The sequence below is a fragment of the Rhodococcus sp. NPDC019647 genome (genome assembly GCF_044389235.1).
Taxonomy (GTDB): Bacteria; Actinomycetota; Actinomycetes; order Mycobacteriales; family Mycobacteriaceae; genus Rhodococcus_F; species Rhodococcus_F oxybenzonivorans.
Genome location: NZ_JBIRXS010000015.1, coordinates 115343 through 157885 on the forward strand (window position 1 = coordinate 115343; position 42543 = coordinate 157885).

The window sequence follows — 42543 nt, forward strand, 5'->3', positions numbered from 1 at the left end:
CTGTTCTGGGGGGATGTCACTGTCGGGCGGTGCCCCGAGCAGGTGCACCCGCTGCGGCAAGCTGCCCTCCGAGACAGACGATTCGATCGCCGCGCGTGAGCGCGGGTCGAGGTCCGGGCTGGCGTCGGTGACACCCGTGATCCCCCACCGAGCGAGGGCAGCACCGACCGCATCGAGGCGCGGCGGAGCGGACGGCGGGAGCCGGTCCCGCAGCCAGGCGTCGGCGCGCCACACCCGGCCGGTGGGACGGCCGTCCGGGGTGCGCTCGATTCCCGGATGCGCCGCGTCGGCCAGGCGCACGGCGGCAACGGCAGCACCGTTGAGCACCCACATCGCGCCGCTGCGGTGCTGAACGCGCACCGGACGGGCCGAGTGGAGCCGGTCGAGGGCGTCGGCGTCGAGATCGCCCGCGACGGTCTCGATGTAGCCGACGCCGCGCACCCAGCCGTTGTCGTCGCCCGGCGCCCGCCCGAGCGTCTCCGCCAATGAGGCGGCGTCGCGGACAGCCGGCGGCCCGCAGCGCACGGACGCTGCGTCAGCGGCCATCGCATGGAGGTGCAGGTGATGGTCGTGCAGACCGGGGATCAGGGCACCGCCACCGGCGTCGATCATGTCCGCCGACGTCGTGGCCAGCATCGGTCCCACCGCCGTGATCCCGCCGTCGGAAATCGACACGTCGATCCCGGGAACGCCGTCGACCTCCGCGTTGCGGATCACGAGGTCAGTCATGGCGCCGCGATCCCCAACGACCGCAGGACGCCATTGGTGTCCACTCCGGATTCGGGAGCGCACCCGACCGGCACCCGGGCGCGCGGTTCGGCGATCGGCACGACACCCGATGCGGTCTCGACCACCCACCTGCCGTCACGCGGACTGGGTGTCGGCGCGGGGTCGTCCGTCAGCGTCGACGCGACCAGGTCCGACATCGACAGGTCCCAGAGCCGCCCCGAGCCGTCGGCGGGTGCGGACATCGCGAGTGCCGCGGCGGTAACCCCGGTCAGTGGGTCGGCGAGCGCGTCGCCGACGAAGACCGGACCACTCACATCACGCGCGACCAGTCCTGCGGTCGCGGACAGGTCGTCCCCGAAGCCGATCCGGTCGGAGGAGCGTCCGGCCGCGGTGATCGACACCCACGTCCCCCCGCGGTCGACAACCGCCATGGCGTCGAGCCCGAAGTTCGCCAGTGCGCGCGGGCGGGACGCCTCGATCACGATGTCGGCCGCGGCGACGAGTGCGGTCAGGGCTCGCCGCCCCTCGGTCGTGGTGGGGTCGAGTACCACCGATTCGTGGCCGGCATGGAGGAGCCGGTAGAACGCGGCGTTCCCGCGTCGCGCGCCGTCCGGGCGGTCCGGCGTCTCGACCTTCACCACGCGGGCTCCCGCGAGTCCGAGCAGATGGGCGCACAGCGGGCCGGCCCACAGGGCACTGAAGTCTATGACCAGCAATCCGTCGACGGGCCGAGGGTGCAGCGGCATCGGTGGGCGCGGGGGTGTTTCCGGCGGCGGGACCGGACCCGCGGCGACGCCCAACAAGGCCGCCCGCTGCGCCAACTCTGTGCCACCGTGGCGGCGAACCCAGTCGGCGACGACGGGCCAGGGTTCGTCCTCGTCCACGTCCTCGCTCACCAAGGCCCCGAGGAGCGCCGGATCGTCGGGGCGGGCACAGGAGACGGCGGCCCACCCGTCGGCGCTCCGGAGCAACCGGCAGCTGCCGCCGAGCGAGACGTCACCGCGGCGACGGAAACCGGTGAGCGCGGCCCGCTCCGACAGCAACCCGGCACCGTCGACTCCGATCCGCCGACCACCGAGGGCGCTGACGTCGGAGATCCAGGATGCCATCGCCCGCGCGACCGTCGCCGCCCGCCCGGGAGGGACGATCGGTGGGCCGCCGGCTCGGCCGGTGAGGGCTACTACTCCGCTTTCGGCCCAGTCCCGCACCGGATCCGGCACCGGGTATGCGAGCGGGGGCGGGATGAACACCGCTCGATCCTATGCTGCAAGCTGTGATCCGTGGATACCTCGCAGACCGTGATCACCCCACAGGACCTCCTGGACGGAGTGGCCGACACCCCGCTGCTCACAGCGGGTGCCCGGGTGGACACGCCACTGCTCCTGGTGGACCTCGATGTCGGGGTCGACGGGAATACTGCCGTCCGCGCCGCCGAGCGCGCACGGCGCACCGACCGCCTGCTGGTCGGGGTCCGCCGCACCCCGGGCCCCGTTCCCGAACCCATCGCCGACCTCGCCGTCGGCCTCGACACCACCCTCGCCACCGGTGCCGACCCGGCCGACAAGTGGGTCGTCAGCGTGGACGACCTGGACACCGCGCTCGCCGAACTGCACGGCGTCGTCGACGACAACGTGCACGCCGCGATGGTGCTCGGCCAGGTCCTGCGGCTGTCAGAAGATCTCCCGGTGCCCCAGGCGATCGACGTCGAGTCGCTGGCCTATTCCACGCTCCTCGGGACGCCGGGGTTTCGGCGGTGGCTCGAGCAACGTGGTCCGCGTCCGTTGCCGCCGCCGTCACCGCAGCAACCGGTGCTCGTGCGGCGCGACGCCGAGCGGCTACTGATCACACTCAATCGACCGGAACGCCGCAACGCCTACGGCGCCGAAGTTCGCGACGGGCTCGTGGAGGCGCTCAGGTTGGCCGTCGCGGACGACACGATCACCGCGATCGTGCTCGACGGGGCGGGTCCATCGTTCTCCGCGGGCGGCGACCTCGACGAGTTCGGCACCACCCCCGACCTCGCCACAGCGCACCTCATTCGCACCCGCGCCGGCGCCGGTCGGCTGGTATCACAGCTGGCCGATCACATTGAGGTCCGGGTGCACGGCAGCTGTGTCGGCGCCGGCATCGAGGTACCCGCATTCGCAGGCCGGATCGTGGCCGCGCCCGGCACCGTATTCCGCCTGCCGGAGGTGTCCATGGGGTTGATCCCCGGAGCCGGCGGCACCGTGAGCGTCCCCCGGCGGATCGGCCGATGGCGAGCATTCTGGCTCTGCGCCACCGGCGCCGCCCTCGACACCGACACCGCACTGGCATGGGGCCTCATCGACGAAACCGGCAACAACCCAAGCCCGCGCTAGAGGACTCACACCACCAGCCGCTCGCCCCAATTGCTCAGCCGCAACCGGATCAGGTCTCCAGAGCGAGTGCGGCAGTGTTTGCTCGGTGACCCAACCGTGGTCATCTGTTATGGCGAGACCGGCCGACATACGTTCACCCCCGCAGGTTCGCCGAATACGCGCACGATTGACTACTGATACCTCACGCTGGGTTACTCTTCGACGAATTGATTGCAAGGTGCAACTGGCGGCTTCCGCTGACAGTCGTCAAGAAAGTCACTAACGACAACAGGATTCATACTGATACGCGTGTGAGTGGCAATTCCGAGGGTTCGCACTCGACTCGACTTTCGCGGTTATGCGGCGGCTGCGGCGCAGGCCAGTTCGTAGTCGCGGATTATGTTGGGTCGAGCTGATCTGGGATCAGTAGCGGAAAATCGGGCGGCGATGAGGGTGCGGCGGAGCTTGGCGAGCATGTCCTCGAAGGCGGGTTCGGTCTTGCCGGGGTACCAGGGTTCGGCGGCGAGGCGGCCGACGAGGTCGTCCCGGTGGTAGCCGCAGGTGGCGTACCAGACGATGACGAGGGTCTGGACGAGGAACCCGAACGGCACGGTGCGTTCCACGGCGCGGGGAACCCGATTACGGGCCTGGCCGACGCCAAGCAGTTGTTTGGCGGTGGCGTTGGCCGGTTCGATGACCGTCGTCTTGCCCTCGTTCATCTGTGCGGCGGGCCCGGCGCTGCAGGGATCAGGGTGGCGACCACCGCCACGACCATCCCGACCGCGGCGATCTGGTTACCGAATGCTCCACCGGTCGGCGTAGCGTTCCACGATGCGCCCGGTGCCGGTGCCGGTGCCGTGCCGGTGCCGGTGTCGGTGGTGAACAGGGCGAGGTCGTAGCCGGTGCCGGTGCCCGGTTCGCGGACCAGCACCAGCCGGCCCGCCGCGTCTCCGAACGCGCCGTAGCACAGGCAGTCGCCCGCCGCGACCTCGACGGTGTCGGTGCGCCCGTAGCGGTGCACGGTGACGGTGCGCCAGGTCGCGGCCGCGGCCAGGTCGGCGAGCCCGCCGAGCCGGTCTCCCTTCTTGGCGGGCCGACCGCGCCGTCCGGTGCGCGGCGGCGCCGGGGCGTAGAGGGCGGCGTTGGTGGGGAGCCGGGTGGTGATCGTGGTGCCCGCAACCAGCAGCGCTCTGCCGTGGTAGGCGGCGTCGCCGACAGCGTGGATATGCCTGTCCGGGAACGCTTCCGCAAGCACGCTGAGCATCTTCCCGGCCAACTCGACCGCGGACGCGGTGCCATTGCCGGCCCAGAGGCGGAACAGGATCGGCAGGCACACCGGGTGAGCGTGGAACGGCAGTTCCACCACGATCCCGGCGATGATCCACCGATTGCCACGGCCGAGCTTGGCCGGTCCCTGGGCGGCGCCGTCATGGGTCCAGAACGCGTGATGGACCCTGCGGCCCCAGCGGCGGAAGAGGGTGTCGCCCACCGCGACGGTGATCGACGCGTCGGTGGGCAGCAACCGATCGACGACCAACCGCGCGACCGCGAGCCCGAGCCGATCCGGATCACAGACATGATGGGAGAAGAACCGGCACGCCGAGTGGAACGACACCAGCGCGGCCATCCCGGCGCCGGCGAGCATGCCGACCACCGTGCGCCGCGCGGTACGTGCGACCAGGCCGGTGGCCAGCAGCACGAACAGCCCGAACGTCGACGACCGAGCGAACACCGCGCGCAGCGTTTCCAGCAATATCCGCCACGAGGCAGGTAGGGTCAGGGCCTGAAGCATCGGTGAGGATTGCGAGTCCATCGCCGATGCTTCTCACGTTTCGGCTCGGAATCACGCAGACACGCCGACAACCCCACCAGAAACACAGACACCCTTAACCGAAGTTGCGGTGGTGTCTGCGGAGAGTTTTATGGGTTGACCTGACTTTTTGGCATTTGGTGGATGGGTTTGTTCTGTCGACGGCGCCCTCAGGTCAGGGTCACTGGGATCGGGGCGCCGACGAGATCGAACGCTCGTCGTTGCGTCGGGGTGGGTTCGGCCAGGGTCGCGATGACCGGTCCGTCGTCGCCGTAGCGGAGGTCGTTTCTGGTCAGTGTCGACAAATGTGCGAGCAGTCCCTGGTAGGAGTGCACGGGCAGATCATCGGCGGCGGTGGTGCGGCGGGCTGTCTTCGCCTTCGCGGCCGCGGAGATGGTGGCCGGGGCGACGGGGTCCTCGCGCCGTTGTGGGGGGTTCTCGCCAGTGAAGGTCAACGGCGCCAACGTGCTACGCAGATGCCAGGTCAGGTAGGCGGCGAGGAGGCAGATCAGGACGTGCGCTTGACTCGGTTTTCGCGGCGGTGGTGGATGGGCCGCAGGTCCAGGTCGATTGTCTTGAGGCTGCGGAAGTCTCGTTCGACGCGGGCCAGGTTCTTGTACGCCGTGATCACCCCTGGGGTGTCGAGTTCGTGCGGGGTGGCGGTGGTCCGGATCACGTAGAGACCGTCCAGGGCCGCTTCGGCGTCGATCCGCCCGGGGTTGCGGGTGGCGGTGAGGCTGGTGTCGGTGACGGTCAGGTCGAAGTGTTTGCCCATCTTGAATTTGCCGAGGACCTTCCCGACCCGGATACCGATCTTGTCCGCGCCGCGGCAGCGACCGGCCGCCACGGCGGCGATGATCGGTGCGAGTTCCGCCTCGGTCGCGGTGAGTAGTTCGCCGCGTTTGCGGGCGCGTTCGGCGGCGAGGAGCGGGTTGCGGCACGCGACCAGTCGTTCCCCGGGGTAGTCGGGGTGTGAGATCTCGGCGAAGTTCTGCTCTCGAACAGCAACCTCTGCAGCGGCCCGGTATCGGCGGCGAGTGCGGCGATCTGCGGTGCCCGCAGTGCGGTGAGCCAGCCGATGCCGCCGAGTTCGGCCAGGGCGGTGATGCGGGCGGAGGTGATCATCCCGCGGTCGCCGACCATCAGTATGTTCTCGAGGCCGAAGGTGTCTTTCACCGCGGTCACCGCGTGGGTGAAGGCGGTGGGGTCGGCGGTGTTGCCGGGGAGTACCCGGATCGCGACCGGTCGGCCTTCGGGGTCGGTGAGGAGGCCGTATTCGATTTGTTCGCAACTCTTTTTGCCGTCTCGGGAGTATCCGCGGGCGGCGAGTTCGCAGTGTCGACCGGTCACCCAGGATGAGGACAGGCCGAACATCGCCATCCGTGAGGGGTTGACCTTTGGGTCCAGGTGCCGCGTGGCCAGCTTCTTTTCGATGGCGGTCTGACGACCTGTCAGCCAGTCCATCACCGCGTAGACCTCGTCGGTGCCGGCGTCGGTGACGCCGAGGTCGCAGGCGAGGGTGGTGTCGGGCCACCAGGAGATGGTCGCCAGCTTCGACGCCGGGGCCACGGTGCGGGCCAGAATCAACGCCATCGCGAATCGAGCGACTTGTACAGCAGCTGCCACGAATCGACCGGGAGCGGCACACTCAGCGCCGTCGCGGACACCGGCCGCGACCGCAGGATCGTCCCGTCAGGCTGCGACTCGTAGCCGACCGGAGCCTGGTAGAACGGGTCCTCGGACGGTGCCGGCATCTCGCCCACCGCAGTTCCAGCAGCTGTAACCAGAACCACGCTCACGACCGCCGGGACCGGTGTCCACCGAATTGCCCACACGAGACGCTCCCTTCGGGGCCACGCTTCACACAAACTGTCGGCTTCGACGCCGCCTATAGAGAATGCTCTCGTTCGAACGGTACGACCGGACGCCACTTCTTCGGTGTCGCAATACTACGTGCATGGCTGGAGCCGTTGGGAGTCCTGCATTGTGGACCTCATGCATGGCCGCCGCCAGCCACAAGGATGAGGACCTTGAGCGCATCGTCGGCACAGGCCTGCGAACCAGTGATACCAAAGTATACAGGCGAGTACGACACAGGACGGCTTGCTCAATTCCGCCTGTCGCGGACGCTCCCCGGCACAATGTGGTTCCTCCGCCTCAGGCGGCCGCGACCGCGTCTGCCTTCGGCGCCGGCGCGCGATCCGGCTCGGGGGTACCGGTCGGCCGGGGCATGAATTTGCTCGCGCCGTTCACCGCCAGGGTGCACAGCGTCATGGTGAGTACCGTTGCTGCCCATACTATTCCGGCAGATATTTCGGCCTCGTCGAGATGCAGCGCGATGATGATTGGAGCGCCTAGGCCGAAGTTCGCACCGAACATTGTGACGGGGAAGACCGCTAAGAGGCCGATGAGGCCCCACTTGGTGGACACTCGCCGCCAGAGCTGCACCGCCAGCACGGTGAACAGCACAACCTGGGTTCCCTCGAGTACGCCGATGACCAACGGATAGTTCCAGATCCGCAGTTCGTACGGGCCGTAATAGGTATAGACATTCGTGCCGGTACCGATGATCTCGAATACGCACGAGGTGATGATCTCGGCACCCCAGATCAGGAACAGATGCTTGCGTCGCAGGCTCCCCTCGTACATGCGGCGGCCCGCGTAGAGGCAGGCGCTCGCGTACAGGATGATGTAGCCGCTATGTGTCCAGTTCGGCTGAACGACGCCGAACGCAGTGAAGTGGGAGTACATCGCTCCCGGCTCGCCGTTGTGGACGTCGTAGAACCAGAGGTCGAAAGCTACATCGTAGAGCGGTTCGGCGAAGGCCGCGATACCGGCCGCCAGACATGCCAGCAGATAGAAGGGCGTCCGCTGCCGGACGCACATTCGGAAGGCGATGGCCAGCATTATGGCGACTATGGCCCAACTCAGCCAGGTGAAGATACTCTGCCAAATCATGTCGAGTTCATGCTGCATGACCTCGGATGGCATGCGCCCCATAGCTGCTCCTAGTCCAACATCTTTGTACGAACCGCCACTGCCTGTTCGGTATGGGCCAACGATCCTTTGAGGCTAGGTCGGCAACGCGATGTCGCGCATCTCCCCGGGGGGGTACGGGAATCACACTTTGGGGGTAGGCGTTGGTCGCCGTGGGAAGGCCCAATGCCGGGGGACTCGACCGGGAGGGACGAGAATTGAGGGTCGAGGAACGCTTCGCCCGGGATCGGCTTTCGGGTCGAGCAGTCCCGGAGTTAGAGTCAACCACCATGAGTGATACACGAATTCGTCTCCGTGTGAGCGACAGCGGTGTAGCGATTGTCACGATGGTCCGTGCCGACAAGCACAATGCGTTGGACAAGGCTATGTTCGAGGGTTTGCTCGAGGCCGCGGATCACCTCGCGACAGATCGCACGGTGAGAGCGGTTGTGCTTCATGGCGAGGGGCGCAGCTTTTGTTCGGGTTTGGATATTTCGAGTTTTCTTGCTGATTCAGCGGGAGGCATCGACGCCCTGTTCGTCCGGGAGGATGGGCGACTTGCTAATTTCGCCCAGCGTGCGGCGTATGACTGGTCGGGAGTTCCTGTGCCGGTGATCGCCGCGATCACGGGAAGCTGCTTCGGTGGCGGTATGCAGATCGCGCTCGGCGCTGACATTCGAATCGCTGCGCCTGACGCCCGGTTGTCCCTGATGGAGGTCAAGTGGGGACTGGTGCCGGACATGGCTATCACTCAGTCCCTACCACGTGTTATGCGCATCGACGTGGCGAAGGAACTCACTTTTACCGGCCGTATCGTCTCGGGCTTGGAGGCGAGTTCGTTGGGGTTGGTCACTCGGACGTCGGAGGACCCGCTCAGTGCAGCACTCGAATTGGCTGATGAGGTCGCCGGGAAGTCGCCGGATGCGATCCGGGCGGCCAAGCGGCTCTACGATGAGACCTGGAGTGGCGGTGACACGGCGGATGCGCTGGCCCTGGAGTCCGGGCTTCAATTGGGACTGTTGGGTACACCGAACCAGGTCGCCGCTGTCGCTGCGGGCGTCTCAGGGCGCGCCCCCACGTTCACCGACCCGGCATGAATCACGTTCTATTGAAGCGTGATCGGCGCTTCGGACGTACTGGAGGAGCCCCGATCTAGGTGTCCGCCCGATAGCCCACCGCGTTCAATGCAATGGCACCATATTTCTGCGCGACGGCATGGGGTTTGGGCGGACACTCGACATACCAGCCGGGAATGGCATCACACATGTCGAGCAATGCCCTTGTGGTGAGCACGGGATCCGCGACGGTGAATAGCCCGCGCCTGCGCCCCTCTCGCACGATCCCGAGGAGCAGACGTTCGATCCCCGTTCGCACACGCTCGAAGCGGTCGCGATTCGGTGCGCTGAGGAACCGAATATCCGGCTCCAACGCCACCATCCGGGGGCTGATGAGGGTTTCGAGGAGTATCGATTCGACCACATAGGGCAGTCGGACCTCCGGCTTGTCCCCGCCCTCGTCCCGCGCGGCGTACGCGCGGGAGAGGACGTCCTTGGTCGCACACTCCAGCAGAGCCGTGAAGATGCCTTCCTTGTTCCCGTGATGGTAGTACAGCGTGGGCATCGTCACGCCTGCGCGTTGAGATATCTCTCGCACCGTCGTTCCGTGAAACCCGTTTTCGTGGAAGGCGTCCAGGGCTCCGCGGAGAATGGGTGACAATGCTGGTTCCGCCACATATCGCCAATCCGGTTCGTCGAGTACCGCTGTTGCCTCGTCGACTATTGCTGACGGTACTCGTCGCCGTGAAGCCATCGGTCCTGCCTGTGTCGCTCGTCCGTCGATCTGGGCTGTCGCGGTTTCCTACAGTGGGGGGAGGTGACCTCTGACGAGTAACCATGCAATCGCGGTGACGAGGTTCTGGATCGGGTCAACCAGGTCGATGATCATGTTATCTCTCTTCTTCGTGGGTGATCGGGTCGGTCCGCGCTAGTCGACCGCGTACATCTCGTCCGTGATGACGGCCGGAAATTCTTCTGTCAGTGCGGTTGATTCGAAGCTTTCCTGGATCGCGAGCTGGGCACTGAAGGGCAGGGTGTCCATGATCTCGCGCACCCTTTCTTGCCTGCGGGCGACGGCTTGGCGGAATGGCATGCCGGGGGTGGCCTTCATCTGCGGGACGATGCCCTCGACGTCGTCGACACCACCGGCGTGGTGACCGGCGTCGACCATGGCCTGCTCTGCGGCCATCTGCGCGTCGTCCTTCTCCTCGGACATGCCGATCGGGCCGATCATGGTGCCGTTGAGGAACTGCTTGACCACCGGTTCCTCGCTGGTGAGTAGCACCTCACGGGGCCCGAACATCACCAGTTGGCGGCGGAAGAGCATGCCGATGTTGTCCGGCACCGTGCGGGCGAGGTTGATGTTGTGCGAGACGATCAGGATCGTCGCATCGATCTCGGCGTTGATGTCGATCAACGTCTGGGAGATGTAGGTGGTGCGGACCGGGTCCAGGCCGGAGTCCGGCTCGTCGACCAGGATGATCTGCGGGTCCAGTACGAGGGCCCGGGCCAGGCCGGCGCGCTTGCGCATGCCTCCGGAGATTTCGCCGGGCAGTTTCGTTTCGGCGCCGATCAGTCCGGTCAGTTCGAGCTTTTCCATGACGATCTTGCGGATCTCGGATTCGCTCTTCTTGGTGTGCTCGCGCAGCGGGAAGGCGACGTTGTCGTAGAGGTTCATCGACCCGAACAGGGCACCGTCCTGGAACAGCACGCCGAACAGCTTGCGGATCTCGTAGAGCTCCTTGGTCGAGCACTCCAGGATGTCGGTACCGTCGATCACGATCGATCCTTGCTCCGGGCGGAGCAGACCGATCAGCGACTTCAGGAAGACCGACTTACCGGTACCCGACGGGCCCAGCAGCGCGCTGACCTCGCCGGGCGGAAGCGTCAGCGACACGTCCTGCCAAATCTTCTGCGATCCGAAGGATTTCGTCAGATTGGTGACCGCTACCTCGACACCCATTGTTTTCCTCACTCTCACGGCCTAGGGAGTTGGTGCTACGCAGCGGTGGCCACTATCCGCTGCAGTATTGGTCAGAACAACGGCTCGAATCGGCTGATCAACCAGGTCTCGTCGACGCGGGTAAGTCCGACCCGAATTGCATTCTGTGACTGCGTCGTTTCGGGACTGCTTGCCGTCGTGGTGCTCTGATTGATGTAGACGAGAACCGATGCTTGGTCTGCGGACACCGATTCGACCGCAGAGCCTGCTGCGGACGCCTGCATCGTTACCTGCTTGTCTTTTGCCGTCGGCGCGACCACATCTTTCGCCAGCTTTGTGTATGTTTCGAGGAAATCGCCGGTCAGCACGCCGCGTGCGGCGTCCAGATCCTGATCGACGGTGTCGGGCTTGTACGACAACAGCGCTACGGCGCCGTCGGAAGCGACCTGCGTCACGGACCCGTGCGCTGCCACGACGTCCTGGTCGCCGGCGCGTTGGACGAAGAATTGGACGAGGACGAGGACGAGGATTGCACCGAGCGGGATCATCGCTGCGGCGGTCATGCCGAGTCGGCGCCGACCATGGGTCGGCCCCTCCGTATCGGAGGTCCTGACCACTGATCCGGCGATGTTGTCGGCGTATGTGCGCCGCTGTCCCCGATGGAGGGGCCAGAACCGCCCGATGAGGAACAAGATCCCGTCGACGGGCAGGCACCCTACCCGGATCGTTGCACGGACGATGCCGATCGGAGCTCCCGCGGTGGTGGATACAGTGCGGAGGCCCTCGAGGTACTTGCCGGCGGTTCGCCCGGTGCGCCCCTGGCAGATGATGCTGTTGGCGACGATGAAGAGCCCGGACACGGCCACGATGCCCCAACACAGGACGGCCCATACCTGCCCCGCCAGAATTTGGGACAGCACCCCTGCAGATGCCGCCGCGGCGAGTGGCGGGCACATGTCGACTGCCAGTGCCCGGGCGCGGCGCACAAGAGATGCTCCCTGCTCCCCCGCGCTGTCGCGCTCGGGTTCTGCGTTCTCTTCTTTCACCTGGGTATCGATGTTCAGTGTCGTCATTGGACGAATCCCACCTTCGACAATTTGAGTTGCCCGTCGACGTCGACAACGTCCACGCGCAGCTGGTACTCCTGTGGCTCGATCGTCGCCGTCATACCGGGATCACCGCCCGACGGCTGGGCCTGATCTCCCGCCGCTCCAGTGGCGGGGTCAGCGGAACCGGGCCCGGCGAGCGGTACGTTGCCGTCCGCCGACGCAGCCACCAGAACAGTGGTGCTGCCGTCGTCATTTCGTCGCTCGATGCCGGATTCGACGGCATGGCCGACGGTGACGTTGCCCGCTGCTTTCATGGTGTCGAGAACGGTCTGTTTGCGGGCGTCGAAGTCGTCGTGCCACTGGCCGGCTGCGTTATCGAGGATGCGTTGCACGTAGGCGTCGGGATCGTCTTTGCTCGTCGAGATAAGCTGCACAACTGCGTCTTCAGCGAAATGCATCAGGGCCTGGTCCGCCGAATCGCGTTGTTCGACCTCGCGGTGATCCCACCATGCCTTGATACCGGAGGCGGATCCGGCGAGGGAGGTCACAATGAGGAACGCGACCGCGGCGCGGTAGATCGTTGTATCCCGGCGCCCTTGCGACGCACCACGCCGTCTTGCCGGACGCTGCGGCTGCTCGTCGGCAGCCGGGTCTGGGGAATCGTCCGGCGGACGTGGTTCTGCCGCTTTCGCGGCGCGCTCGGCGGCAGCGAGTGCGGCCTCCGCGGCCGCGCGGGCTTCGATTGCGCGAGCGCGCAGGGTCGTGGTGTCGTCGTCGATCCGCGATCGTGACGTGTTGGTGGATGTTTTCGTCATCCCAGCCTCCTTGGACGTTTCAGCACGGGCATCTCACAGGGGCTCGAGTCGGGAGATGAGCCACTGATCGCCGGATGCCTCCAGCCGGACTCGTACACTGCTGAAGAGGTACGTCGGATCCGGTTTCGCGGCGCTGGCCGTGGTGCCGCGGAGGAAGACGAGTACCACCGCGGAGTCGGAGTCTGCTGAAACCACCGACGTTCCGCTCGCTTCCCAATGCGTCTCGACCTGACCTTGCTTCGCCTGCGGGATTATGGTCTCGGTGGTCAGCTTTGTGTACGACTCCAAGAATTCGCCGGTCAGATGACTTTTGGCCTGGGCGACGTCGTCCTCGACGGTGGGCGCCTTGTAGGTCAGCACCCCTGCGGTCAGTTCACCGGCCTTCTCGGCAACAGCGGCCCGTGTCCGTTCGGTGTGTTCGCCGGAGACGGTGAGGTGCAGGTGTGCCACGGCGGCGAAGGTTGCCGTCGAAGAGGCCAGGAGCGCCACCGCAACCAGTGTGCGCGTGCGCCGCCCTCGGATGGTCAGGGAGTGGGCGAACGCGGCCTCACTGCGGTAGGTCAGAGCGCCGGTGACGAGGACAACGAGTGTGCCCGCAACGATGAACCAGAGGGGGAACTCGAGAACTGCGCCGGTGGCCACGACGGCGCCGAGTGCGACCGCGGTGAGTCCGCATCTGAGGAATACGGCTTGCCTGGCGGTGGCCGGCTTCGGTGCGGCCGCGGCGCGCGGTTCCTGTGTCGGTTCCGCTGCGGCATGTTTGTTCTCGAGTTCACAGGTCATGGCACGACCTCCACTTTTGACAGTTTGTAGGACCCGTCGACATCGACGATGCCGACTCGTAGACGCCAGGTTCGTGGCTCGTCCTTGGCGCCGGCGGCGTTGCTTACCTTCGACACCGCCGATACCAGGACGGTCGTGCTGCCGTCGTCGTTTCGGCCCTCGATGCCGGCACCGAGAATTTCGCCGCTCGACTCGGTCTTCGACTCGGCGATGGCGGAGACGAACTGATCTTTTGTGCCTTCGAACTCGGTGAGCCACGATCCGGTCGCGTCGTTGATGATGCGATCCGCGCCGGCCGCGGGATCCTGCGAGCTCGGGGAGATCAGGTTGAGGACTGACTGCCGGGCAGCGCCGAGCATGGCCAGATCCTGATCGCGGGCGTCCTGGCTGTCCTGGTGGGCGTGTGCGAGGGCCCCCGCGGCCACCAACAAGCCCACCAGAACGACCGCGAACAGCGCCGTCGCGAGGGTGTTCCATCGGCGGGCACCTGGCCTGCGGCGCCGCGGATCGTGGCGGACGGCTGGTACGTCGCCGGTATCGCCTGCTTCCTGTGCGGCGGCCGCGGCTTCCGCTGCCTCGGCCGCTTCGACGGCCGCCTCGGCAGCCTGCCGTGCGTCGAGTGCGGCGCGGACGGCGGCGACATCCGACACGGTGTCGGATTTACGTCGGAGCATCAGTGGCCTCCTGTCAGAATCGCCTGTACGGGAGATGTTTCACCGTGCGCAGATCCCGTGCGGCTGAGCTCTGTTTGCGTGTATGTTCTGCCGTCGCGGCCCTGATACTGGCCGGACCGTGGGTTGTAACTTGCCGACCCGATCTGGGGGGCGGCCGGCTCCTGGGTGTGGGACGCGGGGGCGGCGGAGTTGCCGGTGGTCGGTGTCGGGTCCCCTACCCAGGGGTTGGTTCCCGACGAGGTGTACGGCTCGTCGCTCTTGCAGATCTCGACGGTGGGGGCGCGTTTGCCGGGGTTGTCCATGCACGGCAGGTTCCGTGCGCCGCGCACGGCGACCGACGAGTCCTGCGGCACCGCGCAGAAGATCGGGTCGGATGTGCGCGTCGGTGCGTCGACGGCAGAGCCGTCGCGCCGTTCCGAGGCGGGAAGGAACCCGGTTGTGCAGGGCGGGGGTGCGTTCAGATTCAGGTTGAAGTCGAGGAATGCGCCGTTGGACGTTCCCTGGTCGGGGACGTTGATCGTCTTGAGGGCGCTGACGCTGGCGGGCAGCAGGACCAGCAGCTGTTCCAGCGATTGATTGTAGGTGACCGCGACCTGACCGAGACTGGTCAGGTTGGCCGCCAGCAGTGGGGCGGTGGGGTGCAGTTGCTGGAAAAGTGCACTGGCCTCACTCGCCGCTGCGGGGCTGGTTTCCAGGATGTGCCGGACGTGCTGGTCGTTCGCGTCGGCCTGTTGGACGGTGCCCGCCAGGTTGGCCACCCACTCGCGGATCGCGGGGCTGCTGACCTTTTGGGAGTCCAGAAATGGTGCCGCGTCGTTGATCAACGTGGTGGTGGCGTCGGCGTCGGTGTAGGCCTGGTCCAGTACCCGGTCGGATCCGTTGAGGATCCGTTGCAGTGAGGGGCCGGACCCCTCGAAGGCGGTGTGTGTCTCGTCGATCAGTGCGCTCAGCTGTTGCTGCGGGATCGAGGTGAGGCTGGCGTTGAGGGTGTCGATCATCGGTCCGATGTCTTGCGGCACACTCGCTTGGCTCGCTGGTACGACCGCCCCATCCTCGAGGAACGGTCCCTCGAGCGAGCTGGGAACGAAGTCGAGGTACTGTTCGCCGATCGCGGACCTGCTGTGCACCTGGGCTTCGGCTGAGACCGGAATGCGGACCGAGCTATCGAGATTCAGCGTTGCACGTGCCCCGCCGGCGGTGGGGGTGACATCGGTGACGGTACCGATGGTCGACCCGCGATAGGTGACGTTCGCGCTGCTGTACAGCCCACCACTCGTCGGAAGTTCGACAGCGACCGAGTAGCGCCCGATGCCCACCAGCGCGGGCAACCGCATGTACACGACACTCATCGTGGTCAGGGCAATCACGGTGAGGACGGCGAAGATGATCAGCTGAATCTTGACGAATTTCGACAGAATCATCGGGTACCCCTCATCGCAACGTTGTCGAGTCCCGCCGTCAGCGGGTTCTTCGTCGAGACCGCCGGAATTCGACCCTCCGTACGACCAAGGGCGGTTTCGGCATTGGTGAGCGACCCCTCGAGGGGTGTCCCCTGCAGTAGTCCTCGGTCGAGGCGACCCATGGTGAGATCGACGGTGGCGGAGAGGTTACCGGCGTCGCCCTTGAAGAACTTCGGAATGTTTTCCAGCGGCCACGGATACGTGGGAAGCAGACCCAGTGCCTGGGTGAGGTCGGAACCGGAGTTGCCGAGTTCGCGCAATACCGGCTCGAGCTCACGGACGTTGCCCTGTACGTCTTCCGAGCTCGCCGTGACAACCCGGTTCGCCGAGTCGGCGAAGTTTCCGACGGAGGTCACCGTGTCGGTGAGCTTCCTCTGCTGTTCGTCAAGGATGGCCAGCGCGGGCGGGATGCGTTCGAGCGCGCCGGCCAGTACGGCGTTCTGCTGGTCGACGGTCGAGGCAAGGCGATCGAGGCCTTCGGCGGCGGTGATGATGTCATCGCGCTGTTCGTTGAGACTGCCGCTGAACGTATCGGCTTGATTGAGAAGGTCACGGACTTCTCCCTCGTGCCCGGACAGCCCAGCGTTGAGTTCACCACTGATTTCCTGGATCTGTGCGAGGCCGCCGCCGTTCAGCACGGTCGACACCGACGCGAGTGTCTGTTCCGTGGTCGGATAGGTGCTGGCGTTGTCGATCGGGATCGTGTCGCCGTCGCGGAGTTCGCCCGCGGGTGGTTCCGTCAATGGTGGTGCCAGTTCGATGTGCAGCGAACCGAGCAAACTGGTCTGCCCCACCTTCGCTGTCGCGTTGCCGGGGAGGTGGACGTCGGACTCGAGTGAGACCGTAACGACGGCGTGCCATCCGGCGAGCTGCACGTCGTCGACGTTGCCTACCGTGACATCGCCGACGCGTACCCGACTGTTCCGCTGGATCGACGTCACGTTCGGCATCTCGATCTTGACGGTGTACGAGCCGTCTTCGGAACCGGCGGTTCCTGGCAGTGGCAGGGAATTGGCGCCTTGCCAGTCACAACCCGACACCGTGAGGGTGAATCCGCCGACGAGTGCCACGATGGCACCTCGGGTGAATTTGTTGTTGGCCATTATCGCCCACCTCCAGCGTTCGCGGGTGCCGGGATCCCGAGCAGCCCTGCCAGTCCGGCGGGTGCGCCGACGGGCTCGACAGCTGCGGGAGCAGGCACCGTACCGCGCAGCCATTCTTCGCTGTAGTCGATCTGCTCGGGTCTGACCTGCTTGCCGGCCACCGGGTTGATTCCGACCGGTGGGTAGTTCATCTGCACGAGCTGCAATACCGGTGCGAGCTGTTGGACACACAGTTTCGCCGCCTCGGCCGCACCCAGCTGGCTTGCCGCCTGGATTGCGCCGCAGATGAACTGCACCGGGTTCTGAAGCTGGGTGACAGCCAGCGCGCCGGTGAAGGACCCGTGTGCGGGTTCGTAGATGTTGTAGAAGTTCTGGATTGCCGTCGGACCGACGTGCAGAAGTTGCTCGATGTCGGGCCGAATCTCGTTCAACGACGTTGTCACGGTGGCGAGGTCGCTCACCGATTTGCTGAGCCCGTCGCGGTTGTCTTTCACAAACTGCCCCAGCCGGCTGGTCATCGCATCGATGTTCTGCAATGCGGTCGCCAGTTCCTGATCGGAGTTGTCGAGCACCGACGACACCGAGGCGACGTTCTGATTCAGCTCGACGATTTGATCGTCGCTGGCGGCGAGTGCGGTCATGAATGCCTGCAGGTTGCGCACGGTGGCGAAGAGATCGTCGCGGCCGTCCGACATCGTCGACATGGCATCGGAGAGCTTGGTCAAGGTCGAATTGATGTCGTCACCCTTGCCGGCCAACGACTCGGCTGCCGTGTCGACGAAGTCGCCGAGAGAGCCGGCCTTGTTGGCCTCGGTCGGGCCGATCGATTCGGCGAGATGCTGCAGCTGTTCCCGAAGGTCGTCCCATTCCACTGGCACAGCGGTGCGTTCGATCGGGATCTGTCCGCCGTCACTCAGTTCGGGGCCGCCGGTGTACGCGGGTGTCAGTTGGATCGCACGTGAGGAGATCAGACTCTGTGACAGTACCGCCGCTTTGGCCTGCTGAGGGACCTTGTAGTCGGCGTCGTAGTGGAACCCCACCCGCATCCGCTCGCCGTCGGGATCTATGGAATCGATCACCCCGACGTCGACGCCGAGGATCTTGACCTTGTCCCCGACGTACAGGCCGTTGGTGTTCTCGAAGTACGCGACCGCGGACCGCGTGGTGACTCGGTCATACGCGCGCCATGCGAGGCCGAGTGTTCCGGCCACGAGTAGGACGACGACGGTCAGGATTATGGTTCGCTGTCGGGTCGATCCGCGTGTCATCAAAGACGCGAACATGGTCATCCTCCCAATCCGGGTAGCGGCGGAAGTCCAGGTAGCTGCGGTAGTGGCGGCAGCTGAGGCAGGCCGGGCAGTGCGGGTGGTCCGGGCTGGGCCGGAGCGGCTGCGGGAGCGGGAGCGGCGGGGTCGCCGGGTTGGACGGGGCAGGTGCTCGGATCGGGAAGCGGCGTGGTGTGGCCGGGCGGGGTCAGCCCCGGGGCCGCGTTGTGTCCACATGTCACCGGGAACTGGTTTTGCCCGTTGAGCGTGCCGGGGTTGACGCCTTGCTCCCGGAATGCGGCGTCGATGAAGGGCTGCAGGAACTGGCCGGGAAGCAGATTCATGACGTAGGCCTTGAAGAACGGGCCGGAGGCCACCGATTCACCGAGCGAGGTGATGTATTGGCTTGCCGGCAGGATCGCCTTCTTCACATCGTCCTTACGTTCGTTCAAAAGTGCTGTCACACTGTTGAGTTGATCGAGTACCGGCCGGAGTTGGGCTTCGTTGTCATCGACCAGCGACGCCACCTGAGCGGTGACGGCGGACAGGTTCACCAGGAGCGTGTCGATCGCCTGTCGGCGCTGATCGAGCGCGGTGAAGAGTGTGTTGCTGTCGAGGAGCAGCTTGTTGATCTGTTCGCTGCGGCCGCCGAGGACCTTGGTCAGTGATTCCGCGTTGTGGAACAGGTCCTTGACCATCTGATCGCGGGTGCCCACGGTGTCCGAGAGCCGGGAGACCCCGTCGAGCGCGGCACTGAGGTTCGGTGCGGTCTGATCAAGGGTTTGGCTGAGGGTGTCCAGTGCGTTGGTGACCTGGTCGGTGTCCAAGTTGCTCACGGTGGTGGACAGGTCGCCGAGCGCATCGGTCAGGAGATAGGGGGTGGAGGTGTGCTCGAGCGGGATCGGCTGATCGGGTGAGAGCGCCTTGTCCCCCTTCGGCGTGACCTGCAGGAACTTTCGTCCCAGCACGGTCAGTGTCTTGATCGATACCTCGGAGTCCACGCCCAGAGGTGGGCCGTCCACACTGAATGCGATCCGAACCTTGTCGCCGTCGAGGTCGATGTCCTCGACATCGCCGACATGGACGCCGGAGAGGAACACCTTGTCGCCGGTCTCGAGCCCGCCTGTGTCACCGACGTATGCGGTGTAGGTCACCGACGAGCTCAGCGTGGAGGCGATGCGGTCGAAGTTGACCGAGATCAGCACCAGGGCCGCGACCACCAGGACGCCGATCAGACCGGTGCGTACTGTGTTCGTTTTCTGTGTTCGGCTCACTGTGCTGTACACCTTCCTGCCCGCTGTCCGATGATCGGGATGAGGGCGGGATTACCGTCAGGGCCATTGACTTTCAATGTGACATCGCAGAGGTAGAACGTGAAGAAGTCGCCGTAGAGTCCGAGTCGGGCGAGGCGACCGTACGCATCGGGGAGCGTATTGAGCGCCCAGTTGACGTAGTCCTTGTCTGCATTGATGTTGCCGGCGACTCGTCCGATCTCGGTGACGTCGTTCCTGATCGCCGGGCGGGCGTTCACCAGGAGGTCGGCGACGGAGGCGGACGCGTCGTTGACGCGGACGAGGGCGTCGCCGATCGGGTCGGACTGCTCGGAGAGTCCACTGATGACTTGCTGCAGTTTGTCGATACCTTCGTCGAACTGTTTGTTGTGTTCGTCGACCGTGCCGAGGAGCCGGTTGAGGTTGTCGATCACCGAGCCGATCAGCTGATCACGGTCGGCCAGTGCGGAGGTCAGTTCGCCGGATTGTTTCAGGAAGTCCGATACCGTTCCGCCCTGTCCTTGCAGAACATTCACCAGTGAGGTCGAGAGCTTGTTGACCTGATCGGGGTCCAGTGCTTTGAACAGTGGCCGGAAGCCGTTGATCAGGGCATCGAGATCCAGCGCGGCCATCGTGCGATCTGCCGGGATGGTCGAGTCCTCGGGCTGTGTGGTGTTGGACCCGGGGCTGTCGAGCAGTTCGAGGTAGTGGGCTCCGATGAGGTTCTCGTACCGCACGGCGAGCTTGGTGGATTCGGTGAACGGCACGGCCTTGGTGAGCGAGAACTCGACCAGGGCGGTGGCCTCGTCGACGATCTCGACGGACTTCACCTTCCCGACTTCGACGCCGGCGACCCGCACGAACTCGTCCGACTTCAAACCGGATGCGTCAGCGAAGGCGGCCTTGTAGGTGCGTTCGCTGCCGAACCGCACCTGGGAGAAGACCACGACGACCGCGGCGGTGAAGAGCACCATGATCACCGCGAAGAGGGCCAAACGTGCAATGGTTCCAGTGATTTTCATTAGCGTGCAGGCCCTCCCACGATATTCCCGAACAGATAGTCGACGAAGAATGGAGAACCCAGACGGGGGCTGGTCGCATCGGCGATCGATGCGCCGGTGTCGGTGACCAGCACGGGCGACGGGTACATGTCTTTGGTGATCATCGGATAGCACCCCGGTTGCCCGCCCGGACCGCCGGATGCCTCGACCTTCGGCAGGTTCTCTGGGTAGCGATACGGGTCGTCGCCGGGAAGGAACCCGACATCGAGGTCGAGAGAGTAGCCGGTATTGTCACCGAACGAGTTCGACAAGACGTCGCGGGTGTCGACCGATTGCTGGAGTAGACAGGTGATTTCGGGGCTGTACTTGGACAGAAGGCCTGATGTCGGCAGCAGTAGCCGCATGGAATCGACCAGCCCGCGCTCGAGGTCATTGGTCAGCGCCGCGCCGTCGTTGCCGAAGTTCACCGCTGCGGTCAGCGTCGAATCGAGCTGTTCCTCGCGCTCGACGACCGAATCCGACGTTGCGGAAGCAAATTTCAGTAAGTCCATCAGGGTGGGCGCGACATCGGCGTAGGTGTTGACGACGGTGGACGTGTCACGGAGATCGCTCTGCAGTTGCGGCAGAACCGGGTTGAGTCGGACGAGTACCGAATCGGCCTTGACCATGGTGTCGCCCAGCTGCTCCCCCCGGCCGCGCAGACCCTCGGCGACCGCGCCGAGTGCCGAGTTCAGCTTCGCCGGGTCGACGTGGTGCATCACCGACGTCAAGTTCTCGAATACGGTGTTGATCTCCGTCGTGACGTTGCCCGACCGGACCTCACTTCCCGCGGCGAGCTGACCCTGCCCTGAGGCGCTGGTCAGCGCGACATACTTGGCGCCGAACGCCGTCGTCGCTTTGATCTCGGCGGTGGTGTCGGCCGAGAGCAGGTCGAAGCGTGCCGAATCGATATCGAGGCTCAGCCGCGAGGTACCGGCCACCTGCTGGACTTCCTTGACCCTGCCGATCTCGACACCATTGAGTTGGACCTTGGCCCCGGGTTCCATCACCAGGCCGGACCTTTCGGCGACGACAGTCAACGGAACGGTTTCCTCGAAGGCCCCGCGGAATGTCTGCATGCACAGCACCAGGGCCGTGACGACGCCGACCAGCATCGCGGCGCCGGCGACCCGGAGCGGTGGCTGTTTGTAGTGTGATTTGTTGCGTGTTCCCATCAGCGCGTTCCCCCGTCTAACCGGCCAGGTTGAAATTGCCGGATGTTCCGTAAATGGCAAGTGAGGCAAACAGAACCACCATCACCACCGCGATCAGTGACGTGCGTACGGCCCGTCCGACCGCCTCGCCTACACCGGCGGGGCCACCGGCGGCGTTGTAGCCGTAGTAGCAGTGGATCAGCATGACCACGGTGGCCATCAGTAAGGCCTCCAGGAAGGACCAGAACAGATCGCTCGTCCGCAAGAAGGTGAAGAAGTAGTGGTTGTAGACGCCGGCGGACTGACCGTAGATCCCGGTTGTCGTCACCTGCGCAGCGAGGAACGACATAATGACGGCCATGGAATACAGAGGGATGATGGCGACGATGCCGGCGATGGCCCTGGTCGACACCAGGTAGGACATCGACCGGATGCCGGTCACTTCGAGTGCGTCGATTTCCTCGCTGATCCGCATCGCCCCCAGCTGGGCGGTGGCACCCGCACCGATGGTCGCTGCCAGCGCGATACCGGCGACAACAGGTGCCATGATCCGAACGTTGCAGAACGCAGCGAAGAACCCGGTCAGCGCCTCCACACCGATGTTGCCCAGCGAGTTGAACCCTTGGATAGCGGCGAGGGTTCCGCCGGCGAAGGTCATGAATCCCACGATCGCCACAGTGCCGCCGATCACCGCCAAAGCCCCGGATCCCATGCCGATTTCGGCGATCAGCCGGAGAGTTTCGCGCGAGTATGTCTTCAGGGCGTGCGGAGTGAACCGAATGGTTCGCCAGAAGAAGACTGCCTGTTCACCGAGGGATTCGAGGAACCTCAGCGGTGCCGCTGCGATCTTCGATGCTCGTCGTTTTCCGGTCAGGCTGTTGGTCACGGTCATCGCCCCGTTCCGTACTTCACGCCGATGGCGGTGACAATCACATTCACCGCGAACAAAGCCATGAAGGCGTACACGACCGTCTCGTTGACGGCGTCACCGACGCTCTTCGGACCGCCCTTCACGGTGAGCCCACGGTGGCACGCCACCAGACCCGCGATGAGCCCGAACAAGCACGCCTTCACCTCGGAGATGATGACCTCCGGCAATCCGGTGACGAACGTCAGAGACGACACGTATGCGCCCGGGGTGACGTTCTGGAACACGACTGAGAAGAAGAAGCCTCCGACGATGCCGATCGTGATCACCAGCCCGTTCAGCAGCAGCGCCACCAATGTGGAGCCGAGCACGCGCGGGACCACCAGACGCTGAATCGGGTCGATGCCCAGTACTTTCATGGCGTCGATCTCCTCGCGGATCGTCCGCGCTCCGAGGTCGGCGCAGATCGCGGTGGCTCCGGCGCCGGCCACGACCAGAACGGTGACGAGCGGGCCGATCTGGGTGACCGCGCCGAGTGCCGCACCGGCACCGGACAGGTCGGCAGCTCCGAACTCGACCAGGAGGATGTTGAGCGTGAAGACCACCAGAACGGTGAACGGCACCGCGACAAGCAGGGTCGGCAGCAGCGCGACACGAACGATGAACCAGGACTGCAGAACGAACTCTCGCCATTGAAACGGGGGCCGGAACAGCGCCCGGAATGTCGCCGCGCACATCTCGAAGAAAGCGCCCAGGGGACGCAGTGCCGATTCGGCCCAGCTCCGAGCCTTACCGGGCTTGCGGACAGGCGCGTCGCGGCCCGGTGCACGCGGATCTACAGCGAGCGGTGGGGAACCGGTCACCGGTTTCCTCCTCGTCAAATGGAAAATGAAGTGTGTCGAGCGACTGATCGGGCTACTCCGGCCCATCCACAACCAGATATGTTGTGCGTCGCATCACATTTGAATGGTAGGGCTACGTTAAATCACAACACAAGTAAATTGCGATTCACTTCCTCCGTTCGGGGGAGCAATCTCACCCCGAAGTGGCAGGAAAACGCGTCTGAGTTCACCCCGAGGGGGGACGAGGGGAGGAGAAAGTGATCCGCAATGTACTTTTGCCAATGGGAACCTGCCGTAGCGGCGCATGGAACGGCCGACCTGCCAGCGGCAAGGAGACAACCGCCGGCGCCGCGTCCACGGGCCCCTGTCGTCCACCCTGTCGCCGCGCGCGGATGGAGGTTCTCGACGCCAACGCGAAGGCCCTCCGACGTCCTGCTCAGGGCAGGAAACCGGAGGGCCTTCGTGGAGCCGATCAGTCGTTGAGCTGCTCGGGCTGCAAAAGATACTCGCCAATGTACGTACGGGATTGGTCGGAGTTGAGCGGCTGGAACATCGAGGCCGCAGAGTCGCGATACAGACGCTCGAAGATCGCGCCCTTACGGAACGACGACCCACCGGCCATGCTCATGGCGTGCCTGGTCATGTGCATGACGTTCTCGGCGACGAAGGTCTTGGCCAGGCCGATGTACGGGAAGCGGAGCTCCAACGGCCATTCGTCGTCCTTGCCGTCGAGGAGTTCCTGGCAGGTCTGGTACAGGACCCTGCGTGAGATCTCCACGCGCGAGGCCATGTCACCGATACCGTCGATGATGTGCCCGACGCCGGAGACCTTGGTGTCTTCCGCGACGATGGCACCGAACGTGGCGCCAAGCGTCTTCTTCGACAGGGTGGCGCGAGATTCCTCGAGAACGCGGTACTGCATACCCAGGTAGATGCTCGCGAACATCAGTGAAGCCCACTCGAGGACTCCGAACGCACCGGAGCGCCACTCACAGATGAACCCGTCTTCCGGAACGTAGTAGCCCTCGAAGTGGATGGTCTGCGTGCCGGTGGCATGCATACCGAGAGCGTCCCAGGTTTTTTCGATGCGGATCCCATCACCCTGGCCGTTCTCGTCGACGTTGAAGTCGCCGATGAAGAAGCTCTCCGCGTTGACGCGCTCCTGGAAGTCCTCGGGGAGGTTTCCCTCGGCGTCGGTGATCGTCGCGTTGGTAGTGATGATATCCGCGGCCTCACACAGTGTTCCCCAGGTCTTCTTGCCATAGAGCTTCCATCCGCCGTTGGGCTGGGGAATGGCCTTCATGTCGGCGAGGCCGCTGAATCCGGCTCGCTGCTCGGAGAACGGACCGAACATGATCTCGCCGTCGGCGACGCGCCCGAGCCAGTACTTGTTCTGCTCTTCACTCATCAGGTTGCCGGCGATGCCGACCATGATGTAGTGCATGTTGTAGGCCAACGTGATTGCGGAGTCGCCTTTGGACAACTCGCTGATGACCTTCGATGCCTGCAGCAGATTGCCGCCGGGTCCACCAAACGCCTTCGGCACAGGAAGGGATCCGAGCCCGGAGTCCTTGAACGCCTTGATCGACGGGTAAGCAAACGTGTTTTCCGCGTCGTACTTGGGTCCGATCTCGCGGAAGAACTTCGAAAGCTCCTCCGCCTTCTCGAAGTAGGGCTGGAATTCTTCGTCGGTCATGTCCTGCTCTAGCATGTTCACTCCAATTGCTGTGTCGTTGATGAGTTGTTCAAGCGTGGCGTCAGTCGATCAAGAGGTCTTCGCGGCCGTTCTCCTCGAGAAGCTGCTTGTAGACGTCGAACAGGCCGCCTGTGAGTGGGAGAAGCTTGAGCGCCACCGAGCGTTTGCCGTCGAGTTTGACCTTGCGCTGTGCCATCGCGAGGGTGAAGTTGAGCTTGCCCTGCCAGAACTTGTTGCTGTTGTCCGATGACATCCGCAACTGCACCGTGGACGCCATCCCTTCGGTCGCATCGCCCGTGGTGACTTTCTGCCCCGGGAAATCGATGATCATCACCGCGTCCGGATCTGTCTGGATCAGCTTGATCACCAGACCGGTCCCCGCGGTCGCGTCGATGAAGGTCTTTTCCTTTGTCGCTCTGTCGAAAATTCCACCGATATAGGTGTAGACCTCGTCGGCGTTGGCGAATGTACTCATGTCGGCCCTTCGGTTCCGGTGCTGGATGAACCAAGTGTGGCAGCGGTCACTTCGGGTCCACACCCCTCTGAAGAGGGATTTCACCCCCACGTTGGGGAGATAAGTCGGCGACACGGTTCGAGATGTCCGCACGGGTGTACACGGGAAACGGCGAAGGCCGCGTCGCCATCGACGCGGCCTTCGTGAGAAGGTGACAAGCACGATCTATCGAAGAGGTGCCCGTGCCAGTACTGCCCTTCCAGGGGATGGGTAGACACCCCGGAGCGTTAACCACGGCAGTGACTCGTTCACAACATGTTCCAGCACTGCAGGTTCCGACATTGGCAGAAGGGTGACACCGTCGACGACACCGACGACGTACAGATCTGCGATCAGGCTGGCGAGTCCGATGGGTGTACCGATGTACTCCAAGGACTCGACCGGTCGTGGGCCCGGCAGCATGCTGTCGAGCGTCATCAGCTCTTTGCGCGCGGACCGGGCCTCCGGCGCGATGAGCACCGCAATGTCGACGAGCACCGCGATATCGTCGGGATGGCCTCCCTTGGCCTGGATCTCCGATCGCAGCGTCGCGCGCTCTCGATGAGCTTGGGCCATGTCCGCGGCCTGTATCCGCACGATCGTCGCGTGATCGTGCGGGAGACCGCAGTCGTCGTCGGCTCCGCGCAGGTCAACCCAGCGAGACTCTGGACGCCCGGCCCGAGGGTCGTTGCTGAGCGCGGGGTGGTGGCCGTAGCCGTTGAGTTCCGCGCCGACCCTCAGGGCGGGTCGGGACGTTCCGTTCAGGCTGGTCATGGCACATCTTCTCCAGTTGGGTGCGGGGAGGCAGTGGCCGTGGCGCTCTACGACCCGAACGGTATGGCCCGGTGGTAGCGGCCTTCGTGATAGAGCAGTGGGGCCGCGTCCGGACTTCCATCGGCGTCATCGATGTGGATTTCCTCGACCGCCCCGATGACCAAGGTGTGATCGCCTGCCTCGATCAGCTGGTGCACGCCAGTTCGCAACCAACAGTGCGTGTCACGCAGCAGGGGCTCACCGGTGGACAATGTCACCCAGGCTGATTCGTCAGCGAACCGCTGATCGGCACTCGCGGAAAAGCGTTGCGCGAGTAAGAGTTGATGGTCTCCGACAAGATGGACGATCAAAGATTGTGCCTGGTGTAGGGCACCGATGCTCGACGAGGTATGGGCGATATTGAAGGACACCAGTGGCGGGTTCAGTGACAGAGACGAGAACGACGTCGCGGTGAACCCGACCGGTCCGTTCGCGGAGTCGAGCGTGATGATCGTGACGCCGGCGGGATGGCGACGAAGTGCCGTCCGGTAGAGATCGGCATCGATCGCGGTGGACGCTCCCGTCCTGTGGGCGGAGTTGTCGAGGGACTGGGACAACGGATTCTCCATTCAAGCGGGAAGGGTTCTCTGCAGCCGACGGCGATCTTCTCGGCAGTTAGTGAAGCTTGATGTACATGAACTGAGATTGCCGCTGCGTTACCTCCTACGATAGCGTCGATCTACAGCGATCTCAAGATGTAAGTGTACGCCGATTCACTTTTCGGTTACTCTGGTCACAGCTTCGATGCTCGCCCTAGTCGGTGAGAGTCCCCAGATCTGAAAGAAAGGCGTACGGATGCCCGTACTCGACTCGGTGATCGACACGTCATCGGATACCTACCAGGAGAACCGCAGAGTTCAGCTCGCCGCGGTCGCCGCGCTCAATGAGCAGCTCGACCTCGTCATCGCGGGTGGTGGCCAGCGGTACACCCAACGCCACCACGATCGCGGACGCCTACTCGTCCGCGAACGGATCGAACTCCTCATCGACCGCGATGCTCCATTCATGGAGTTGTCACCGTTGGCGGCGTGGGGAACTCAGTTCAACGTCGGTGCGGCCATCGTCACGGGCGTCGGCGTCGTCTCCGGCGTCGAATGCATGATCATCGCCCACGACCCCACGGTGCGGGGCGGAACGATGAATCCCTTCACGTTGAAGAAGAATCTGCGGGCGTTGGAGATCGCTCGCGTGAACCGGCTGCCAGTGGTCTACCTGGTGGAGTCCGGCGGCGCGGATCTGCCAACGCAGTCGGAACTCTTCGTGTTCGCCGGCAAGATCTTCCACGATCTGAGTGAACTGTCGTCGATGGGGATTCCGACCATCGCGCTGGTCTTCGGCAATGCCACCGCTGGTGGCGCGTACGTCCCCGGCATGTGCGATTACGCGGTGTTGGTCGACAAACAGGCCAAGGTGTTCCTGGGTGGGCCCCCGCTGGTGAAGATGGCCACCGGAGAGGATGCCAACGACGAGGACCTCGGGGGCGCGGACATGCACTCGCGTGTTTCCGGTGTGGCCGACCAGTTCGCCGTCGATGAGAACGACTGCATCAGAATCGGCCGTGACATCGTCAGCCACCTCAATTGGCGCAAGTTCGGGCCGGCCCCGTCCGCGGACGCCGACGATCCGCTGTACGACCCCGAGGAACTCCTCGGCATCGCCTCCGGGGACCCGCGGGTCCCGTTCGATCCCCGGGATGTCATCGCGCGCGTCGCCGACGGTTCGAAGTTCTCCGAGTACAAACCGCGCTACGGGTCGAGTCTGGTGACCGGTTGGGCGTCGATCCACGGGTTTCCGGTCGGAATCCTCGCCAACCACCGCGGGGTCCTCTTCAGCGAAGAGGCCAAGAAGGCCACCGAGTTCATTCTGTTGGCGAACCAGACCGACACCCCGTTGATTTTCCTGCACAACACCACCGGCTACATGGTCGGCACCGAATACGAGCAGGGCGGCATCATCAAGGATGGTTCCAAGATGATCAATGCGGTTACCAACAGCAAGGTTCCGCACATCACGATCAACATGGGCGGTTCCTTCGGTGCCGGAAACTACGGAATGTCCGGCCGGGCCTACGATCCCCGGTTCATGTTCACGTGGGCCAATGCCAAGCTCGCGGTGATGGGTGCCCAGCAACTCGCCGGCGTGATGTCGATTGTCGGCAAGACCGCCGCAGAGGCCGCCGGTCGTGAATTCGACATGGAGGCCGATGCCGCGCGCACCGCCGAGATCGAGCAGCAGATCGAGGCCGAGTCGCATCCCTTCTTCATCTCCGGGCGCCTCTACGACGACGGCGTCATTGATCCGCGTGACACCCGTGCGATCCTCGCGATCGCATTGTCCGCCGCCCATTCCAACCACATTGCCGGCCAGCGTGGCTACGGCGTCTTCAGAATGTGAGTACCGCAGTGTCAACGATCACCAAACTGCTGATCGCCAACCGAGGCGAAATCGCGTCGCGCATCATCCGGACGGCGCGAGAAATGGACATCTCGACAGTGGCGCTCTATTCCGACGCCGATCGGCACTCGCCGTACGTGGTCGAGGCAGACGAATCCATCCACCTCCCGGGCACCACCCCCACCGACACCTATCTGCGGGTCGATCTGGTTATCGCAGCCGCACATCGAACCGGCGCGAACGCCATACACCCGGGATACGGGTTCCTCTCGGAGAACGAGGACTTCGCACGACGATGCAAAGCCGAAGGCATCATCTTTGTCGGTCCCTCACCCGAAGCGATCGCGGCGATGGGATCGAAGATCGAGGCCAAGCGCATCATGGCGGATGCGGGGGTCCCGGTGCTGCCTGGAATGGTGATCGAAACCGAATCCGACGAAGATCCGGAGCGGCTGCGGTCGGCAGCAGACGACATCGGATTGCCGGTCCTGGTCAAGGCCGCGTTCGGCGGCGGCGGCCGCGGGATGCGGATCGTCAACGACCGCAACGAGATCGTCGAAGCGGTCCGCAGCGCCCGCCGCGAGGCCCAGTCGGCGTTCGGCAACGGCACCGTCTTCCTGGAGAAGTTCGTCCAGTCGCCGCGGCACATCGAGGTGCAGATCTTCGGTGACAGCTTCGGCAACGTGGTTCATCTGGGCGAACGAGAGTGCTCCATTCAGCGTCGGTACCAGAAGATTGTCGAGGAGTCGCCCTCGACGGCGGTCGACCGGGAGTTGCGGGAAGAACTCGGCGCCGCCGCGGTCTCGGCGGGTAAGGCGCTCAATTACGAGGGTGCCGGCACCGTCGAATTCGTGATGGCACCGGATGGCGCGTTCTATTTCCTCGAGGTCAACACCCGACTTCAGGTGGAGCACCCGGTCACCGAACTCGTCACCGGAACGGACCTGGTGCGAGGACAGCTCCTCGTTGCCGGCGGCCAGAAGTTGCCCCCCGAGATCGAATCGCCGGAGTTCAATGGACACGCTGTCGAGGTTCGTCTCTACGCCGAGGACGTGCCGGCCGGATTCGTGCCGGTATCCGGGAAGCTGTCCACCTTCGAGATCGCCGACCTTCCCGGCATCCGGGTCGATGCGGGATTCGCCTCCGGGTCCACTGTCAGTACCTTCTACGATCCGATGCTGGCGAAGGTGATCGGATTCGGCCGTACCCGGGAAGAGGCCTGTGACCGGGTGGCCCGCGCGCTGGACGAATCACTCATCCACGGCGTGACCACCAACCGCGATCTGCTGATCGGCATTCTCCGAGAACCCGAGTTCCGCAATGGGCAGACCGACACCGGCTACCTCGACCGGCACTCGGTCACCGATCTGACCGCCGGCCGCGTCAACGACGACGCCACCACCGCAACCCACGCGCTCGTCGCCGCGGTCGCCGTTCAGTCCGAGCGCCGAGCAACGACAGCGACGCTGCCGGGACTGCCCTCCGGCTTCCGCACCGTTCGCAGCGCACCCCAGGCAGTGCTGTTCCGCCACGGCGACAACGAGATCGAAACCACATACGAGTTTCTCCGCGACCGGGTCAACGCGGCAGTCGACGGCCGCGACATCGACGGCATCGAGCTCATCGAGACCTCCCCCACCCTGATCGACGCGGTCATCGAGGGTGTGCGCCGCCGCTATTCGATCGTCCGCGACGGTGCCGCGCATTTCGTCAACAGCTCCCTCGGTGCCACCGAACTGCACGAGGTGGAACGATTCCCCGACCCGAGCGATGTGCAGGAATCCGGTTCCCTGCTCGCGCCGATGCCCGGCTCGGTCGTGCGGATCCAGGTCTCCGAGGGAGACGAAATCACAGCCGGTGCTGCGGTCGTCGTGCTCGAAGCCATGAAGATGGAGCACACGGTCAAGGCCCCCATCGACGGAGTGGTGACGAAGATTCCTGTCACCGTCGGCCAGCAGGTCGACTCCGGCACCGTGCTCGCCGTGGTGCACGACGGGCAGAAGGACGCATAGATGACTGACGACACCTTTACCGCGGCGGTCACCTACGAGGTGCGCAATTCCGTCGCATGGCTCATGATCAACCGGCCCGCTGCCCGCAACAGCCTCAACCGCGCGGTGCGGGAGGGCCTGTTCGCCGGCGTCCGGCGCTTCAACGACGACGAAGCCGCGAAGGTCCTCGTCCTCACCGGGAGCGGCGACAAGGCGTTCTGCGCCGGCGGCGATCTCAAGGAAATGAGCCAGGAACAACTCACCGTCCCGCCCGTGGACTTCGTTCCCCAGTTCGGCCGCAACATCGAAGTCGACAAGCCGACCATCGCGGCCGTCAACGGTGCCGCCTTCGCCGGTGGCTTCCTGCTGGCACAAACCTGCGACCTCTGTATCGCCTCGAGTACGGCAACCTTCGCCATTTCCGAGGTGAAGATCGGCCGCGGCTCACCGTGGGCGGCTCCGCTGCCATTGATGATCCCGCCGCGAATTGCCATGGAAATCGTGCTCACCGGCGCGGCCCTGACCGCCCAGCGTGCCTACGAGATCGGCTTCGTCAACCAGGTCGTCGAGCCCGACGAATTGACCGAAGCCACCCAAAGGTTCGCCGAACTGATCGCGGCGAATGCCCCGCTGTCGGTGAGTGCCGGCAAGAAGACCGCCAAACTGACCGCCGAGCATCCCCTGTCCGGCGCGTTCGAGATGGCCGAAAAGATCTGGGAACCCGTGTACCTCAGCGACGACGCCCAAGAGGGAATGCTCGCCTTCAGCGAGAAGCGGCGCCCCCACTGGAAGGGGCACTGATGGCACTGGACTATGCGGGGCTCCTCGACGACGTCGACGTCGAAACCGCGCGCCTGATCCTCGTTCTTCGCGAGCTCACCCCGGATCAATGGGAGATCGACACCCCAGCCGACGGCTGGGCCGTGCGCGATCAGGTCTCACATCTGGCCTTCTTCGACGACGCCGCGAGAACCGCGATCGAGGACCCGGACCGGTTCCGGGAAGAATCCGCCGCCTTGATCGCCGGTGGCATGGATTTTCCGGACCGGATCGCTCGTGACCTGCGGACGATGTCCCACCGAGACCTGGAAGAGTGGTTCGTCCGTTCTCGAACCGCGTTGCTCGAGACGCTGCGACGGACCGATCCCAAGGCACGGATGCCCTGGTACGGACCCGACATGAGTGTCGCCTCGTCGGCCACCGCACGGTTGATGGAATCGTGGGCGCACGGCCGGGATATCTACGATGCCCTCGGCGTACGACACCAGGCCAGTCCTGGTCTGCGCAGCATCGCTCACCTGGGTGTGAGTACCTTCGCCTTCGCCCATCAGCTCAATGGGCTGCCCGTGCCCGACCGGCCTGTCCGAGTGGTCTTGCAGGCCCCGCACCCCGACGCGAACGCGTGGACGTGGGGATCCGCTGACACCGAGAACTCCGTCGTGGGCCCGGCCGAGGACTTCGTCCTCGTCGTCACTCAACGACGCAACGTAGCCGACACCCGCCTCGTCGTCACCGGCCCCGTCGCCCGAACCTGGATGGGCATAGCCCAGGCCTTCGCCGGTGCCCCCGGCCCCGGCCGGCCCAGCCTCGCCGCCACGTCAACCACTGGAGGAACCCGATGAGCGAGTCCGACGCCCCGCGCCGGCCGATACGTATCGGCAACGCATCAGGGTTCTACGGCGACCGGCTCTCCGCCTTCCGCGACATGGTCGACGGCAGCCCGGTCGACGTGATCACCGGCGATTACCTGGCCGAACTCACCATGCTCATACTCTGGAAGGCCCGCAAGAAGGACCCCACCACCGGCTACGCGAAAACCTTCCTCACCCAGGCCCGCCAATCACTCGCCGACTGCGCCGCCAAGGGAATCAAGATCGTCGTGAATGCAGGAGGTCTCAATCCCGCCGGTCTCGCCGACGAGGTCCGCAAACTCATCGCCGATCAGGGGCTCGACCTGACCGTCGCGCATCTCGACGGCGATGACATCCGGCCCCGGCTCGAATCACTCCAAGCCAATGGTCACGAGTTTCGTCACCTCGACAAGGGCAGCACGTTGGCGGAGGCCGGTGTGAGCCCCGTGTCGGCGAACGCCTACCTCGGTGGCTGGGGTATCGCCGCAGCACTGACAAAGGGCGCCGATGTGGTGATCTGCCCACGCGTCACCGACGCAGCGCTCGTCGTCGGCACCAGCGCCTGGTGGCACGGCTGGGCTCGAACCGACTTCGACGCCCTTGCCGGGGCGGTGGCCGCCGGACACATCATCGAGTGCGGCCCGCAAGCGACCGGCGGCAACTATTCCCAAATCCGGGAAGTGCACGATCGCCGCTACCCGGGCTCCCCGATCGCCGAAATCGCGCACGACGGAAGCTTTGTCATCACCAAGGACCCCGGAACCGGAGGTCTGGTGTCCTTGGGAACCGTCACGGCTCAGTTGTTGTACGAGATCGACGGACCCCTCTACCTGAACCCGGACGTCGCCGCGCACTTCGAGACGATCGAGATCACCCAAGAGGGGCCCGACCGGGTCCGGGTGGCCGGAACCACGGGCAGCCCCCCGCCGCCCGACCTGAAGGTCGCGATGAACTACATCGGTGGCTTCCGCAACACGATGACCCTCGTTCTCACCGGACTCGACATCGAAGAAAAGGCGAGCTGGGCGGTCGACGAGCTGTTCGAGATACTCGGTGGAAAAGAAAAGTTCGACGACGTCGATATACAACTGCTCCGCTACGACATTCCCGACCCGCCCACCGCCGCCCAATCGACAGCGCACCTGCGGGTAACCGTCAAGGACGCCGATCGCACCAAGGTCGACCGCGCCTTCTCCAACGCGGTCACCGAGATCGCCGTCGCCGGCTACGCCGGTTTCCACACCACCACCCCGCCGTCGTCGGCATCGGAATTCGGTGTGTACTGGCCCACGCTCATCCCGGCCAACGAAATCGAACATGTGGTCCACCACGCCGACGGCACCACGGAACTCATCGACCACTGCCCGCGAACCCAAACGCCGGCAACGACACTGACGCCGGCACCGTCGACCCCGCACAACGGCGCGGCCGACACGGTACCGACCGCGCGTCTGCCGCTGGGGTCCGTCGTGGCCGCCCGCTCCGGTGACAAGGGCGGCAAGGCGAACGTCGGTGTGTGGACCGACACCCCGCAGCGGTGGGACTGGCTGTGCCGGCACCTGACCGTCGCCAAGTTCATCGAGCTGGTTCCCGAGGCGGCGTCCCTGCCCGTGCACCGCTACGAGCTCCCGAACCTTCGAGCACTGAACTTCGTCATCGTCGGATTCCTGGGCGACGGAGTGGCGTCCTCGACCCGGACGGACGCACAGGCCAAGGGTCTCGGCGAGTATCTTCGCGCCCGGCACACCGACATCCCGACGACCTTGCTCACCGAGACCAACTGACACCACCGGCGGCGACCGCCGCCCCCCACCAGAGGAACCACCATGGACTTCACCGAATCCGACGAGCACGTCGCGATCCGCGAGGCGGTCGCCGCCATCACCACCAAGTTCGGTCCCGACTACTACACCCGCAACGCATTGGCCCACGAACCGACCACGGAAATATGGAAAGCCCTGGGCCAGAGTGGATTCATCGGCATCAACCTCCCGGAGGAGTACGGCGGGGGCGGCGCCGGGATGACGGAGCTCGCCCTGGTTTGTGAGGAAACCGCCGCGCACGGCTGTCCACTGCTGCTCCTGCTCGTCTCCAGCGCCATCTCCGGAGAATTGATCGCCAAGTACGGCAGCGACGACCAACGTCAACGATGGCTACCGGGCATGGCGTCGGGCGAGACCAAGGTGGTCTTCGCGATCACCGAGCCCGACGCGGGGTCGAACACGCACCAACTGTCCACGCACGCCGTTCGCGACGGCGAGGACTACCTTCTGAACGGCACGAAGTACTACATCTCGGGTGTCGATGAGGCGGAGGCGCTCGTGGTCGTCGCCCGTACCGGGCACGACGAGCTGACCGGTCGGGCACAACTGTCGTTGTTCCTGATCCCCACCGATGCCCCGGGGTTGGTCAAGCACGTGCTCCCGGTCGGGGTCGCGCTTCCTGAAAAGCAGTTCACCCTGCACTTCGACAACGTACGGGTTCCGGCGGACAGCCTGCTGGGAGTCGAGCACGAGGGCTTCGCCCAGGTCTTCGACGGCCTGAACCCCGAGCGGATCACCGGTGCCGCGATCTGTGTCGGAGTCGGCCGGTTCACCCTGGCCCGCGCGGCCGAGTACGCCCGGACACGCACGGTCTGGGGCCAGCCGATCGGGATGCATCAGGGACTGTCCCACCCGCTGGCGAAGGCGCAGATCGAGGTGCAGCTCGCCGCCCTGGCCACTGCGAAGGCCGCATGGTTGTACGAGCACGGTAAACCCGCGGCCGAGGCATCGAACGTGGCGAAGTACGCCGCCGCCGAGGCCGCGGTCGCGGCGGCGGATGCCGCCATCCAGACGCACGGCGGCAACGGACTGAGCAACGACTACGGACTCCTCCCGCAGTGGGGGCTTGCCCGGCTTCTGCGGATCGCCCCGGTGAGCCGCGAGATGATCCTCAACTACGTAGCCCAACACAGCCTGCAACTGCCCCGGTCCTACTGAAAGCGCCTCCCCCGAACTGAGGAAACGATGTCCACCACCGAAATCGGTCGCAACCTGATCCACCGGATCAACGTCGGTGACAGCCTCACCCGGGCGGCCTGGCGCAGACCCGAGGCACTGGCCCTGATCGACGGGGACCGTCGATTCACCTACCGCGAGTTCAACAGCTGGGTCAACCGCGTCTCCCACGGCCTGCACCGCCACGGCCTCCGCAGCGGCGATGCACTCGCGCTCGCGTCCGGCAATTGCGCGGAGTTCCTCGTCACCTACTACGCCTGCGCGAAACTGGGGCTGGTATGCGTGCCGATCAATCTCGGCTGGGGCACAAGCGAAATCTCCTATGTCCTCGACCATTCGGCGGCCACAGCGGTCGTCGTCGAGACCGAATTCCTGCCGCGAGTCCAAGACGCTCTCGCCGTCGGCGTCGGCGTCGTTGACATCTTTCTGATCGACGGCGACGGCACCACAGGAGATCCCACCGTGACCGCCTTCGCGGACCTGTCCAACGGTTCGCCGGATTCCGAACCTGAGCATGGCATCGCCGACCGCGCCCCGCTGTCGTACCTCTACACCAGTGGCACCACCTCCTTCCCGAAAGGGGTGGTCGGAAACCACGCTGCGATCTACCTCGAATCCATGACCATGGCGCTCGAGGCCCAGTTCCGTGAGGACGACCGATTCGTCGCCATGATGCCGATGTTTCACACCGCGCAACTCAACACCCACTGCACGGCGGCGATCATGGTCGGGGCCACGATCTTCATCGAACGCCGCTTCGACGCTGGCCGCCTGTTGGCCCTGATCGAATCCGAACGGATCACCCAGATCTTCGCCCTCCCGATGATGTACAGCGAAATGCTCGAGCATGCGGACATCGGTGCCCGCGATCTCTCCTCGCTTCGCCGCGCTCTGTATGCCATGGCCCCCATGCCGCGGCACCTGATCGAACGCTGCATCGAGGTCTTTGCCTGCGATTTCTACCTGTTGTTCGGCCAGACGGAGATGAGTCCGACGACCACGCTGTTCCGTCCCGAACACCAGCTGACCCACACCGGCGCTGTCGGCACGCCGGTGATCGGGGTGCAGGCGGCCATCATGGGTCAGGACGGCGGACTCCTGCCGGCGGGGGGCGAGGGCGAGATCGTCTACCGAAGCCCGCACACGATGACCGAATACCTGGACAACCCCGAGGCCACCGCCGAGGCCTTCACCCACGGATGGTTCCATTCCGGCGACATCGGACGATTCGATGACGACGGCATCCTCTGGTTCACCGACCGGTTCAAGGACGTCATCAAGACCGGCGGCGAGAACGTCTCCTCCCTCGAGGTGGAGCGCGCCATCTATCAGGCCGATCCGCTCATCGCGGAGGCCACCGTCGTCGGGCTCCCCCACCACCGATGGAGCGAGGCGATCACCGCGGTCGTGGTGCCGGCATCGGGGGCAACAGTCGACCCCGCGACACTGATCAGCAAGATCAAACAGTTGATCGATCCGTACAAGATCCCCAAGTCGATCATCGTGGTCGATGCGCTCCCCCGAACCTCGACTGGCAAGATCCAGAAGAACGTGGTTCGGGACACGTTTGCCGAGCACTATGAGAGAAGGTGAGACGACGTGGTGGAGAGTAGTGGGATGATCGACGACAGAATCGAACCGGTACGAACACGGGACCCGGCGCGCCGCTACCGGATCTTGGCCGCCGCAGCTGACCTGGTGGCGCGCAATGGCTTCAATTCCGTGTCGATGGCCGACATCGGTGCCGCGTCCGGGATCACCGGTTCGGCGATCTACCGGCATTTCGACAGCAAGTCCGCCGTCCTCGTCGAACTCTTCGACAGCGCGATAGACCGCCTCCTCGAAGACGCGGAGCGCACCCTCGACAGCGGCATCGGACTCGAGCAGGCACTGCGTGAGCTGGTCGAAGGACAGATCGAATTCGTCGTCGGAAAACGTGAGGTCGCGCAGGTCTACCACAACGAAATCCACAATCTCCCCGACGGCGACCGCCGGCGTCTGCGCCGAAAGCAACGGCTCTACATCGAGGAGTGGGTACACCTGGTCGACGAGCTACGCTCGGACCTCGACGACGGAGAAGCCCGAGCGGTCGTGCACGCCGCGATCGGGGCAATTCAATCGAGCTTGTTCCACAGTGTTGGGCTACCGATCGACCGCCTCCGGCAGATCCTTGCCGATTCGGCCCTCGCCGTCCTCGGAGTGAGTTCGACGACGACCTAGCACCGCAGCGAGCCCTGCGGCGGGCATGGGGATGACCATGCAGGATTCCTTGCGATCAGACCGCCGCCGCTGTTCCCGACTCGACATCGTCTACCGCCTGCGCTTCGGAACGAAGCGCGCCGCACCGGGGGACGCAAAAGATCACGATAGCGGCAATCGAACCCGTCGCCACGAGCCAGGTCGACGGGTTCGTCTTGTGGCGCAATGATCACCGGCCCGCCGGCCCGACTTTCACTCCGAAGAACGTGGACGGGAAGAGGACGAAGTTGCCGGGCAGTCCGGCCGGGTGACATGCGCTGACGCAGAGCACGGTGGCGCCGACCGCGGACACCACTACCTGTGCTGCCTTGAGAACTCCGATCGAGGGCGGGTTGGCGGAGGCCCGGAACACGTGCGTAGCGCTTCCGCAGTTCACTATCCGGCACAGCAGCAATGCCGCATCCGCTCGGCAGCAGTAATGAGGCGGAATAGATATCGGCCCCTGCACGATTCCGAGGGATGAATCGTGCAGGGGCCGTATTTATCAGATCGGGTCGATCACGATCGCGAAGGCACGCGCCTCCGGACCCGGAGAGCGATTCAACGAGATGAACTTCGCCTCGGTGTACTCGTCGAGAGCGTGGGGACCGCCTTCACGGCCCAGACCACTCTGCTTGAATCCACCGAACGGGTAGGCGGGATGAATGACGTGCCAGTCATTGATCCACACCATGCCTGCATCGAGTTCGCGGGCGATCTCGATCGCCTGTTCCTCGTCACCCCATACCCCGGCGGACAGTCCGTAATCGGTGTCGTTGGCGATCTTGATCGCCTCCTCGACCGAGTCGTAGGTGAGCACGACCAGGACCGGTCCGAACACCTCTTCGCGTGCGATCCTGGCATCGTTGGTCACACCGACGAAGATTGTCGGTTCGATCCAGTAGCCCTTGTCGAACCCGGGACCGGTGGGAACACCGCCGCCGATCACGGCTTTGGCGCCCTCGGTTTCGGCGATAGCGAAGTAGTCGAGGATCCGCTGGTGCTGGACCTTGGAGATGATCGGCCCGACTCCGGTCGCGGGGTCGAGCGGATCACCGACCTTCAGCGTGCGGGCACGCTCGACCAGACGGGAGACGATCTCGTCGCGGTTGTTCGACGGAATCAGCAGTCGGGTACCGGCTTCACAGGCCTGGCCGTTGTTGGCCAGGGCCGCGAACAGCGCACCGTCGATCGCGGTGTCGAGGTCGGCGCTGTCGAGGATGATGTTCGGTCCCTTGCCACCGAGTTCGAGGGTCACTCGCTTCACGGTGTCGGCCGACTGACGCAGGATGCTCTTGCCGACCGCGGTGGAACCGGTGAAGGCCACCTTGCGGACATCGGGGTGTCCGCTGAGGTGCGCGCCGGTGGGTTCGCCGTCACCGGTCACCACATTGAGCACGCCGGGCGGCAGGCCAGCCGCTTCGAACTCCTTCGCCAGCTCGAGCGCGACCAGGGGGGCGTGCTCGTCGGGCTTGAGGACGACCGTGTTACCCGCTGCGAGGGCGGGGGCAATCTTCCACACGATGACCAGCAGCGGAATGTTCCACGGCACGATCGCCGCCACCACACCCAGCGGCTCGCGCCGCACGAGACCTTCGGCCGGCACCGGCCCGATCTCGGGACCCGCCGTCTCGAACTCGTATGTGGCAGCCTGGTCGGCCAGGTACTGCATCTGAGCGATCGACAACCCTATGTGCAGGGCCCCGGTGATCCGGATGGTGGCGCCGTTCTCCCGTGTCTGGAGCGCGGCGAGCTCGTCGATACGGCCGCCGAGGCGCGTGGCGACATCGTTGAGCAGTGCCGCGCGTTGCGCGGGCGGGGTACGCCGCCAGGTGCCCTCTTCATGCGCCGCCTTGGCCGCGGCGACGGCCTGGTCGACCTGCGCCACGCCACCCTTGGCGACGGTGGCGACAAGCTCTTCGGTTGCAGGGCTGTGAATTTCGTAGTTCTCGCCGGTATCAACCCATTCGCCGTTGATATAGAGCGAGTAGTGCGGGACGCTCATCGGCGTGCTCCTCTTTCTCTGATGTGACTAGCGACAGCAGTGCTGTGTCGAAGGTTTCGATGGTCAGCTGATCTGGCGGTCCCGCCCTTCCCAGAACGGGGCACGGATCGATTTCTTGTCGATCTTTCCGGCCGGATTGACCGGAAGGGTGTCGACGAATGCCACCGTTTTGGGAGCGTGGACGCTGCCCATCTCCCTCTTGACGTGATCGATCAGTTCCTGCTCGGTTGCCGTGGCACCGCTCTTGAGAGCAATGACAGCATGTACCGCTTCGCCCCACTTTTCGTGGGGGACTCCGATCACTGCTGCCTGTGCAACTGCGGCATGGCCGGCCAGGGCATCCTCAACCTGTCGCGGAAACACGTTGAATCCGCCGCTGACCACCAGGTCCTTCTTGCGGTCGACGATGTAGAGGAACCCGTCCTCGTCGAGGCGACCGATGTCGCCGGTGTGCACCCAGCCGTCCCGCAGTGCCTCGGCGTTGCGGGAGACGTCGACGTAGCTGAGCATCTGCCCGAGCTGGCGGGACACGATCTCACCGGGTTCGCCCAGCGGCAACACCTGATCTGTTTCGTCCTGGATCGTCACGTCGACGTGGAACAGAGGGCGACCGGCCGAGGCGAGGCGCTTGATCCACACCTCGCTGTCCACCCGGTGCTCGTTCTTGCGCAGACAGGAGACGTATCCGGGTTCGGTCCCGGCGTAGGCCTGGATGAAGATCGGGCCGAACACGTCCAACGCCTGACGCAGCCGGTCGGGTGCGATGGGAGATCCCGCGTAAATCATCGTCCGCAGCGAAGACAGGTCGTGCGCTTCGCGGCGCGGATGGTCGAGCAGCAGGTAGATGATGGTGGGAACGACCGCGGTCGCGGTCACCTTCTCCTGCTCGATAGTGCTCAGCAGTTTGTCCACGTCCAACCCGGGCAGCATCACGTTGGTGCCGCCCCGCAGGAACGTCGGCATGACGAAGATCTGCGTGTAGTGCGTCAATGGCGCACCGTGCGCGAAGACCTCACCCCAGGCGATGTCGCCGATCTCGAGACCCGCGGTGATGCTGTAGTGGCCCCAGGTGAAGTGCGAGTTGACCACACCCTTGGGGTCCCCGGTGCTCCCCGAGGTGAACAGGACGTACGCCTCGTCGTGGACGTCGATCTCCACCTCGGGACGAACCGTCGGCTGCGAGCGGAAGAGTCCGTCGTAGCCGAACACTTCGCCGATCTCGGGGGGCGCCGAAGCCGGACTGCTCCCGATCCGGATCACCGTCTGCAGCTTCGGCAGGTCACCTCTGATCTCGGCGACGACTGCGTCGAACTGGGCGTGATAGATCAGCGTGGTGGCATCGGTCTGCGTGAGACTCGACCGGAATGCGTTGGCAGCATTACGCATAGGCATCTGCACCAACACCCCGCCGGCAGCCCAGATTCCGTGCTGCGTGGGAATGAATTCCAAGCAATTCGGCATCAGCAGGCCGACGCGCTCGCCCTTCTGCAGCCCCAGAGAGACGAGTCCATTCGCTACCTGGTTGCGCCAGTCGAGAAGCTCGCGATACGTAACCCGACGATCACCATCGACGATCGCGACGTTGTCCTTGTAGTAGGTACATGCCCGATCGAGCACGTCCGGCAACGGCCCCCACATGGTCAGGATCCAACGAGAACGGACGGGTCGAATCCCTCGACCCAGTACTCCGGCGTCACGATCGGGATTCCGAGTTCCTGCAGCACCGGGGTGTCGTTCCAGTACGTCGTTTCGCGGACGATCTGTCCGTCGCTGTCGAGCTGGTGCCAGGTGATTCCGCGGGTGGACAGCGTCTTGCCCTCGGTCGGAACTCCCTTGTAGGTCTCGAGACCGGTGCCCGTCCAGTTCCACAGGATCACCACGGCCGGGTTTCCGGCCACGCCGGCCACCGGGAACGAGTCGGTGATCTCGAAGGAGTGCAGGCCGACACCGTTGGCCGTGTCGGTGTTCGCGTACGGGGCCAGCTTGGGTGCCAGCTCATCTTTGGTGATGGCGGTGTCGGTGACGTGGTCGGAATCGGCGTGGTCGTCGTAGACCAGGTCGTCGGCGTACAGGGCGACTGCCGCCGCGGGGTCGGTGGTCAACGCGGTGATCCAGCGCCGGGCGTGCTCTTCGTGCTTACTCATGGTGTTCGTAGTTTCCTTTCGCAGGGTTCGGTGTCAGACGAGGACAGCGGACTTGGTCACGCTGGACGGGTCGACGGGCTGTCCCAGGTCCGCCACCGCAGTCGCGACATCCCACAGGCTCGCTTCCCGGGTGATGAGGCCGGCTTCGTTGTAGATGTGGAACGTCAGTCCCCGCGCTCCGGGCACCTTCCCATTGGTCGGGACACCGACGAAAGCGGTCGCCGTGGGCGCCTTCCAGGTCCAGCGGTAGATCGCCGACTTCTCATCGCCGACAACCTCATCGATCCGAAAGTTGTTGATTCCGATGCCATTTTCGGTGTCCTTGTTGGCATACGGTGCGAAAACGCGGAGGAGCTCGTCCCTGTCGGTGATCTTCTGGCCGAGGATGGGATCCTCGAAAAGGAAGTCGTCGGCGTACAACGCCACGACCGCTTCGGGGCTCTCACGGAAGGCCTTCAGCCACTTGACAGCAAAGGAATGACTCATGAATATCGCTCTCCTCGGTGGTTGTCATGGTCCCCGCGGATACTCGAATATCGATGTGCTCCGCTCACTTCAGGAACACCTTCAAGGTATTGCGTAGGTCACACCGGCGGCGACTTACTTGGGGAGGAAACCCACCCCTCAACAGGGGGATACTCGGAGGACGCGGCGCCAGGGCCTTGGGGGCGTCGATTACCGAGCCGGCAGGTCCGGTCCGGAATGCCGACGCGGCGGCGAGGGTCGTCAGTTCCGAACCGGCGTATCCGGGGAACTAAGTGGTCTGATTCATAAGTTCGTCGGGGGTTGTTGCCAGGCGGTCGGGTCGCCGAGGTACAGGCCACAGGCGCAGTCGAGTGCGTCCTCGACACTGCCGGCGAAGTTTCCGTTGGGCAGGACCGAGTCCTGGTACTTGCCGCTGCTGCCGAGGTAGATCGCGAATCCCCACACACTGGCGGATCCGCCGTACCGCAGTCGCATCAAC

42 protein-coding genes and 1 pseudogene (1 of these 43 running past the window's edge) are annotated in these 42543 nt (G+C 64.7%); 10 read left to right on the forward strand and 33 right to left on the reverse strand.

The features are described from left to right. Together ACH49N_RS24180 and ACH49N_RS24185 are read right to left on the reverse strand one after the other, a co-directional pair. Positions 1–729, reverse strand: the 5' portion of a protein-coding gene (locus ACH49N_RS24180) for an amidohydrolase family protein (RefSeq protein ID WP_358274985.1). Its footprint begins 675 nt before the window's first position; the window shows 729 of its 1404 coding nt (coding positions 1–729); it begins with the start codon at positions 727–729; its stop codon lies beyond the left edge, outside the window. Beyond that, entirely contained in the window at positions 726–1979 is a 1254-nt protein-coding gene (locus ACH49N_RS24185) for a CoA transferase (RefSeq protein WP_358274987.1), read from the reverse strand. Before ACH49N_RS24185 ends, ACH49N_RS24180 begins: the two co-directional genes overlap by 4 nt. A gap of 30 nt (positions 1980–2009) precedes the next feature. On the opposite strand from ACH49N_RS24185, the gene ACH49N_RS24190 reads away from it, so the two are divergent. Further along, a complete protein-coding gene (locus ACH49N_RS24190; protein WP_358274989.1) occupies positions 2010–3089 on the forward strand; it encodes an enoyl-CoA hydratase/isomerase family protein in 1080 nt (359 codons plus the stop codon). 335 nt (positions 3090–3424) lie between these two features. Here the strand turns inward: ACH49N_RS24190 and ACH49N_RS24195 are convergent, their stop codons facing one another. The 7 genes from ACH49N_RS24195 to ACH49N_RS24225 form a co-directional block, all read right to left on the reverse strand. After that, positions 3425–3787 (reverse strand): hypothetical protein, encoded by a 363-nt coding sequence (locus ACH49N_RS24195; RefSeq protein ID WP_043793413.1) that lies wholly within the window; start codon positions 3785–3787, stop codon positions 3425–3427. Continuing rightward, positions 3784–4881 (reverse strand): transposase, encoded by a 1098-nt coding sequence (locus tag ACH49N_RS24200; protein WP_358274990.1) that lies wholly within the window; start codon positions 4879–4881, stop codon positions 3784–3786. The genes ACH49N_RS24195 and ACH49N_RS24200 overlap by 4 nt, the downstream gene beginning before the upstream one ends. Positions 4882–5048: 167 nt before the next feature. Beyond that, complete coding sequence (locus tag ACH49N_RS24205) at positions 5049–5333, reverse strand: hypothetical protein (RefSeq protein WP_358274992.1); 285 nt, start codon at positions 5331–5333, stop codon at positions 5049–5051. 53 nt (positions 5334–5386) lie between these two features. Further along, a complete protein-coding gene (locus ACH49N_RS24210; protein WP_358274994.1) occupies positions 5387–5653 on the reverse strand; it encodes a hypothetical protein in 267 nt (88 codons plus the stop codon). Further along, positions 5632–6504, reverse strand: a complete 873-nt coding sequence (locus tag ACH49N_RS24215) for a transposase (protein WP_358274995.1) — start codon at positions 6502–6504, stop codon at positions 5632–5634. The genes ACH49N_RS24210 and ACH49N_RS24215 overlap by 22 nt, the downstream gene beginning before the upstream one ends. Continuing rightward, entirely contained in the window at positions 6462–6713 is a 252-nt protein-coding gene (locus ACH49N_RS24220; protein ID WP_358274997.1) for a hypothetical protein, read from the reverse strand. Before ACH49N_RS24220 ends, ACH49N_RS24215 begins: the two co-directional genes overlap by 43 nt. A 322-nt stretch (positions 6714–7035) precedes the next feature. Continuing rightward, positions 7036–7878, reverse strand: coding sequence for a hypothetical protein (locus ACH49N_RS24225; protein WP_358274999.1), 843 nt, complete (start codon positions 7876–7878; stop codon positions 7036–7038). A 266-nt stretch (positions 7879–8144) separates the two neighbouring features. Here ACH49N_RS24225 and ACH49N_RS24230 point away from each other — a divergent pair, with 266 nt between their 5' ends. Beyond that, entirely contained in the window at positions 8145–8951 is an 807-nt protein-coding gene (locus ACH49N_RS24230; protein ID WP_358275001.1) for a crotonase/enoyl-CoA hydratase family protein, read from the forward strand. Positions 8952–9006: 55 nt separating this feature from the next. On the opposite strand, the gene ACH49N_RS24235 is transcribed toward ACH49N_RS24230, so the two are convergent. The 18 genes from ACH49N_RS24235 to ACH49N_RS24320 all read right to left on the reverse strand — a co-directional run bounded on the left by ACH49N_RS24235 (position 9007) and on the right by ACH49N_RS24320 (position 26746). Continuing rightward, the gene (locus ACH49N_RS24235) at positions 9007–9663 is read right to left on the reverse strand and encodes a TetR/AcrR family transcriptional regulator (RefSeq protein ID WP_358275002.1); all 657 of its coding nucleotides are present in this window, start codon (positions 9661–9663) and stop codon (positions 9007–9009) included. Positions 9664–9837: 174 nt separating this feature from the next. Further along, complete coding sequence (locus ACH49N_RS24240; protein ID WP_005573104.1) at positions 9838–10872, reverse strand: ABC transporter ATP-binding protein; 1035 nt, start codon at positions 10870–10872, stop codon at positions 9838–9840. Between the two features lie 71 nt (positions 10873–10943). After that, positions 10944–11924, reverse strand: coding sequence for an RDD family protein (locus ACH49N_RS24245; RefSeq protein WP_159928990.1), 981 nt, complete (start codon positions 11922–11924; stop codon positions 10944–10946). Beyond that, a complete protein-coding gene (locus ACH49N_RS24250) occupies positions 11921–12715 on the reverse strand; it encodes a hypothetical protein (protein WP_358275004.1) in 795 nt (264 codons plus the stop codon). The genes ACH49N_RS24245 and ACH49N_RS24250 overlap by 4 nt, the downstream gene beginning before the upstream one ends. Before the next feature lie 33 nt (positions 12716–12748). Next, positions 12749–13498, reverse strand: coding sequence for a hypothetical protein (locus ACH49N_RS24255; RefSeq protein WP_159928988.1), 750 nt, complete (start codon positions 13496–13498; stop codon positions 12749–12751). Next, positions 13495–14172, reverse strand: a complete 678-nt coding sequence (locus ACH49N_RS24260; RefSeq protein WP_358275005.1) for a hypothetical protein — start codon at positions 14170–14172, stop codon at positions 13495–13497. Before ACH49N_RS24260 ends, ACH49N_RS24255 begins: the two co-directional genes overlap by 4 nt. Continuing rightward, positions 14172–15593: an MlaD family protein gene (locus tag ACH49N_RS24265; RefSeq protein ID WP_358275007.1), complete on the reverse strand. Its 1422-nt coding sequence runs from the start codon at positions 15591–15593 to the stop codon at positions 14172–14174. Before ACH49N_RS24265 ends, ACH49N_RS24260 begins: the two co-directional genes overlap by 1 nt. Further along, positions 15590–16735, reverse strand: a complete 1146-nt coding sequence (locus tag ACH49N_RS24270; RefSeq protein WP_159928985.1) for an MCE family protein — start codon at positions 16733–16735, stop codon at positions 15590–15592. Before ACH49N_RS24270 ends, ACH49N_RS24265 begins: the two co-directional genes overlap by 4 nt. After that, on the reverse strand, positions 16735–18024 hold the full coding sequence (locus ACH49N_RS24275; RefSeq protein WP_358275009.1) for an MCE family protein: 1290 nt from the start codon (positions 18022–18024) through the stop codon (positions 16735–16737). Before ACH49N_RS24275 ends, ACH49N_RS24270 begins: the two co-directional genes overlap by 1 nt. Then, a complete protein-coding gene (locus tag ACH49N_RS24280) occupies positions 18021–19274 on the reverse strand; it encodes an MCE family protein (RefSeq protein WP_358275011.1) in 1254 nt (417 codons plus the stop codon). The genes ACH49N_RS24275 and ACH49N_RS24280 overlap by 4 nt, the downstream gene beginning before the upstream one ends. Then, on the reverse strand, positions 19271–20293 hold the full coding sequence (locus tag ACH49N_RS24285; RefSeq protein ID WP_358275013.1) for an MCE family protein: 1023 nt from the start codon (positions 20291–20293) through the stop codon (positions 19271–19273). Before ACH49N_RS24285 ends, ACH49N_RS24280 begins: the two co-directional genes overlap by 4 nt. Further along, positions 20293–21486, reverse strand: coding sequence for an MCE family protein (locus ACH49N_RS24290; protein WP_358275014.1), 1194 nt, complete (start codon positions 21484–21486; stop codon positions 20293–20295). The genes ACH49N_RS24285 and ACH49N_RS24290 overlap by 1 nt, the downstream gene beginning before the upstream one ends. Positions 21487–21502: 16 nt before the next feature. Beyond that, complete coding sequence (locus tag ACH49N_RS24295; RefSeq protein WP_358275016.1) at positions 21503–22357, reverse strand: ABC transporter permease; 855 nt, start codon at positions 22355–22357, stop codon at positions 21503–21505. Beyond that, positions 22354–23070 (reverse strand): ABC transporter permease, encoded by a 717-nt coding sequence (locus ACH49N_RS24300; protein ID WP_230990442.1) that lies wholly within the window; start codon positions 23068–23070, stop codon positions 22354–22356. Before ACH49N_RS24300 ends, ACH49N_RS24295 begins: the two co-directional genes overlap by 4 nt. 577 nt (positions 23071–23647) lie before the next feature. Continuing rightward, the gene (locus tag ACH49N_RS24305; protein WP_358275018.1) at positions 23648–24886 is read right to left on the reverse strand and encodes an acyl-CoA dehydrogenase family protein; all 1239 of its coding nucleotides are present in this window, start codon (positions 24884–24886) and stop codon (positions 23648–23650) included. Positions 24887–24932: 46 nt separating this feature from the next. Further along, on the reverse strand, positions 24933–25346 hold the full coding sequence (locus tag ACH49N_RS24310; RefSeq protein ID WP_358275019.1) for an SCP2 sterol-binding domain-containing protein: 414 nt from the start codon (positions 25344–25346) through the stop codon (positions 24933–24935). A gap of 204 nt (positions 25347–25550) precedes the next feature. Beyond that, the gene (locus tag ACH49N_RS24315; RefSeq protein WP_358275021.1) at positions 25551–26138 is read right to left on the reverse strand and encodes a hypothetical protein; all 588 of its coding nucleotides are present in this window, start codon (positions 26136–26138) and stop codon (positions 25551–25553) included. Positions 26139–26185: 47 nt separating this feature from the next. Further along, positions 26186–26746, reverse strand: coding sequence for a flavin reductase family protein (locus tag ACH49N_RS24320; RefSeq protein ID WP_358275023.1), 561 nt, complete (start codon positions 26744–26746; stop codon positions 26186–26188). A 226-nt stretch (positions 26747–26972) separates the two neighbouring features. On the opposite strand from ACH49N_RS24320, the gene ACH49N_RS24325 reads away from it, so the two are divergent. Genes ACH49N_RS24325 through ACH49N_RS24360 form a run of 8 tightly spaced genes read left to right on the forward strand, consistent with a single transcriptional unit; the run spans position 26973 to position 37412 of the window. After that, complete coding sequence (locus ACH49N_RS24325; RefSeq protein WP_358275025.1) at positions 26973–28571, forward strand: carboxyl transferase domain-containing protein; 1599 nt, start codon at positions 26973–26975, stop codon at positions 28569–28571. 8 nt (positions 28572–28579) lie between these two features. Further along, positions 28580–30583 carry a biotin carboxylase N-terminal domain-containing protein gene (locus ACH49N_RS24330; protein ID WP_358275026.1) on the forward strand — a complete coding sequence of 668 codons (2004 nt, stop codon included), beginning with the start codon at positions 28580–28582 and terminating at the stop codon, positions 30581–30583. Continuing rightward, positions 30584–31363 (forward strand): enoyl-CoA hydratase-related protein, encoded by a 780-nt coding sequence (locus ACH49N_RS24335; protein WP_358275028.1) that lies wholly within the window; start codon positions 30584–30586, stop codon positions 31361–31363. Beyond that, positions 31363–32184, forward strand: coding sequence for a TIGR03084 family metal-binding protein (locus ACH49N_RS24340; RefSeq protein ID WP_358275029.1), 822 nt, complete (start codon positions 31363–31365; stop codon positions 32182–32184). The genes ACH49N_RS24335 and ACH49N_RS24340 overlap by 1 nt, the downstream gene beginning before the upstream one ends. Beyond that, entirely contained in the window at positions 32181–33977 is a 1797-nt protein-coding gene (locus ACH49N_RS24345; RefSeq protein WP_358275031.1) for an acyclic terpene utilization AtuA family protein, read from the forward strand. Before ACH49N_RS24340 ends, ACH49N_RS24345 begins: the two co-directional genes overlap by 4 nt. A 42-nt stretch (positions 33978–34019) precedes the next feature. Then, positions 34020–35174: an acyl-CoA dehydrogenase family protein gene (locus tag ACH49N_RS24350; RefSeq protein ID WP_358275032.1), complete on the forward strand. Its 1155-nt coding sequence runs from the start codon at positions 34020–34022 to the stop codon at positions 35172–35174. Between the two features lie 27 nt (positions 35175–35201). Further along, positions 35202–36785 (forward strand): AMP-binding protein, encoded by a 1584-nt coding sequence (locus tag ACH49N_RS24355; RefSeq protein ID WP_358275034.1) that lies wholly within the window; start codon positions 35202–35204, stop codon positions 36783–36785. Between the two features lie 24 nt (positions 36786–36809). Next, positions 36810–37412 carry a TetR/AcrR family transcriptional regulator gene (locus ACH49N_RS24360; protein ID WP_358275053.1) on the forward strand — a complete coding sequence of 201 codons (603 nt, stop codon included), beginning with the start codon at positions 36810–36812 and terminating at the stop codon, positions 37410–37412. A gap of 208 nt (positions 37413–37620) precedes the next feature. Here the strand turns inward: ACH49N_RS24360 and ACH49N_RS24365 are convergent, their stop codons facing one another. The 6 genes and pseudogenes from ACH49N_RS24365 to ACH49N_RS24390 all read right to left on the reverse strand — a co-directional run. After that, on the reverse strand, positions 37621–37803 hold the full coding sequence (locus ACH49N_RS24365; protein WP_358275036.1) for a hypothetical protein: 183 nt from the start codon (positions 37801–37803) through the stop codon (positions 37621–37623). A 132-nt stretch (positions 37804–37935) separates the two neighbouring features. Then, entirely contained in the window at positions 37936–39435 is a 1500-nt protein-coding gene (locus tag ACH49N_RS24370) for an aldehyde dehydrogenase family protein (protein WP_358275038.1), read from the reverse strand. Between the two features lie 63 nt (positions 39436–39498). Continuing rightward, positions 39499–41073, reverse strand: coding sequence for an AMP-binding protein (locus tag ACH49N_RS24375; RefSeq protein WP_358275040.1), 1575 nt, complete (start codon positions 41071–41073; stop codon positions 39499–39501). A 2-nt stretch (positions 41074–41075) separates the two neighbouring features. Beyond that, the gene (locus ACH49N_RS24380) at positions 41076–41579 is read right to left on the reverse strand and encodes a ketosteroid isomerase-related protein (RefSeq protein WP_358275042.1); all 504 of its coding nucleotides are present in this window, start codon (positions 41577–41579) and stop codon (positions 41076–41078) included. A 33-nt stretch (positions 41580–41612) separates the two neighbouring features. Next, positions 41613–42065: a ketosteroid isomerase-related protein gene (locus tag ACH49N_RS24385; protein WP_358275044.1), complete on the reverse strand. Its 453-nt coding sequence runs from the start codon at positions 42063–42065 to the stop codon at positions 41613–41615. Positions 42066–42347: 282 nt separating this feature from the next. Beyond that, a pseudogene (locus ACH49N_RS24390) lies at positions 42348–42543 on the reverse strand (hypothetical protein); the annotation flags it as partial.

What these genes read in the sequence shown, in the direction of transcription:
- ACH49N_RS24325 (WP_358275025.1), top strand. Translation starts at nt 26,973, where the DNA reads ATGCCCGTACTCGACTCGGTGATCGACACGTCATCGGATACCTACCAG.
- ACH49N_RS24235 (WP_358275002.1), bottom strand. Translation starts at nt 9,663, where the DNA reads ATGGCTTCACGGCGACGAGTACCGTCAGCAATAGTCGACGAGGCAACA.
- ACH49N_RS24270 (WP_159928985.1), bottom strand. Translation starts at nt 16,735, where the DNA reads ATGGCCAACAACAAATTCACCCGAGGTGCCATCGTGGCACTCGTCGGC.
- ACH49N_RS24225 (WP_358274999.1), bottom strand. Translation starts at nt 7,878, where the DNA reads ATGGGGCGCATGCCATCCGAGGTCATGCAGCATGAACTCGACATGATT.
- ACH49N_RS24320 (WP_358275023.1), bottom strand. Translation starts at nt 26,746, where the DNA reads ATGGAGAATCCGTTGTCCCAGTCCCTCGACAACTCCGCCCACAGGACG.
- ACH49N_RS24290 (WP_358275014.1), bottom strand. Translation starts at nt 21,486, where the DNA reads ATGGGAACACGCAACAAATCACACTACAAACAGCCACCGCTCCGGGTC.
- ACH49N_RS24305 (WP_358275018.1), bottom strand. Translation starts at nt 24,886, where the DNA reads ATGCTAGAGCAGGACATGACCGACGAAGAATTCCAGCCCTACTTCGAG.
- ACH49N_RS24315 (WP_358275021.1), bottom strand. Translation starts at nt 26,138, where the DNA reads ATGACCAGCCTGAACGGAACGTCCCGACCCGCCCTGAGGGTCGGCGCG.
- ACH49N_RS24360 (WP_358275053.1), top strand. Translation starts at nt 36,810, where the DNA reads ATGATCGACGACAGAATCGAACCGGTACGAACACGGGACCCGGCGCGC.
- ACH49N_RS24350 (WP_358275032.1), top strand. Translation starts at nt 34,020, where the DNA reads ATGGACTTCACCGAATCCGACGAGCACGTCGCGATCCGCGAGGCGGTC.
- ACH49N_RS24275 (WP_358275009.1), bottom strand. Translation starts at nt 18,024, where the DNA reads ATGACCATGTTCGCGTCTTTGATGACACGCGGATCGACCCGACAGCGA.
- ACH49N_RS24255 (WP_159928988.1), bottom strand. Translation starts at nt 13,498, where the DNA reads ATGACCTGTGAACTCGAGAACAAACATGCCGCAGCGGAACCGACACAG.
- ACH49N_RS24210 (WP_358274994.1), bottom strand. Translation starts at nt 5,653, where the DNA reads ATGGGCAAACACTTCGACCTGACCGTCACCGACACCAGCCTCACCGCC.
- ACH49N_RS24300 (WP_230990442.1), bottom strand. Translation starts at nt 23,070, where the DNA reads ATGTGCGCGGCGACATTCCGGGCGCTGTTCCGGCCCCCGTTTCAATGG.
- ACH49N_RS24370 (WP_358275038.1), bottom strand. Translation starts at nt 39,435, where the DNA reads ATGAGCGTCCCGCACTACTCGCTCTATATCAACGGCGAATGGGTTGAT.
- ACH49N_RS24265 (WP_358275007.1), bottom strand. Translation starts at nt 15,593, where the DNA reads ATGATTCTGTCGAAATTCGTCAAGATTCAGCTGATCATCTTCGCCGTC.
- ACH49N_RS24375 (WP_358275040.1), bottom strand. Translation starts at nt 41,073, where the DNA reads ATGTGGGGGCCGTTGCCGGACGTGCTCGATCGGGCATGTACCTACTAC.
- ACH49N_RS24310 (WP_358275019.1), bottom strand. Translation starts at nt 25,346, where the DNA reads ATGAGTACATTCGCCAACGCCGACGAGGTCTACACCTATATCGGTGGA.
- ACH49N_RS24260 (WP_358275005.1), bottom strand. Translation starts at nt 14,172, where the DNA reads ATGCTCCGACGTAAATCCGACACCGTGTCGGATGTCGCCGCCGTCCGC.
- ACH49N_RS24200 (WP_358274990.1), bottom strand. Translation starts at nt 4,881, where the DNA reads ATGGACTCGCAATCCTCACCGATGCTTCAGGCCCTGACCCTACCTGCC.
- ACH49N_RS24335 (WP_358275028.1), top strand. Translation starts at nt 30,584, where the DNA reads ATGACTGACGACACCTTTACCGCGGCGGTCACCTACGAGGTGCGCAAT.
- ACH49N_RS24340 (WP_358275029.1), top strand. Translation starts at nt 31,363, where the DNA reads ATGGCACTGGACTATGCGGGGCTCCTCGACGACGTCGACGTCGAAACC.
- ACH49N_RS24245 (WP_159928990.1), bottom strand. Translation starts at nt 11,924, where the DNA reads ATGACGACACTGAACATCGATACCCAGGTGAAAGAAGAGAACGCAGAA.
- ACH49N_RS24250 (WP_358275004.1), bottom strand. Translation starts at nt 12,715, where the DNA reads ATGACGAAAACATCCACCAACACGTCACGATCGCGGATCGACGACGAC.
- ACH49N_RS24230 (WP_358275001.1), top strand. Translation starts at nt 8,145, where the DNA reads ATGAGTGATACACGAATTCGTCTCCGTGTGAGCGACAGCGGTGTAGCG.
- ACH49N_RS24285 (WP_358275013.1), bottom strand. Translation starts at nt 20,293, where the DNA reads ATGAAAATCACTGGAACCATTGCACGTTTGGCCCTCTTCGCGGTGATC.
- ACH49N_RS24385 (WP_358275044.1), bottom strand. Translation starts at nt 42,065, where the DNA reads ATGAGTCATTCCTTTGCTGTCAAGTGGCTGAAGGCCTTCCGTGAGAGC.
- ACH49N_RS24345 (WP_358275031.1), top strand. Translation starts at nt 32,181, where the DNA reads ATGAGCGAGTCCGACGCCCCGCGCCGGCCGATACGTATCGGCAACGCA.
- ACH49N_RS24380 (WP_358275042.1), bottom strand. Translation starts at nt 41,579, where the DNA reads ATGAGTAAGCACGAAGAGCACGCCCGGCGCTGGATCACCGCGTTGACC.
- ACH49N_RS24295 (WP_358275016.1), bottom strand. Translation starts at nt 22,357, where the DNA reads ATGACCGTGACCAACAGCCTGACCGGAAAACGACGAGCATCGAAGATC.
- ACH49N_RS24240 (WP_005573104.1), bottom strand. Translation starts at nt 10,872, where the DNA reads ATGGGTGTCGAGGTAGCGGTCACCAATCTGACGAAATCCTTCGGATCG.
- ACH49N_RS24355 (WP_358275034.1), top strand. Translation starts at nt 35,202, where the DNA reads ATGTCCACCACCGAAATCGGTCGCAACCTGATCCACCGGATCAACGTC.
- ACH49N_RS24195 (WP_043793413.1), bottom strand. Translation starts at nt 3,787, where the DNA reads ATGAACGAGGGCAAGACGACGGTCATCGAACCGGCCAACGCCACCGCC.